The following is a 55,114-nucleotide window of genomic DNA, read 5'->3' as shown; positions in this document are numbered from 1 at the left end:
AAGCAGAAGATCACGCTGCAAGCAGGCCAGTCGTCGATTACCTTGGAGGGGGCGAATATTACGTTTGCTTGTCCGGGCAACTTTACGGTTAAAGGCGGGCAGCATGCTTTTGATGCTGGGGCTAGGGAGGCGGCTGCTTTGCAGAAGTTGCCGGATTCTCGTGTGAAGTTGTTTGATGAGCAGTTTGTTGTTCTCGACCCTAACGGAAAACCCATGCCCGCTATGCCGTACAGCGTTGATGGCTCCGATGGTAAACATCGCGCCACCACAGAAGCGCAAGGTACTACCGATAGAATTTCCACCGATGCCAGTGAGAAACTGAAATTTTCGGTCGAATGGTACACGGTACATGGCAAACAATAGACTTGTTACATTCAACGTATCTCCCTCATCGTTAACGTCATCAGGAAAAGAATATGGCCGATCCCACCACAGTTGAGGCAACGACTAATGTCACGCTAAATTCACGTGTAGAAGTGAAATGTGATTGCAACACCATGTGGTCACTTGCACAGCAATTCAGCACTATGCGTTTATGTACCCATACCGGCGTGCATAAAGGCCAATTGGTCGAAGACTATGCAGTGCGTGCCAGACGCATTGCGGCCACTTATGCACGCTTTTATCTGGAACAGGAAGAAGGTGGCAGCCCAGATAAAAAGGGTCGTTTCTATTGGATGGCACTAGGTGCTTTTGCCATTAAAACAGTCGCTTGCACCTTTGAGGTTTGGCAAGTCAAGGGGCTTAGTATGGTCACCAAAACCGTATGGGACGGATTAGGCAAAGGCAATCTTTGGCTGTTTTGCGATATCAGCGGCTGGCATTGGTACTACAGTCGCTATCAATCATCCTTTACCATGTGCCTGCCAAGTCGCAACGCCAATAACTACGTTAAACCGGTCAAAATCCAGATGAACCACTTACCTTGGAAAAATCAAGCCTTGCCCGTCATCAAAAATATGCAGGTCTCCAAAGAGATTCAGGCAGGATTTGCCAAGGTCAAACAATTTGAGGAGGAGACTCAAGAAAAGCGACGACCATCAATTCAATTCAGCCACCTACTAGATATTGCCAATCATGAACAGGGCGTGATCTTACAACCGTTGATTTATGATGATCCTGCTTTCGCCGGATGGGTGCAGCGGCAGCGATCCTGGTATGCCAACTGGGCAAGTCCGCCATTACAATTGGTATTTACCCATGCCTGTGATACGGAAAAGCCAGAATTGAAATCCGTCGCACCCGAGGGAACGAAGTTGGAGGTGTTTGCAAGCCGGATGAGTTGGATTAGAGGTGCAGCACAACAATTCCATCAGTTAATGCAACGGAATGGTGATTTAATGGAAAACGAATTACGCATGATTGCCAGTTGGGTCGATATGCCAGATAAAACCTAGGGATAGTTAGCATGATGCTCTTTACCTCCATCATAGAAATGCACTGATATGCGCCACCTACAACTAATTATTTTTTTGAGTATCACCTTATTTGTAGGCTGCCAAAAACAATCTAATAAGGATATGACTAATATGACATCCAACGTCTCGGCTCATCTTGGCGAACAAGGTGATACTTTTGCTACCCGCTATCAAAATCAAGTCAATATCAACCGCCAACATGGTTTGTCTTTTTACTCCATGGACTGGGGGCCTCATGATAAAAGCAAGGTCACATTTGAGCATGGCAAACATACGCTGACCGTAGATAACGTTATGGGTGTATCGAGCGTACAAGATGTTGATTATCCTAAAGAAGGCATCTCCGAATTAGACATCACAGAGAGCATCACTCCCCCAGATGGTATTTCCCATGACGAAGCACGTCAGGAGATGTTCGATATCTTGCAAGGGATTTTACGGGCAGGATGGACAATGTTTATTGACAGGGGCGACCCCCGTCTGCGTGGCAAGGATGCCTTTAATTTTGTACTAGGTAGCAGCCCTTACAGTAGTTTAGATGCAGCTTATAGTCCCAGTCTTAACGAATGGATGCAAATCCAAAGTCTAACCCCTTGGAAATTTTATGCCGATCACATTTATCTCGAAGTGACTTTTATGCGTGAACATACCTTGACTGATCCGACCAAACCGGGTGCTTATATTATTACGTTTAACTTCAAAAATGAACCCGAAAATTATCGGGGTTATGTCGACCCTCATGATCGAAAAAAATGGAAAGAACTACTTCCGGCAGAACTTGCCAAACTCCCTCCTATGCGGGCAGAAGCCGAAGCAAAGATGCGTGCAAAAGGCTTAAAAATTGATGAAACATATCAAGACCCACCCGTTCCCGATCTGACAAAATAAGTAGACAAGTCAGCATACACTGTCCAATCATTCTGCGCCTTCCAGACCAAAATCATGTTGGAAGGCGCGTTCTAATTGGATATTCCAATTAATATTTTCAACATGCCGACATCATTAAATCCGCAAGAAATTTATCTGCTAGAACGTTACATCTCCTTAGAATACTTCGGCGAAATGCGTGATGCCTGGGGTGAGATGATTCAACACCTAGAGCGTTGTCTTGACCAGTTCATGCATAACCTCCCTTTAGATTATCGCAAACGTCCTCTGCCAGAACAACCAGATGCAGTTTGGGGAGAACTTGTCCTTCCCAATTTTCGACGTACGTTCCAAGGATTATGTAACGGCTACATTCAAATTTCACACGGTGATCTGGGCGGACTAGGTCATGCCAACGGACCAAAAGTAGACTTTAAAGGTCAGATGGAATTTTGGTCAGGCTGGATGGCGCGCAGCGATGAAAATATTTACGGGGAATTCTTAAATTTAGCAACGAGAAATGCGAGTAATATTTGTTTTACTGAGGGTGCATATTGGAACTCAATGGATTTGACTAGTGATTACCATGAAATATCTCGAGGGCCTCTTAATCCTCCGCCAGTCTGGCCAAGCTACCGTCTTGTTCCTAATATCAAAGTAGCTACAGGCTCACCTTTACTAAAAACTGGCATTTATTTACCCGATGTAGACAATAGCTGCGCTCAGTTTTTAAGTATCAATTACGATGAAGCGCCAGAAGCTAGTGTGTTTATCAGGATGGAAGATATTTTCCATCCGGTTACAAAGCTAAAGTATTCAGAGAGAGCTATTCACGAAAAACGTCCCTGTACCTGGACGCTAGTTGAACGTGTTTCTGACACAGGCGGTGCTGTAACTACTCCAACGCTGTTAGCACAAAAAACTCATCGTGTTCCGGCAGGTGAACCGTGCCCTGAAACTGGTTTTTACTTCACGCCAGCCAAACCAGATTCACGTCGCTACTTTAACCAAGGCGATCTTATGACGAATTTTGATTCCGGCTATGGCGCGACGATCTGGCGATGGGATGATCAGCAATAATGTTTTTGTTGAGCTAATCAAAGTTTGAACGATTAAAAGTAAAAATAGATCGTCCAATCATTCTGCGCCTTGCAGACCAAAATCGTGCTGGAGGGCGCAGAATGATTGGACGATCAAATTACGACATTGAAGCTAAATTCTATTGTGCGGGTGATTCTCTGTCGTGTTGCGAGCGCAGTAACTGCAGAAATATTACTTCAAAGATGTAGCCTCAGAATCGCGGCTTATTTGCTGGCAATCCAGGCATCCAACACGCTTGCTGTGCCTGGCGGTACATGCAAACCCAACTTTGAGCGGCGCCATAAAATATCTTCGGCATTGCGTGCCCATTCGTGGTGGATCAGGTAGCTGACTTCTGCTGCGTACAAACCAGGTGCGATTTCTTCGCCCATGTGCGCCAGCGCGTTAATGCCCTCTAGCAGATGCTTAATGCGGGTGCCGTAAGCGCGGGCGTAGCGTTTTAATAGCGGGCCTGGCATCCACGGATAATCGCGGCGTAGACGTTTAATAAAATCATCGAATTCCAATACAGCACGGTTATCTGGCCGATCACCAAAAACATCGCCGCCGGGTAAGCAGGCATTTGCGGTCCAGGCGGGTTTGACAGCGCTGAATTTATCTCTGGCTGATTGAGTGAGTGCGGATTTAGCCAGTGCAGGCGTGATTAAATTGATCGCCTCTTCTGCCAGCTTGCGAAAAGTCGTAATCTTGCCGCCAAAGACGGTTAGTAGCGGTGCGGCGGAGTCCGACAATTCCAAATGATAATCGCGGGTAATTGCTTTGGCATCTACGCTGCCATCATCGACTAATGGCCGCACACCAGAATAGGACCACAGTACGTCTTTGGGTTGAATTTCTTGCTTGAAGTAGAGGCTACTTAGTTCGCATAGATAATCAATTTCAGCCGCGTCGATCACCACTTTATTGATATCGCCCTGGTAGTTAATATCGGTGGTGCCGATCAGAGTAAAGTCATTTTCGTAGGGAATAACGAAAACGATGCGACCATCAGGATGCTGAAAAATATACGCATACGGATGATCAAACATGCGCTTCACTACGATGTGACTGCCTTTGATTAAACGCAAAGTTCTGGCAGTCTGCTGAGGCAAAATAGCTTGCTGTAATTGTGCTGCCCACGAGCCAGTCGCATTGATCAGGCTAGCTGCGCAGACCTCGGTAATTTGATTGACAGCGGCAGCACCACCGGATGTATCACGTAATTGCGCCAGCCATTTACCATCTCGCTGCACCACGGATTCGCAGCGCGTGTGGGTCATGATGGTGGCACCTTTTTCTGCCGCATCAATTGCATTTAATACGACTAGACGCGCATCATCTACCCAGCCATCTGAGTATTCAAAGCCACGACTTAAATTAGCTTGCAAAGCCTGACCAGCCAGATGTTTTTTTAAATTGATGGCGGTAGATCCGGGTAATAATTCGCGCCTTGCCAGATGATCATACAAAAATAAACCTGCCCTCAACATCCATGCCGGACGCAGGCCTTGCATGTGCGGCATGACAAAACGCAGAGGCGTGACGATATGCGGGGCGGAGCGTAATAATACTTCGCGTTCAATCAGCGATTTTCTGACCAGGCCAAACTCATAATATTCCAGATAGCGCAGTCCACCATGTATCAGTTTGGAGGAGGCAGATGAGGTGTGTGAAGCAAGATCATCTTTCTCGCACAGCACGACGGATAGTCCGCGTCCAGCAGCATCACGCGCAATGCCAGCACCATTAATACCACCGCCGATTACCAGCACATCACATTCGATTTTACGTACAGTTTGAGTCATGTTTTTTAGTTTACTAGCGGCTTCAATGAGCTTGGATCAAGATGAAAAAAGATACTTATGCTTTTTCTACCCGATTACGGCCGTTGTCTTTGGCGCGATATAAGGCCGCATCAGCCCGAATCATCATGGCTTTTAAATCGTCGCCATCTCTGATGTGCGTCACACCAAAACTCATGGTGATATGCAGGCCGGCGGCTACTGTGCTCCAGTCGTAGGCCGCAATTACATTGCGTATACGTTCGCAGGCTTCGACTGATTTTGCGGTGCGGTCAAATAATAAAGCAAACTCTTCCCCACCGATGCGCGCAGCCATATCGCCCGAGCGCAGACAAGATGAGATCAAGCGTCCGACCTGACGCAGTACCTCGTCACCGATCAAATGTGAGTAGCCATCATTGACCTTTTTAAAGAAATCAATATCGGCCATTGCGAATGCGACATTGGTGATTGTGCCGGTTAAACGCGTCGCCATTTTTTCTTCCAGCGCACGCCGGTTTGGCAAACCGGTTAAGGTATCTTCATTAACCTGCACCCGCAAGGTACGATTAAAATCTTCTAGCTGGTTGACCCGATTTTTATGAACTATTGCTTCTTGCTGCGCCCGCTCTAAATCCATTTTGGCAGCAAAAATCTGGGCACTGACTTGCGCTCTTTGATCACGCGCTTTGAGTGTAATCGTATGGAATTCTTTATAGACTTTTAAGGCTGCCTCAAAATTCTGAACCATCTCATACGCATGCGAAAGAATTTTAAGCAAATCGGCCAGATGCGGATAATTACCTAATCTCATCGCAAAATCACGGGCTTCTATCATCGATGCGACTGCTGCTTGCAGCTGATGCATACGCAATTGTAAGGCGCCGATACGCACCTTGATATCCAGCTCTTCTTTAGCAAAGCCGTAGCCTGAAAATTGATCTAATCCATGACCTAACTCTTGCAGCGCGAGATCATATAAACTCCGTTCTTCCAGCGCGTGTGCCAGCGTTTCTGTCGCCAGCAACTGAGTTCTCACCATCTTATTAGTTTGCGCATGGACTAGCGATTGGCGCGTGTACAAAATAGCGTCGTCCAGCATCTGTACGTCTGGCGATGCGCCATCTTCATTCTGTACTTCGTAATAAATAATCAGGCTGTCTGCCCAATTATTTTTAACCCTTGCCAGGCTATCCTGATCCTGATTTTTTTCACAAAGAACATAAGCTTCTTTATAGATAGTCAGACTGCGTTCAAATTGCTGGGTACTCGTGAATAAAAAACCGAGAGTGATCAGTATCTGCGCGAATTTTTTCGGTCTGTCAACCTGTCGCTCTATCGCTATCGCTTTTTCTGCATATTGCAAAGCGCTGTTCGTATCACCAAACGCAAGGAAGGTACGAGCTAAGCCATGTAGTACATCTGCTTTCAGCTCCAGACTATTATTTTTTTCTGCGTATTCCAAAGCAATTTCAAAATCGCGAATACCAGAAGGGTCATGCAAAATAATGCGGCAGTTCCCGATCTTACAATGTAGTTCGCCGATGACTACTGGGTCTGCCCTAAATTCGATAGTGGCTTCTGCCTGGGCAATTGCTTTTAAAATCAGCGCAATGGTCTGGGCAGGTTCGCTCTCTATCGTGGCGTCTGTCTGTCGCGACAGCGCGGATAGCTCAATATCAAGCTGCGCTTGTGAAGTGATTTGAGTAAGCAAATTATGTGCTCCCGTTTGTCGGAGTAGCATACGTCATACAGAGAACCCGCCTGCTTTGTTGATTGGCTTTGTATTTAGGCTAGCACTTAGATTCTCACTTGCATTGGCGCATGCATTAGTAGTCGCGTCCACATCTGTCTTAGTATTGATCTTAGCATTAGTTTTGGCATCGTAGGTACGCAACCAGGTCAATTGCAGTACCCGCGCGTCGGTGCTGGCGCGATGCCGAGATACATGCAATTCATCTTGTATCCGGTCCTTAGTCGCATGCCATAAAGCCTGCTGATCGTCGGTAATAATCTCGCGCAAATCTGCCAGTTTAAAACGCGGCACTCTGCCGGCCGCATCAAACAAACGCGCCATCCAGACATAATCCTGCGCCCAACCATCGGTGTAGACCGTATGCCCATTTAAAAAACTATTGAGCTGATCAACCACATAATCCGGCGAGCGACCACGCTCGACTAAAATCTCACGCGGGATGTGATGCACTTTGGCGGCTTCCACATCCCAGTGTTGCCAATCGTCTTCCGGGCGAATCAGAGTACACCAGCCCTCACCATGTCGCCCGGAGAATCCGACCTCGATCGGATAACTGCCTTTGCCAAACCCGGAGGCTTCAAAATCAATAATGATAGGTACGGTCATCTGCACGGTCATTATTAATTGCTCCTGATGGTTATGGAACTTCTTAGGATTAGTTACGAATCACGCAAGCTAACTACTTAAAACGAGAAGTAACGTTTTATTAATTTTGCGCTATTTTTGTAACAATGCAAGTTCTATTCCTACTTTAGTTCTTACTTTATCGTATATATCATCAATCACCACTCTATTCGTAGCGTAAACAATCTACCGGCAACAGCAAAGACGCCCGGCGTGCAGGATAAAATCCAAAGAAAATTCCAACAAAACTGGCGAAACCACAAGCGACCAGCATTGCGCCAAAGCCGATTTCTACATCCAGCTTACCCGTCGAAGTAATGGCGGCGGCACCCGCACTTGCCAGCAAAATACCAAATACGCCGCCGACCAGACAAATCACTACCGCTTCCGTCAAAAACTGTAACAGCACATCACGCGGCTTGGCACCAATCGCCATCCGTATGCCAATCTCGCGGGTACGCTCAGTCACCGATACCAGCATGATGTTCATAATGCCAATACCGCCCACAATCAATGAAATCGCACCAATTGCGCCCAGCATGGCGGCCAGACCTGCACTGATTTTGGCGCCGGTCTCTGCAATGGACGCCAAGTTATCAATTCGAAAATCATCTTCTTGTTCGGACTTAATATGATGGCGATCACGTAGCATGTCTTTAATATCTTGGTCGGCGTCCTTCAGCGATTTATCGTCTTTTGCCTGTACCACCACATAATGCACATTGGAGGGAAAAGGACTGCGCATCAAGGTTGCCCTGGCAGTTGTGATCGGGATCAAGACCATCTCACCCAGATCACCGCCATCAAACATCCGTCCCTCGCCCTGCAATACACCCACCACCTGAAACGGCACATTGTCGATACGGACAAACTGACCGAGTGGATTGGTTTTATAAAAAAACTGCTCGGCTAACTTTTTACCGATCACGACCATACGAGCCGCGCCGCGGATATCAGAGTCACTAAAATAATTACCCTGATCAACCTTCCAGTTACGTACCTTAAACATCTCTGGCGTGATCCCAAGTACCGCGCTGTTGGTATTGTCATTGCCAACCGCGATCTGAAAAAACCCTTGCAAAGCTGGAGCTGCGCCGTTCAGACTAGGTAATTCATTGAGCGCCAGTGCATCATCTACCGATAACGACGGCGCTGTGCCTGTGCGCGCCCGCACACCTTGGGTACGATTGGCACCCGGCGATACGATCATCAAATTACTACCCAACACCTCTAGCTCTTTAGCGATAAATTTCTTCGCACTTTCGCCTACAGCTAACATCATTACCACCGAGGTGATGCCGATAATGATGCCCAGCATAGTCAGCGAGGTACGCAGCCGATTGGCATTCATGGAGCGGAATGCTTCAATAAAAACTTGAAGAAAATTCATAGTCTGACTCCGCTCTGGTCTTGTGGCAGATGGCTATTGAAAGGAGTCGCCGCCTGTGCATGCGCCTCGTGGCTTTGCGCCAATTGTTGCAAACCCTCTACTGCCGGGCCATCGTATAAAACATGGCCATCTTTGAGGCGGACTAAACGTTTGCTATACGCGGCAATATCTGGCTCATGTGTCACCAGTAAAATCGTAATGCCCCGCTCGGCATTTAACTGCTGCAAAGAGCGCATGATCTCTACGCTGGTTTGCGTATCCAGATTACCGGTTGGCTCATCCGCTAAAATAAGCGGTGGATCAGCGACTAATGCGCGGGCAATTGCCACCCGTTGTTGCTGGCCGCCAGAGAGTTGATTTGGCAAACGTTTTGCGTACTCTTTTAAGCCCACCCGCTCCAGTTCGACCAAGGCTTTTTTGTACGCTTTATCACGCGACACACCGGCATAAATGAGCGGCAAGGCGACATTCTCTGCAACGCTCATGCGTTTGATCAGATTAAAACTCTGGAATACAAAACCGATTGTGCGATTGCGTATCGTCGCTAATTCACTGCGTGACAAAGTTAACGTATCCACCCCATTTAAGCGGTAAGTACCGCTGGTCGCCTGGTCCAGACAACCAAAAATATTCATCAGCGTTGATTTGCCAGAACCCGATTGCCCCATCACGGCTAAAAAATCACCCTGCGGTACCAACAGATCAATCCCGAATAAAACCTGGGTCTCAATACCGCCAGAGAAGTAACTTTTAGTCACCTTACGGATATCGATCAGTGGTTGAGCCTCAGCTTGCGTCTGAGCTTGAGACTGAGCTACCGTTTGATTTATAGCCTTGCCTTTCGTATCCATTTTTGTGCTTACCATTAGTGTGATCCTGCATTGGCAATATCCAGTGATCTGATAATCACTTTATCACCAGGCTTTAGATCGCCAGAAAGCACTTCGGTATAGCGGAAATTAGACAAACCAATTTTGATATCGACAGGCTTGGCTTTGTTTTTTTCATCCAGCACAAAAATTTTAAATGAGCGCGTCATCTCGCCCTTGCTACGGAAAGACACATCGTCCTCTGCTTCTGGGCGAGGCACAGCAGATGCGCTGGCCGAGGCTGCGCTTGTCACTGCACTTGACCCAGCACCTGATTCTGCCGCTTTTTTATCAGCCTCTTTCTTCAACTTCGCTTCTTTGGCAATCTCTTCATCACTCAATTTAAAACGTAATGCAGCGGTGGGGATGCGCAATACGTTCTGGCGATTACCGACAACCAGACGCACCTGCGCCGTCATTCCGGGCTTTAATAATTCATCTTTGTTATCCACGTCCAAGACGACGTTATACGTCACCACATTTTGCTGGACATTGGCAGCAAGCCGGAACTGACGCAAGCTCGCATCAAACTCACGGTCGGGGTAGGCATCCACCACAAAACGCGCCGCCTGGCCGTCTTTTAAAGATCCCACATCGGCTTCCGACACATTGGTATCAATCTGCATTTTGGTCAGATCACGCGCAATCTGGAACAGGTTCGGTGTCTGGAAAGATGCCGCTACCGTTTGCCCCATATCAATCGTGCGCTTGATGATGACGCCATCAATCGGTGAGCGGATCACGCTGTTATTAAAATCCGCCTGCACCCGATCCAGCTGCGCTCTGGCGAGTTTGATATTGGCATCGGCCACTTCTACCTCACGCTTTAACTGGTCTAGCGATGCGCCAGAAATATAGCTCAGCGAAACTAGTTTTTGATTACGATCTAAGTTTGCCACCGCCAGCCGCTTGGACGATTCGGCCGATGCCAACGTGGCTTCGCTCTGTTTAATCTGGGCGTTAAAAATGGTCGGGTCCAGCTTCAATAACACCTGCCCTTTTTTAACCCTGTCGTTGAAATCGGCATTCAACTCCACCACAGTGCCAGATACTTGCGAACCCACGCTGATGAGCGCAACCGGATTGAGTGTGCCGCTGGCAGTTACAGTTTGGGTCAGGTTGCCTTTATCGACGATGGCGGTCTTAAATTGTGGCTCCTCATCCTTACTGGCCTTTTGCTTTTTTTGGTAGTAGCTGGCTGCGGCGCCAGCAATAAGCAATATCACGACAGCGAGGATAAAACGTTTTTTAGTAAAAAATGTCATCACAAGATCAATCAAATAGAGTGGGTGGGCGACGAATTCACATCAAATTCACATCAAGAGCTACATAAAACCAATTCACCTTAGCAGTTACCTTTTTGCTGAGGAACATTCTTTTGTTATCCAGAAAAAATCAAGGAATAACATATACTCCCCATAAATTTTTATCAAATTGGCTGATTGTCCAATTTTTATATGGACAACTTAAATATACCTACTGGGAGTATTTATATTAATACTTTAAATGCCAAGCAATGCGAAGCGATAAATCCAACATCACAAGCAACGGTTAATTAACGGTTAACTAAGAAACAGCATCGATTCTAAGCACGCTCTAAGTGTGTATGAGTGCGCTCAATTTGCAATCAATAGCAGAACTTATTTACAGCAATTTACTTCTACCAGACACATGATCAATCCTGTCATCTCAATTCCCTTTGGTTCGCATCAGCCAGGCGGCACCAAGTACTAGCAAACCTATTGTTAGCGGTAGAAATCCCCACAGCCCAAATTGCATGCTGACATAAGTCGTAGCGGCCCAGGCGACTCCGCTGAAAAAGTCCAGCAAGCCTGCGACAAATCCAACTTTGCCACGCTTATTAAACTGCGCCCGCTGGCCAGGTAGCGCCAGCCATAAGTTCATCAACGCAGCGCTGCTCATCGACAATAGCACCATGACTGTCAGCGACAAACCAAGCAATACATTGTTGAACGTCATCCAGCACAAAAACGGCAAAAGCAATACAAATACAGGCAATACTGCCGCACTCAATTTGGCATTGCGGATAACATGATAATTAGCTGGTGCAGCGCGTAATAAGTCGGGCGCATCTTCTGCGGATACGATTACCCAAATTAAAGAGGCCGACAAAGAGCCGGAAATAAAAGTCAGCATCGCTGCCACTCCGGGTAGTACGGCACCGTTTTTAAAAGCGACGAAAAACATCGGCAACATGTACAGCAATTGCAGCAGCACTTGAGAGATCAATTGTGGATCACGTAAAATTAGGCGCCACTCTTTTACGACAACACTGCGCCATAAACCAGAGCGGAACTGGAGTTTGATCGCGCTCGCGGTGCGTAGCTGTTTGCCCGCCGATGTACTTGCCATACCGCCCACTTGCTGTACACCTCGCAAAAAAAACCGGTGTGTTAAATGTACTGTAATCAAAAAGCTAGCCAAGCCCAGACTCGCCATCATCAGCATGCTTAAAGGCGAACCAAATAATGCACGCGCAGGCAACCACAACCAACTTTGCGCACCCATTAAAGCATCTGCTTTCAACAAAGGTTGGAAAACAGCAAATACCCGCTGACGATAATCCTGGCTTAGATTATTAAATATCTGAGTCACCAGAAAGATGGATGCGCCAGTCAAGGCACCAATCAATTGTGCCACCGTCAAAGTGCGCCGCACACCTAGCCAGCGCACCAGCCCTAAGGTCAACAACATCGCAAACGACGATGCGATCACCGCCAGACTCAGCAATACCGGATAAATTCTCAGCCAGCGCGGCTGCCCCAACAGCAAGCCCACATGCGCCACCGGCGTTAGCAACAACAGAAATAGCGAAGCAACGCCCAACACCACGGCGATCAGCCTGACACTAAAAATAGAGCGGGAAGACAATGGCGACGACAGCAGCAAATCCAGATCAGCGCGCTCGAATAAAACCTTGACGCTACGGTTAAGGGCAAATGACAACATCAAGCTAAACACAACAGCCAGCAGCGCGCCTGCTCCCATGATAATCACAGCAGAAGGCTCGGCTTTGAGCGCAGGGACTTTGCGCATAATGCTCCACACGCCCAGATGCGCCAGAATAAATAGCAGGCTGAAACTGATTTTCCCCGTGGTCGACATACCACGTCGCGCAGCTTTAACTTTGCCTGTTTTGCTGTCTGTCTGATTCGTTTTACCGCCACCCATGTCGTACACAAACATACGGCACTCATGCGCCAATAACCATAGTGCACTACCGACTTTAAATGGCAGCTTCATTTGAAATTGACTCCACATAAAGGATATTGAGAGTACCTGGCGATCATTGCAGCTGCGGCTGTGACTGTCGTTGTGACGATTGTTGCCGCTATCGTTGCGGCTGAAATCAACATCAGGCAGGCTCCGTCAATTGCAAGAACACCTCTTCCAAAGTGGCTGCGCGGCTAAATACACCATTCGCACCATTCGCACCATTCGCGTCAGTCACACCATTTACGCTATGGCTGGTCTGGCTACGCAATTCATCTAAAGTACCTTCGGCAATCAACTTACCGTTTTGGATAATCCCTATCCGTTCGGCCAGACGCTCCGCTACATCCAGAATATGCGTCGTCAAAATCACCGTCCCACCTGCTTGCACGTGTTTAAGCAACAGGTCTTTGACTTGTCTGGCAGCGGCTGCATCCAGACCAGTTAAAGGTTCATCCAAAATAATCAATTCAGGCGCGTGGATCAGGGCTCCGGCGAGTGCCAGCTTTTGCTTCATCCCGCGCGAAAAACCCTCGGTCAATTCATCCGCATGCTTGCTCAGGTCTAACCACTCCAGCAACTCACGCGCCTTGCTCTCGGCATCCGCGGCAGACATGCCCCACAAACCAGCGACAAACTCCAGATACTCAAACGGCTTGAGTTTGTTGTACAACATGGGATCATCTGGCAGGTAGGCCAGCTTTTGCTTAGCAAGGGCAGGATTGGCAGCAAGATCAACGCCAAGGATTTGTACACTACCAGAATCCGGCACCAGTAAACCCGCCACCATCCGCAAGGTCGTCGTCTTACCAGCACCGTTTGGCCCCAGCAAAGCATACAACTCACCGCGTTTTACCTGAAGATTAAGCTGGTCAACCGCAGGCCGACCGTAGTGTTTGCTAAGCTGTGTCAGCTCCAGCGCCAGACCAGAATTTTCTTGGTTCATTTTAGAAAAGTGAAATAGAAGTGAAATGACAACCCTTTTCTATTCTCTATTGGAAAGTATGGCGATGTACAGTGATTTTTGAAATGGAATATTGCTGTTACGTGATCAGATAGCGTCAACTTAAAAACTGCAGCCTGGGCTGCAGTCTGAACTGCTACCTTATAAGCGATTGAAACAACTCAGGCCTTTAGAGTAGCCAGCAGACCAAGACGGTCTGTAGTCGCATTACGCGCATCTTCCAGACCAATTTTTTTATTGATCAGCAACTGCTTTAATGCGGCATTCATAGAATAACAACCTGGATTCTGTTTAGTAGCAATAGCATCGCCATCCATCAGCGCACGTAGGCCAGAGATGCCACCATTTTCAATCATCTTTGCTACCGTAGGATTAGCGGTCAGGCATTCTGTCGCCAAGTAGTAACGATCGCCCTCAACCGAAGGCAAAAGCGCCTGGCATAAAACACCGCGTAAAGCTTGTGCCAACGCCTGTGCTTGTGGCTCACCATTCCCTAGCAAACGCAGCATTTTTTGCAAACCCAATTCGGTCGAACGGGCATGTAAAGACGCCAGTACTAAAGGACCTGATTCCGCCAATGCCAATGCTTCTTGCGCGGTCTGTGCATCACGGATCTCACCAATCACGATGACATCAGGGCGCTCACGCAGCGCATCCAGCGCACCGAGGTAATAGCTCTCAACGTCGCCATCAAAACCAACTTCGCGCTGAGTGATAATGCACTTACGTTGCGGGATCAAAGTTTCAACCGGATCTTCTATCGTGATGATGTGGCCAGATCGTGTTTTATTAATCTGATCCAGCATCGATGCAATCGTAGTCGATTTGCCCTGACAAGTATCGCCAATGATTAGCACCAGCCCGCTAGTGAGCTTGGCAAAATCCTGCTCACACTGACGCAAGCCCAACTGGCTCAGCTCCATAGGCTCACGCGGAAAACGGCGGATCACACAACCAAGACGCTTTTTACCCTGGAAGGTAAAACAGTTGGCACGTATGCGCGCCGTATTTAAATCAATCGAGCGATCGAAAGCACGGTCTTGTATGCGCTCGGACCAATTAGGCTCAATCACCTCAAAAAATTCTTCTAACTCTTCTTTGGTAATCGGCGAATCCGTCACCGCGACCAGGCCTTTAGGTTGGCGCAACATGATCGGACTATTTTGGTGAATCAAGATGTCACTAAAACTCAACTTGGAGTTCAGCAAATGTAAAATTTGCTCCACCAAGGTACCAAATACCGGATGGTCTTCATTCTCAACATAGGTGAGGGTACGGATTTGCGACGACATATGGGCTTCCATCATTTTTCTTCTCTGTTTGGAAAATATGCCTGATTATAAACTCAGTATATTTGCGCTAGGGAAAGATTATTAGATTTGTTGCTTTTGGTCGAAATTGGAAAAAAGTGTCTCTGTATGAGGTGTAGCCAGGGCTTCGAGATGCGTATATCTCGCCTACTTAAAGGTGTCCGTTAGCAAGCGGACGTGCGGCCTACACGGCAACGAGTTGTGAGCCTTCCGATTATTTGACGCGCACAAAAGAGAACTCGAACAGGCAACGATTTTCGGATGACCTTCTTTTACTTATTTTTCTTGGCGAAGTAAGAAAAGTGAGTAGCCGCCGGTCTCCACTGGCTGACAATCTAAGCAAACGTCATAGAGAATTAAACGAAAAAAAGGTGCACGCGGTGCATCCTGCCATTGACCGTTTAGCCAATCCTCTTTGCCGCAATAGCATTCCCAGCTCGACTGACCGCCTTGCGCCCCAGATGTCCAGAGATAAACTGCCCAGTATCGACTACCGCATTTAAATCAATCCCGGTAGCAATACCAAGACCTTGCATCATAAACAGCACGTCCTCGGTCGCTACATTACCTGTCGCACCTTTCGCATAAGGGCAACCACCTAAACCCGCGACGGAGGAATGGAAGATCGAAATCCCAACTTCCAGACTTGCATAAATATTCGCTAGTGCCTGACCATAAGTGTCGTGAAAGTGTCCCGATAAACTATTTAGCGGAAAATCTTGCGCGACTAGTTGCATCACGTGCTGTACCTGGCGGGCAGTACCGACGCCGATGGTGTCGGCGATGTCGATTTCGTCGCAGCCCAGATCACGCAAGCGCTTGACGACATCGGCGACACTGGCAGGATCGACCTCGCCTTGGTACGGACAGCCAAAGGAGCAACTGATGCTGCCACGCAGGCGGATTTTATTTTGCTTGGCAGCTAGTACGACATCGCGGAAGCGTTCTATTGATTCTGCAATCGAGCAATTGATATTCTTTTGTGCGAAGGCTTCGGACGCAGAGCTGAAGATAACGACCTCATCAGCACCGGCGGCGAGTGCGGCCTCAAAGCCTTTCATATTCGGGGTAAGCACCGAGTAAATCACGCCTGGTTTACGCTTGATGCTTGCCATGACCTCGCTTGAGGTTGCCATTTGCGGCACCCATTTGGGTGAGACAAAAGAGGCCGCCTCGATATTACTGAAACCGGCATCTGTAAGGCGATTGACCAGCTCGATTTTGATATCTGCTGAAATGCTTTCTTTCTCATTTTGTAAACCATCACGTGGACCGACTTCGACGATTTTGACTTGCTTAGGTAAGCTGCTGATCATATTAATATCCTCTGGATGGATCGACGATGCCAGTGACGGCCTGACCGTTTGCTAGCGCATTGATTTTATCTGCAATCTGTTTTGTGCTTTCATCACGCAAGGTCGTTGCCGCGATATGCGGTGTAATACTGATACTAGGCTCTGACCAGAAAGCATGTCCAGCAGGCAGTGGCTCGGTCTGGAACACATCTAATGTCGCACCGGCAATATGCCCTTCCCGTATCAAAACCAATAAATCGTCTTCAACTAGATGGGCGCCGCGGGCAACGTTAATAATGTAAGCACCCTTGGGCAATTTTTGTAAATTGTTACGGTTTAAAATATTGCGTGTATCGTCGGTCAGCGGCAAGATACAGACTACTACTTTAGATGTTTTTAAAAAAGCGTCGAGACCGTCTTGACCTGCATAACAAGTAACGCCTGCGATATTTTTTTGTGTACGGCTCCAGCCATTGATAGGAAAGCCGAAACCAGAAATCGCCTCTACAATCCGTTTACCCAAGACACCAAGTCCCAGTACACCAACACTAAAATCTTGCTTCTCAAAGGGTTTTAGAAGTTGCCAGTGTTGTGCCTGTCTTTGCTGATCATAATGATCAAATCTGCGGTAGTAACGCAGTAAAGCATGGCTCACGTATTCTGCCATTTGTGTGCCCATACCGGCATCATCCAGACGAATCACGGGCACGCCTTTAGGTAATGCATCACCTAACTGCAAAATCGCATCAACACCGGCGCCGAGATTGAAAATCGCTTTTAAATCACTACGCCCTGCCAACATGGAGACTGGTGGCTTCCAAACAATCGCATAATCAGCGGCCGCAACATCACCGTCTTGCCAAACGCGGATATCACTATTTGGCAATGCACGGTTAAGGCTATTTAGCCATTGTTCTGGATTAATACCAGACGAGTAGAAGATTATTTTCATGTGAATTACAGTGGTCTCCCTGCTCCCGCTGGCGGGAGAGGAGTTCTAAAAATAAGCGAGGTTGACTAATCTTGTTTAAAGGTCAGTAGTGGCGCGCCTTCAGTAACCTGATCTGCAACGGCATACAACACTTCCTCAACAACGCCGTCGTGCGGTGCTGCGATGGTGTGTTCCATCTTCATCGCCTCCATGATCAACAGTGCGTCGCCTTTTTTAACCTCTTGCCTGGCGCTGACCAGCACCGCGACGATCTTGCCTGGCATTGGTGCTGTTAGTCGTCCGCCTTCGCTTTCTACCTCGCCTGCATGTGCCATCGGATCGGCGTAGTGCAATTGAGTATGTTGACCTTGGCTGAATATATTGATCGTTTCTGCATTGCGTACTACGGTGCCGGTGATCATTTGATCACCAATCTTTAGGCTGAGTTGATGTCCCGTATGATTTGCTAACGTGACATTTGCGCTAGCGCCGTTTACCGTGATTAACCAGGAATCTGCAAGATAACTGACCACAACTCCATGCGCGCCATGCTCCTCTTCCAGCTTGATCGTGCGCTGTAAAGTGCTGTTCATACGCCAGCCATGATTGCTTTTCCATGGGTCATTGCCGCCTATTTTTTCAGCTTGCAATAAGGATACGACCGCTAACGCTAATACCTGCAAGCTGGCTGGAACTACTGACGGAAATAAGACCTCTTGATTACGCTCAATTAAACCAGTATCCAGATCAGCGGTAGAAAATGCAGGGCTAGTAATCAGACGCTGCAAGAAAGCGATATTCGAGGACAAACCAACGATTTGATATTGTGCCAAGGCTTGCGACATACGTGCCAAAGCTTCGCTACGATCTTTGCCCCAGACGATTAACTTGGCGATCATCGGATCATAAAACGGTGAGATGCTGTCGCCTTCACGCACACCACTGTCAATACGGAACGCCGCAGGCGTATTGACTACGCCACCTAACTCAAAATTGACCGCCGGTGGCGTCTGGTTATGCAGCAATGTACCGATTGACGGCAGGAAGCCTTTTTCTGGGTTCTCTGCATATACACGCGCCTCTATCGCATGACCATTGATGCTAAGTTCTGACTGCGACATCGGCAAAGGCTGCCCGGCAGCGACACGCAATTGCCACTCAACTAAATCCGTACCGGTAATCATTTCGGTCACAGGATGTTCTACCTGTAAACGAGTATTCATTTCCATAAAGTAGAAAGAACCGTCTTGATTGGCTATGAATTCGACCGTACCTGCACCGACATAGCCTACCGCCTTTGCGGCAGCCACCGCAGCCTCACCCATAGCAGTGCGGCGCTCCGTGGTCATGCCCGGAGCCGGAGCCTCTTCTAATACTTTTTGATGGCGGCGTTGTACCGAACAATCACGCTCAAACAGATAAACGCAGTTGCCTTGTGTATCGGCAAAAACTTGTATCTCGATATGGCGCGGACGTTGCAGATATTTTTCTGCAAGTACTTTGTCATCACCAAAGGAGCTAATCGCTTCCCGCTTACAAGAGGCGAGTGCTTCTTTAAAGTCGGCAGATTTTTCAATTACCCGCATACCTTTGCCACCACCACCAGCACTGGCTTTGAGTAAGACTGGGTATCCGATACGGTCACCCTCTGTTTGCAAAAAATCCGCGTCCTGATTATCGCCATGGTATCCAGGTACCAACGGTACATTGGCTTTTTCCATCAAAGATTTAGCAGCAGATTTACTTCCCATTGCGCGAATTGCAGATGCTGGCGGGCCGATAAAAACTAAGCCAGCTTTGGCGCAGGCATCGGCAAACTCACTGTTCTCTGATAAAAATCCATATCCCGGATGAATCGCCTGAGCACCAGTGGCCAGCGCAACTGCGATAATCTTGTCAGCGCGCAGATAGCTCTCTTTAGCTGGAGCAGGTCCGATTAGAACTGCTTCATCGCAGACAGCAACATGTTTCGCATTCGCGTCAGCTTCGGAGTACACAGCGACGGTTTTGATGCCCATGCGGCGTGCGGTAGCAGCAACACGGCAAGCGATTTCGCCACGGTTGGCGATCAGGATTTTACTAAACATAGTTTGATCTCTTCAAAATATCAAAAATTAATTCAATTGCATTAGTCACGAATCAAAGCTTTCTTCAGCTAATAACAATGGATTAAATATCGCTACAACAACCGCATTACCGATTACACGATTTCCTTCCGCTACCGGTATTTCTCGTCCAATCCAAAGACTATTTGGATAAACTTCAGGCGTCAGAAACCAGATATGCGCCCTCGCTGAGTTTCCCGGGTCTAATTCGGAAACATCAAGAAACGCATGATTCGTCGAAGTCCAATAATTTTCTCTAATTGCATAAGCCGGTCTATACCCAGACATGATCGGGCGATCCTTCCCACCAGACTTCGTGGCAAGTAAACGAAACACGACTTCAGCATCTGCAGGGCGATTCATTGTTAACTGCAACTTCCAGATTTTTTCTCCACGACACCACGAGTTTTCAAACCCAATTTATCGAGCAAAACACGGTCGTCTTCGGCTTCAGGATTTTGCGTAGTCAGCAACTTGTCACCGTAAAAAATCGAATTAGCACCCGCCAAGAAGCACATCGCCTGTACGGCCTCACCCATCTGGCGACGACCGGCTGACAAGCGCACGCGCGCCTTTGGCATAGTGATACGGGCTACCGCGATGGTACGGACAAATTCCAGAGGGTCGAGCGGATCGAGACCATGCAGAGGCGTACCTTCCACCTGCACCAGGTGATTGACCGGTACGGATTCAGGATACGGATTGAGGTTTGCCAATTGCGCAATCAGGCCAGCGCGCTGGCGGCGTGACTCCCCCATACCAACGATGCCGCCACAGCAAACTTTGAGTCCGGCGCTACGCACGTGACCAAGGGTATCCAGCCGATCCTGATAATCGCGGGTAGAAATTACATTGCTATAAAACTCTGGTGCAGTATCAAGATTATGGTTGTAATAATCGAGACCAGCATCTTTCAGACGTTGCGCCTGCTCTTCTTTCAGCATGCCTAAAGTCGCGCAGGTTTCTAAGCCCATGGCTTTAACTTCACGCACCATGATTTCAACTTTTTCGATATCGCGGTCTTTGGGTGAACGCCATGCTGCGCCCATGCAGAAGCGGGTCACGCCGTTTTCACGGGCGGCTTTGGCTGCATCTAAAACCTCTCGCACATCCAGCATTTTTTTCGCTTCGACACCAGTGTCATAACGTGCCGCTTGCGGGCAATAGCTGCAATCTTCTTCGCAACCACCGGTCTTTATCGAGAGTAGTGTCGCCAATTCGACATCACCCTCCGGGAAATTAGTACGATGTGCCGTCTGCGCTTTAAACATCAGATCGTTAAACGGCAAATCAAACAAGGCCATTACATCGTCAAGAGGCCAAACCTCGGCTTCAATAGGCTTGACCGGCGTTTGGAAATTTAGAGGAGCAGCTGTCTGTTCTGTCTGTTGCATGGTGAAATCCTTCACATCAATTAATTCAATGAGTTACTAAGTTCTGTTGTCAATAGGCTTGGTTGTCAATAGAGTCCATTAATAATTCAGGACTTACGCAAAGTTGTCCCGGTAAGGCAGTTGGGACGTTTTACGTAAGTCCTGCAATTACATCTAAATTCAAATAACTGGCAGCGGCCTGTGCGCTTGGATCTGCCAGACTTGGGATAATCCCTAGCAAAGGTGCCGGCAATCTGTCCTTGAGAGCCTGTACGTTTTCTTCAAAATACGACATCTTAGCTTGTGTGGTGTTGGCGACCCATGCAACCAGCTTTAATCCACGCGCATTGATCGCCTCAGCAGTGAGCAATGCATGATTAATACAGCCTAAACGCATACCCACCACCATGATTACTGGCAGGGCAAATTGTTGCGCCATCTGCGCTGTATCAAAGGTCGCTGTCAGTGGTACACAAAAACCACCGACTCCCTCCACTATCACAGCATCGGATTGCTGTTGCAACTGGGTATAGCAAGTCTGGATATGCGTATCAGAAATACTGACATTTTCTTGCATAGCGACGATATGCGGTGCCGCCGCAGCTTGCATTAAATAAGGCGAGACTACATCTGTATTCGCCTTGATGCTGGAGGCCGCCTGCAACATATCCACATCATCGTTATGCCAGACGCCATCGATCAGGCTTGCACCAGCAGCGACTGGTTTCATACCGACAACTCGCAGGCCTCGCTGCGATAAGGCGTACAGCAAGGCGGCGCTAGTTAGAGTTTTACCGATTTCGGTATCGGTACCAGTAACAAAATAATCCGCACGGTGTTTTAAGACAGTCATTGCGAAGCCTCCAGTTGATTCATCGCTGAAACCAGCTGTGCGACATCATCACTGGTATGCGAGCCAGACAAGGTGATACGCAAACGCGCAGTACCAACCGGCACTGTCGGTGGACGGATTGCGCCTACCCAGTATCCTTGTGCATACAAGTCTGCGGCAATCCGCATGGTGCTGGCATTGTCACCAATCAGAATCGGTTGAATTGCCGTAGAAGACGCCATCAATTGCCACTGTTTTAGTTGCAAACCCTGCTGCATTTGTCTGATCAGATTCTGTACATTGGCTCTGCGTATCGCACCCTCCTCACCTTGTATCAGATCAAGGCTAGTTAACAAGGCATGCGCAATCGCAGGTGGTGCTGCCGTGGTGTAAATATAGGGTCGGGCTTTTTGCACCATCCAGTTAATCACCGTGGCATGGGCCGCAACAAACGCACCGGCGACACCGGCGGCCTTGCCCAAGGTTCCCATATAAACCAGATTCGGTGAACGCAAATTAAAATGTTCTAACGCACCACGACCATGGTCGCCCAAGACACCAAAGCCATGCGCATCATCAACCACTAACCAAGCATCGTATTGCTCACATAAAGCGAGCAAAGCAGGTAACGGCGCAAGGTCACCATCCATAGAAAATACACTGTCAGTCACTACAATTTTAGTTGCTGCGTTACTGGCACGCAGCAGGCTTTCTAAGGCAGCGACATCGCTATGCGGATACACCTTGACAGTGGCACGTGATAAACGCGCTCCGTCGATCAGCGAGGCATGATTTAATGCTTCAGAAAAAACATCGGTGCTTGATTTTGATGCAGCAGTTGATTTTGAAGCAGCAGCTAAGGCAGAAATTACTGCCAGATTTGCCATGTAACCGGTGCAGAAATAGAGCGCTTGCGCTTGCTCTAAATGCGGAGCAAGAAAACTGGCTAGTCTTTCTTCCAGCACTGCATGCGCACGCGAGTGGCCGCTGATCAGGTGGGATGCGCCACTGCCTGCACCGTATAAAGCAACCCCTTCTTGCATTGCTGCGATGATTGCCGGATGGGCAGCAAACCCCAGATAATCGTTACTGCAAAAAGCCAGCATTGCCTTACCATCGACTTGGGTACGCGGTGCGCACATGGTGTCGGTGATACGACGACGGCGCAGCAAACTTTGTGCGTCTAATGTAGTTAATTCCGTCTGCAGGTGGTCGAGTAATTTCATCGCGCCACCTTGATGACTTCTTCAAACACGGTCTGTATACGGGCCGCGACACCAGCGATTTCTTCATCGTCCAAAATATACGGCGGCATCAGATAAACGGTACGACCGATAGGACGCAATAACAGCTCATGCTGAAGTGCCATAGTAAAAAACCGGCGCGAAAAACTACTAGCATCCTGCACATCGTCTATGACTGCATCAAACGCCCAGATCATCCCTTGCTGCCGAAAATGCTGGACTTTTTCATGCTGAGCCAGAGGCTGAAGAGCAGACGTAATCTTGGCTGCCTTGATCCGGTTTTGATTCAGTACATCGTCCGACTCAAAAATATCCAAGGTCGCCAACGCTGCACGACAAGCCAGCGGATTGCCCGTATAAGAATGCGAATGCAAAAAACCACGTGCTGTGTCACTGTGATAAAACCCTTGATAAATTTCATCCCGCGTCATGACTAAAGACAAAGGCAAATAACCACCGCTGATCCCTTTAGATAAACAAACAAAATCAGGCCAGATCTTTGGTAATGGATTTGCTTGCTGATGTGCTTGCTGATGCGCTTGCTGATGTGCTTGTTCAAACGCGAAAAATGTACCGGTACGGCCGCATCCGACGGCAATTTCATCTGCAATTAAATGGACTTGGTACTGATCGCATAAGGTGCGCACCAATCGTAAATACTCTGGATCATGCATCGCCATGCCGGTGGCACATTGCACTAGCGGCTCCAAAATCACGGCAGCGATTTTCCCCGTATTTGCTTGCAGACAGCGCTCTAAATCTGCTGCGGCATGGCGCGCAACTTTGATAGCACCATCAGCGGCACTCTCACCGTCTAGCGCCTGACGCGCATCCGGCGAGGCGACCACATGAGTATTATTGAGCAGGGGACCATAGGCATCGCGAAACAACTTTACATCCGTCACTGCCAATGCACCCAAGGTCTCGCCGTGATAACTACCCTTAAGGCAGATAAATTCTTGTTTAGCGGTCTGCCCTGCATTACGCCAAAAATGGAAACTCATCTTCAAAGCAATTTCTACCGCCGAGGCGCCGTCTGAAGCATAAAAACAATGCCCCAACACACCGCCTGTTAAAGCGGATAAACGCTCGGATAAACGAATCACAGGTTCGTGTGTAAAACCTGCCAGCATCGCGTGCTCTAACTGATCAAGCTGATCTTTCAGCGCGGCATTGATACGTGGATTAGCATGTCCAAATAAATTCACCCACCAAGAGCTGATGCCATCGAGATAGCGCTTGCCATCGGTATCAAACAGCCAAGCACCGCGACCATGACTCACTGGAATCAGCGGCATAAACGTTTCGTGATGTTGCATCTGGGTACACGGATGCCAGACACTTTGCAGGCTGCGCGCGACCCAGTCGGTTTTTTGATTCAAATTCAAACTTACTCCAAACTTTTCAACAGAAGATCTCTCAAAAGGAACGTCCCTTACTTATGCGGCTTCTAGCAGGTTTATGCCCGGAAAGCCGCAGATTGATTGGACGTTCTATTTCGGATAATTCTAAAAAACTTTAATCGAGATGCCAAACATAGCAGCCGACGACTAAGGATCAAACATCAAGTAGGGTGCGCCATGCGCACCTTGAGTACCTTGAGTACCTTGAGTACCTTGAGTACCTTGAGTACCTTGAGTACCTTGAGTACCTGGCATCTCACCAGATGCACTCTTTTTATTCATCGTTTTTTTCACCAACGGTGCGCATGACGCACCCTACAGACCGTCCTACTGCAAAGCTCCTCTAAGACTGAATCTCCTTAAGGTGATTTTCTATATGCATCACATGCGCGTTTGCAAACTCAGTCTTGCTCAATAAGCCGTAGGCAAAATGTGGCCGCAGTTCTCCGGTATAACTCTGAAACTCTTGCAACGCCTTGATCACCAGATCAATCGCCTCACTGACATTGCCGGTATCGGCAATCGCCGGTGCGCCGGGAATCGGTTCAGTCAAATTGTGGCGCATCGCGCCGGCAACCGAGAATGCATAGAAGGCGGCACTACCGGCGGTGTGCTGAAACAACTCGGGCTTCATCTCGGGATAACCGGTCATCGAATACTGAATACTTTGCGCCAGATGCACGAACACTTTGTAAGGTGCCCAGCCAGTTTTTTGGACTAATTTGGCAGCCAGATCACGCGACTTCAAAGCTTCTAGCTGCGTTAGCATATTCGTGATCGAGGTAATTTCAACAGTCGATTTTCGGTAGCTTGCAAAACCAGCCGCAGCGACAGCAGTCAAGGCAACGGCACTGACTAATAGTGTTCTCTTTTTCATAGCAGCCAGCCCGGTTTGCGTTTTTCTAAAAATGAACGAACACCCTCACGTCCTTCGTCCGACGCGCGGATATGTGCAATACCCTCAACGGTTGTGGCAATCAATGCATCCGTGAGTTCGCGGCTGGCAACATTTTGTACCAGACGCTTTGCCTGCCTTACTGCGTTCGGGCTATTCGACACCAGCGACTTAACGATCTCGGCGACCTTTTCATCAAGAGCTTCTGCACTCACCAGTTCATGCACAAACCCGATACGATGCGCTTCTGCTGCACTGAACCTTTCAGCCGTGATGAAGTAACGTCGCGCTGCACTCTCGCCCATCGCCTTAATCACATACGGAGAAATCGTCGCGGGAATCAAACCAAGTTTGACTTCACTTAAACAATAATTCGCCACATCTGCACTGACCGCGATATCGCAAGCAGCAACCAAACCCATGCCACCTGCGTAACAATCGCCTTGTACTTTGGCGACTACAGGTTGAGGGCAACAATAAATAGTCCGCAGCATTTCAGCCAGTTGACCCGCATCGGCGAGATTTTCTTCGTGAGAATAATCCGCCATTTTTTTCATCCAATTTAAATCTGCACCAGCACAAAAAGCGGAGCCATTCGCGGCCAGCACAATAGCACGGATGTGATCGTTAGCAGCCAAATCCCGGAAGGTCTGAGTTATCTCGGCGATCGACATTTCATTAAAGGCATTGCGGACTTCCGGGCGATTGAGTGTGACTGTCGCGACATAATCACTGATTGAAATTGTGAGCGTATCCATTACGTTTTTCCTATTTATTCGGTACTCTGACAAATCCATTTGCATCCAGAAACTCACTTAAGAACCAGTATCGGGTGCACTACCGACGTTGAGTTTTTTCCAGACCACCTTATCATCTATGGCGTACGGAACACATTCACTATTGGCACGCTTCTTACAAAATTCTAATGCTTTTATAAGGGCGTCATGAGTTGCTCCGGCATATCCGAATTCTCCTGCAGAGCCAAAGACAAAAGCACGAGGAATATCTAGCTCTAAAAATCTCGCATATTTTTCTCTTGCGTCAGGATTGGTTGACGGCAAACTGGCAATATCTTGTAAATTTGCATAGCCCGTGTCCTGAAAAATTCCAATGCTTTGCGGTATCTGAACACCTTGACGTTGTAAAAACTCGTCAACTATCGGACGCCAGACCGAAAAAGCACGGGAGAAAAAGAAATGCCCGTTGTCGCCAAATGCAGGCATAGCCCGATATTCTGCCGCCTTGTTTCCTGAAGCCTGCTTCTGGAACTCAGCAAACCATTGTTTGGGATAATTTGGACCAAAGTATTTATCGTTTTCTGTATAAATCCACAAACTTGGAACCCGCGCTGTCTTGCCATAAAGTCCGAACATCTCTTTCAATAAATCAGGCCGACAAGGCTCATACGGCTGAGTGTCAGGATTTCCGCCACCACCTCCAGCAAAATTGATTACCGCGATCAGACCTGGCGGATTCTTTGCAGCCAAAGTTATTGCCGTCGCACCGCCGTAAGATTGACCAAGAATAACTATGCGCGCTGGGTCGACATAGGATTGTTGTTTTGCATAGGCAATTACATCAAGCGTGCTAACCGCTGCCGCCTCATAGCCGGGCAAATAATCTTTGCCAGAACAAGTACCAGAATACTCTGGATCAGGCTCGGTACCAGAATCACCATAACCGAGCCGAGTCGGTACCCATACGGCAAAACCACGGTTAACGAAATATCTTGCTGCTTGCAGAAAACGCTCACGACTAGGTTTGGAGCGATCTTTATAACTGCGTCCATGCAATAAAATTGCAATAGGGAAGGGTCCGTCTCCAGAAGGTCGGAACTGCGTCACCACCATTTCCTTACTCACATCTTGCCGAAATACCGTCCTTACGGTCGTAGGAATTTTAATAACAGATTCATTCAAGGTCGCAGAAAGTATCTCTTCGGCGTGGGTAATCTCTGCGATAAGTCCCATTAAGGATAAGAATGCAAGTGCAAGCAGCTTCATAAATTTACATCCTGAACAAGCCAAACTTCACATCCGGTATTGGCGCATTCAACGCTGCTGACAATCCCAATCCAAGCACCATGCGCGTATCTGCCGGATCAATCACACCGTCATCCCACAACCGGGCGGAGGCGAAATAGGGGTGGCCTTGATGTTCGTATTGGTCTTTGATCGGTTGCTTAAATGCGTCCTCTTCTTCCGCAGTCCAAGTGCCGCCTTTGGCTTCGATGCCGTCGCGCTTAACGGTCGCCAGTACACTGGCTGCTTGTTCGCCGCCCATGACGGAGATACGTGCATTTGGCCACATCCACATAAAGCGCGGAGAGAAAGCGCGACCACACATGCCGTAGTTACCGGCACCAAAACTGCCGCCGATAATGACGGTAAATTTTGGCACATTGGCAGTGGCGACAGCGGTGACCATCTTGGCGCCGTTGCGGGCGATACCTTCGTTTTCATATTTGCGACCGACCATGAAGCCGGTGATATTTTGCAAAAATACTAGCGGGATTTTGCGCTGACAGCATAGCTCAATGAAATGCGTTCCCTTTAATGCAGATTCAGAAAACAGAATACCGTTGTTCGCAATAATACCTACCGGCATGCCGTGGATATGTGCAAAGCCGCAGACTAAGGTAGTGCCATAACGCGCCTTGAATTCATCGAAATGGCTACCATCGACTACACGCGCAATCACTTCACGCACATCAAATGGTTTGCGGGTATCCACCGGGATGACGCCATATAATTCTTGCGGGGGGAATTTCGGCTCTTCTACTTCTTTTAATACGACGCTAGCTGGCTTCTGACGATTTAAGTTAGAGACAATGGTGCGCGCCATCGATAGCGCATGAGTATCATTTTGTGCCAGATGATCGACCACGCCTGAAAGACGTGTGTGGACGTCACCACCACCAAGATCTTCGGCGCTGACGACCTCACCGGTAGCGGCTTTGACTAGCGGTGGACCACCCAGAAAAATCGTCCCTTGATTTTTGACGATAATCGATTCGTCACTCATCGCCGGCACATAAGCGCCGCCAGCGGTACACGAGCCCATGACCACCGCGATTTGCGGTATACCTTTGGCCGACATGGTTGCCTGATTGAAGAAAATGCGACCGAAATGATCCCGATCAGGGAATACATCATCCTGATTTGGTAAGTTAGCGCCGCCACTGTCCACCAGATAAATACATGGCAAATTATTTTGCTCGGCAATCTCTTGTGCGCGTAAATGCTTTTTGACCGTCAACGGATAATAAGTCCCACCCTTCACCGTCGCGTCGTTACAGACAATCACACATTCTTGCCCTGCGACGCGACCGATACCGGTAATTACACCGGCGGACGGAGCGGCGTCGGCACCGCTCTTTTCTTTGTACATATCGTAGGCGGCAAGTTGTGAGAACTCTAGAAATGGCGTGCCTGCATCCAATAACATTTGCACTCGGTCGCGTGGCAACAACTTACCGCGTGCCAGATGTTTTTTGCGTGCTTCATCACCGCCACCGAGAGCGATCTTAGCTACTTTTTCTTTAAGGTCATCGACCACTCGCTGCATAGCAGCAGCGTTGGCTTTGAAGTCTTCGGAACGGCTATTCAGTTTAGAATCTAAGGTCGTCATTTGTCTTTTCTCTTCTTATCGTCTTTGGTCGGGAAACTACCATCCACATAAAACCATTTACCATCTTCTTGTAAAAAGCGGCTTAGCTCATGCAGGCGATGTGCTCGCCCGCCAATTTTGTAACGTGCTACAAATTCTACTAACGCGGTGTCGGTCTTACCTGCATCAAGCGAGTAATGTTTAACTTCTAAACCCAACCATTGAGTTGGCTCATCATGCACGATTTTTTCTGCCGGACAAGTGCGTACATCCCAAGTCGCACGCAGATAAGCCTCATCCCCCAAGGTATAGGCGGTATAGCGGGAGCGCATCAAGACCTCTGCATTAGACGCGATAGCGCTGCCGTTTAAATAGGGGGCGCAACACTGGCTAAACTGTTTTCCTGAATCACAGGGACACAACTTGGTCATAACTGCCTATTTGATTTCACTGGATTTTTCAATCTTTTTCGTCTTTTGACCAAACATCGGTTTCAAATCCCCTCTCTCGCGTGCGGGAGAGGGAACTTTAACCCTGTGCTAACGCACGTCCAATCAGGATTTTTTGGATGTCTGAGGTGCCTTCATAGATTTGGCAAACCCGTACATCACGGTAAATCCGCTCGACGGGAAAATCGCTGACGTAGCCATAACCACCATGCACTTGTATCGCATCGGAGCAGACTTTTTCTGCCATTTCAGACGCAAACAATTTCGCCATCGCCGCCTCTTTCAAACAAGGCTTACCTGCATCTTTTAAACTGGCGGCATGCCAGATCAATTGACGGGCGGCCTCGATCTGGGTCGCCATATCGGCCAGTTTGAACTGCACCGATTGATGATCAAAAATCGCTTTACCAAAACTGGTACGATCCTTGGCATACGCCAGGGCTGCGTCAAAAGCGGCGCGTGCCATCCCCACCGATTGGGAGGCAATCCCGATGCGACCACCTTCTAAACCGGATAGGGCAATTTTGTAACCCATGCCTTCTTCGCCGATCAAGTTCTCAGCTGGAATACGACAATTTTCAAATAAAATTTGCGCCGTATCGGAAGAATGCTGTCCCATTTTTTGTTCCAGACTGGCGACGATATAACCCAGTGTATTGGTTGGCACCCAGAATGCGCTAATACCTTTTTTGCCTGCAGCTTTATCGGTGACTGCCATGACAATAGCAACGTCCGCATGCTTGCCACTGGTGATGAATTGCTTGACACCGTTCAATACGTATTCGTTGCCCTCTTTCTTCGCTGTAGTACGAAGATCGGAGGCATCGCTGCCCGCATGCGGCTCGGTCAGGCAGAAAGCACCAAGCATCTTGCCGCTGGCCAGCGGTCGCAGCCATTGGTCTTTTTGCGCGTCGTTCGCATACATCATGGCGATACTGCATACCGGACAATTATTGACCGAGATCACAGTGGAAGTACCGCCGTCACCAGCAGCAATTTCTTCCAGTACCAGCGCCAGAGACAGATAATCCATCCCTGCGCCGCCAAGCTCTTCCGGCACGGCGACACCATAAGCACCCATCTGCGCTAGTTCTTTTAATTCTGCGGCAGGGAAGTGGTGCTCTTTATCCCAGCGCGCTGCGTTGGGGACTAATTTTTCCTGCGCAAATGCGCGAATGGCATCGCGTATCATTTCGTGTTCTGGCGTTAATAACATGCTTAGTCTCGTAATTTTTATGGATTGCTAATGACTTACCAACTTATTAGAACTTACGCCTTGCTGGGGCAATTTTGCGTAAGTCCTAGGTATCTATAAATCTATCACCAGCTTATACCCGTGCCGTCGTAATTAAAAAACTGTCCATTATCTTTTACGGTAAAAGCAGCCAGACTAGCGCGTATTCCACTAGCGCTTTGTTCCACCGTGATATCTGCACCAGCCCCACCCATATCAGTTTGTACCCAGCCTGGATGGAAGGCAACGCAGACAACATGTTTTGCTTCCAGCGAGACATCTTTTAACACTGAATTGAGAGCGGCTTTACTAGCGCGATACAACCATCCACTGGAACTCTCACGCAAACTGATTGAGCCCATACGTGATGAGATCACTGCCAGCTTACCTTTGGTGTTTTCTACGAGAGGCAACACCATCGGTAAGATACGCATCGCAGCCAGAACGTTGGTATGCATCACCTCGTCAAAATGGTTTTCGTCCGGTGAAGTCAAACCAGAAATTCGAGGTCCATACACACCGGCGTTCAGAATCGCGATATCAATTTTTTCATCATCCAGCCGCCAGCCTAATCCCGCGCAATCGTTCAGATTGGTGACATCCAGCGGTAAAGCCTCACAGCCCGCCGCTTGTAAAGTCGCCAGATCTTCCGGTTTGCGAGCAGTGGCGATGACGCGCCACCCGGCAGCTTTATATTGCTTTGCCAGTTCGTGGCCGATACCGCGAGAGGCACCGAGAATTAAGGCTGTTGGCATTATTTTTCCAGAGATAGAAGATAAAAACTGAGTTTGTTGATCGGGTGCGCTGAGTGCTATTTAAACCAGCTCAATCGCCATCGCTGTACCTTCACCACCACCAATACACAGTGATGCGACACCGCGTTTTTTACCTTGCTTTTTCAACGCACCGATCAAAGTGATAATGATACGGGCACCTGATGCGCCGATAGGATGACCCAATGCACAAGCACCGCCATGAACGTTAATCTTGTCATGAGAAATACCGAGGTCTTTCATCGCTGCCATTGGCACTGTTGCAAAGGCTTCGTTAATTTCGAACAGATCGACATCGGCAGTTGTCCAGCCAATTTTTTTATACAGCTTTTCTATCGCGCCGATGGGTGCTGTGGTGAACCAGCCCGGTTCTTGCGCGTGGCTGGCGTGACCAAGGATTTTGGCGATCGGTGTCAAGCCGAGTTCTTTGGCTTTAGACTCACGCATCAAGACCAGTGCAGCGGCACCGTCGTTGATCGATGAAGAAGATGCAGCAGTAATCGTGCCGTCTTTTTTAAACGCCGGTTTCAATGCCGGAATTTTATCGAGCTTGGCTTTGAGCGGACCTTCATCTTTATCGATGACCACATCACCACTGCGACCAGATACCGTCACCGGAGCGATTTCCCATGCAAAAGAACCGTCGGCAGTCGCTGCCTGTGCGCGCTTGACAGAGGCGATTGCAAACGCATCTTGTTCTTCACGGCTGAACTGGTATTTGGCGGAGCAATCCTCGGCGAAAGTGCCCATTGATCTGCCTTTGTCGTATGCATCTTCCAGACCATCCAGCATCATGTGGTCGTACATCATGCCGTGACCGATACGATAGCCGCCACGCGCTTTAGGGATCAGATACGGCGCGTTGGTCATCGATTCCATCCCGCCGCTGACCATGACTTCATTGCTGCCCGCAAGAATGGAGTCAAACGCCATCATGGTTGCCTTCATCGCAGAGCCGCACATTTTTGATAAGGTCACCGCACCGGTAGACATGGGCAAACCCGCAGCCAATGCAGCTTGGCGCGCTGGCGCCTGACCTTGACCTGCCATCAGACAGTTGCCGAACAAAACTTCTTCAATCAGTTCTGGTTTAACGCCAGAGCGCTCTACTGCTGCCTTGATCGCCACTGCACCCAATTGACTAGCGGTGACAGAAGAAAAGTCGCCCTGAAATGCACCCATAGGTGTGCGTGCGGCGCCGACGATAACGATAGGATCATTCATGTGATATCTCCAAAAAATTGTTTGTAAAGATGAGGCGAACTTTTGTGAATTATTTTTGCGAACTCTGTGTTTTCAACTCATTTAACTGATGCAGTTGAGTTTGATGGCTGAAGCGTACTTCTTGCGGATAAGGGAAAACATCATCCACCTTGCCCGCCATAATGCGTAGCTTGCGCGTTTGCCAGTAATCTGCCGTCAGTAAATCGGCATGATGCTTCATAAAATACTGCCGCACCTTGGGGTTGCCCAATAAGAACGGGCCGAACTGTTCTGGGAAGACATCATTTTTTGCGACTGGATACCACGGCTCCGACGCCATCTCATCCTCTTCATTGCGCGCTTGCGGAATCACGCGAAAATTGCAATCGCTGACGTATTCAATCTCATCATAATCATAGAACACGACACGGCTATGGCGCGTCACGCCAAAGTTTTTATACAGCATATCGCCAGGGAAAATATTTGCCGCGACCAGCTCTTTAATGGCATTACCGTATTCAAAAATACCGTGCTCAATGGCCGCATCATCGCCGCTTTTCTCTGCTTCTCCCAAGAAGATATTTAAGGGCACCATCCGTCTTTCGATGTACAGATGTTTGATAATAATTTCATCATCATCTTCTTCTACAATCGAGGGCGCATATTGCTTAATCTCCGCCAGCAACTCTTCAGAAAAACGGGCTCGTGGAAAGGCAACGTCCGAGTATTCCAGCGTATCTGCCATACGGCCAACACGGTCATGATTTTTGACCAGTTGGTATTTTTCTTTGATCAGCGCCTTAGTGGTTTCTTTCGGCGGCGGGAAGCTATCTTTTATCAGCTTGAACACATACGGAAACGATGGCAGAGCAAATACCAGCATCACCAGACCACGGATACCCGGTGCGGCTTCGATGCGGTCTGACGAGTATTTGAGGTGATGCAAAAAGTCACGGTAGAACAAGTTTTTGCCATGCTTTTGTAAACCCAGAATTGTGTAAATTTCACTGCGCGGCTTCTTGGGCAAAATGCTGCGGATGAACTGCACATAGGCCGATGGCACCAGCATGTCCACCATGAAATAAGCGCGGGTGAACGAGAACAAAATCGTGATCTGTATTGTGTCAAACAGGATGGTATCAAGCACCAATTCACCCTTACGATTGTGCAGAATCGGAATGATAAAAGGTGACTCTTTGTTCCCGTTAATCCGTTTGCCGACGATGTATGCACCCTTATTGCGGAAGAACAAATTCGCCAGTACCTGTATCTGGTGATTTGGCTCTAATTTATCGCTTTCTAGCAGCAATTTTAAACGCTCGGCGACGAACTCTACGTCCCTGTCCAAATCCGCAAAACTCGCTTTGAGCTGGAAGTTGGTGATGATGCGTTTGAGCGTGTAATGCAAGCCATCTTTGGCGGGATAATATACGCGATAAGTTGGTGGCGTATCTTTGTTCTCGATATATTCGGTAGAGACTGCCGGACGCACAAAAATAAAATCATTGTGAAAGTAATTTCGGTGCAGTATCTTGGTGCAGACGGTATTAAAAAATGTCTCTGCCAGTTCCGGCTGCAAATGGTCAATCAGCAATCCCATGTAATGTAGCTTCACTTCGCGCCAGACCTGATCTGTCAGGTCCTCTTGCTCGTACTCGTCCTCTAAACTTTGCACACATTCTTTTACGCGCTTATCGTAGTAACCGATACGTTCGCGTGCCGCATTTTGTGCGGCCTTCCAGTTCCCGGTTTCAAAATCACTTTTTGCAGTCTGGCTGGAGGCGCGGAACAAACGGTAATGTTTGTCGAAGCCATCCATGATCGTGCGCGCAATATCGAACGCGATCTGAGAGGACAACAATTTAGGGAAGGCGACTTGGGGCATAGTGTCTTAGTGTCGGGGCAATTTTGCTACGGATTTAGCTTCGGATTTAGCTTTAACGGCGGCGGCAGAATTCAAAAGTTTCATATTCGCTCTGGGTTACAAACTTGGCTGCAAACTAGACTGCAGTTTGATCAGGTTCGCCAAGTCTACCCCCATACCGCCGCAGACGACGATCAAGGGTCGCTGATATTGCGCCAAGATCGCAAGCTCTTGATACGCCACGGCCAAAGCAGCACCACAAGCAGGCTCCACCAAAGTACGCATATCGTCAGCAAAACTCAGGCACGCCTGTATCGCCTGTGCGTCGCTGACAGTGACCGCATGGATCTGATGGGTTTGAGTATGATCAAAAGCCTGCTGCGCTACCCGTCGCGCACCCAACGTGCTGGCAATAGAGGTAATCGCAGGCAAGGTCACCAGCTCATCCGCCTGCACTGCTGCATGTAACGATGCGGCGCCCTCAGTTTCTACTGCAATCACCGGAATATTCGCTAAGCCATTGCGTTGCAAACCCTGCACAATCCCGCTGAGTAAACCGCCACCGCCGACCGAGCAAATCACCGCATCAAAATCATGTCCTGCCTGCACCACTTCATCAATGAGCGTGGCATTGCCATCCCAAATATCAGGGTGATCAAACGGCGGGATATACACTGCATTCGGGTCCTGGCACAGCTTAAGCGCGAGTTGATTTGCCTCGTCCCATTGCGTGCCTTCTATAATCAATCCCGCACCGATCGCGCGAATTGCCTCACGCACATTCTCTGGCGTCGAGTGTGGGACGACGATGGTGGTGCGTACTGCCAGGGCGGCGCCCGCTACTGCAGCGGCAAATCCGGCATTGCCACCCGAGGGACAAACCAGGTGCGTCGCGCCATTGGCGACCGCGCGCTGGCACATCAGACCAATCCCGCGCAGCTTGAATGAGCCTGAAGGCTGCGTGTTTTCCATCTTCAGCCAGACTGCTTTACGTAACTGCGCCGACAACTTGCGATGCTGTAGCAATGGTGTCTGGATGTGTAGAGTAGCTGGCAAAGTAGTTAACATGGCAAGTGAGCTATTCATCGAAGCTGGTTGGCGAATGATTGAAGCATGAGAAAAGATCGGATTATTGCGCTAACGTAAAAAGTTGATTCTGCATAAGTATCGACATATTTTAATATACTCCCCCAATATATTTTATAAATATGCCTTATTGTCCAATAATTCTATTGACAACTTAAATATACCTACTGGGAGTATCTTTTAATTCAATATCAGCACACTAGCAAAACCGGTACAAATACCCCATCCATCTTGCCAGCGCACATCGGCCTCCCCTCCTTATTTCAAGGACGGATAATCCCTTACTTCGTCTCTGCAAACAACTCACGACCGATCAGCATACGACGGATTTCGCTGGTGCCTGCGCCGATTTCATACAGCTTTGCATCACGCCACAAACGTCCGACTGGGTATTCATTGATGTAACCGTTGCCGCCCAGAGTCTGAATCGCTTCGCCCGCCATCCAGGTGGCTTTTTCTGCGGAGTACAAAATCGCGCCAGCGGCATCTTTGCGCATCGCACGCACGGCCTCTGGTGTTTTGGCACGATCGCAGGCCTGACCAACGGCATACACATAGGCTTTGCAAGCCATCATGGTGGAATACATATCTGCCAGTTTGCCCTGCATTAACTGGAATTCGCCGATAGGCTGACCGAATTGTTTGCGGTCATGGACGTAAGGCACAACGGCATCCATACAGGCTTGCATGATTCCGAGCGGACCACCGGACAATACGGCGCGTTCAAAATCCAGACCTGACATCAATACGTTCACACCTTTGCCCAGACCGCCAAGAACGTTTTCTGCTGGCACTTCGCAATCTTGGAATACCAACTCACCCGTGTGGGAGCCGCGCATGCCGAGTTTGTCGAGTTTTTGCGCGATGCTAAAACCTTTAAAACCTTTTTCGATCAGGAAAGCGGTCATGCCGCGTGGACCCGCCTCCAGATCATTCTTCGCATACACCACCAGCGTATCCGCATCGGGGCCATTCGTAATCCACATTTTGGTACCATTCAACACCCAGCGATCGCCTTTAAAATCAGCGCGCAATTTCATGCTGACGACGTCTGATCCTGCGTTAGGCTCGGACATGGCCAATGCACCAATATGCTCACCAGAAATCAGCTTTGGCAGGTATTTGGCTTTTTGCTCAGGCGATCCGTTGCGATTGATCTGGTTGATACACAGATTGGAATGCGCGCCGTAAGACAAGCCGACGGAAGCAGAGGCGCGGGAAATTTCTTCCATCGCGATGATGTGCGCCAGATAACCCATATTGGCGCCGCCGTATTCTTCTGAAACGGTCATGCCATGCACGCCTAAATCGCCGAGCTTGCGCCACAAATCCATGGGGAACTGGTCACTGCGGTCAATCTCGGCCGCGCGCGGTGCTATTTCTGCCTCCGCAAATTGCTGGATTGCTTCACGCAAGGCGGCGATGTCTTCGCCATGATCAAACGTTAAACCTGGGAGATGCAGCATGTCGTCCTCACTTTTTTATGTTGAATGTGTTACCAGATAATGATTATCGCAGCGAAATTCTATACAAACTCGATGGAAATGCAGCCAAAAATCATACTTCAAATTGACGTTTACGTAAACGTCAATCATATTTCTAAAATGCAAACTGGTAGTTTTACCAGGACTTACGCAAAATTGTCCCAGCAAGGCGTAGCGACGAAGACAGTACTTTAAGTACGGCGAGTCGCTGTAACGCAGTTGGGGCATTTTTTCGTAAGTCCTATTTACTTATCCTCCGTTTGCGATGCCAGCGTCAACAAGCGATGGCTCTCTTCTTCGTGCGCGCTGATTTCTGCCAGCATGACTTCAATATCTTCCCGCTGTTGCTCCAAGGCAGCACGATGGCGCGCTAATACACTTAAAAAGCTTTGTAACTGCGGCGCTGTGTCCTTGGGTGAGCCATACATATCGACCAGACTCTTGATGTCAGACAAGCTCAGACCGAGGCGTTTGCCGCGCAAGGTCAGTTTGAGATGTGTTCTTTCGCGGGCGGTATAAACGCGGTTGCGCCCGCTGGGACCATCCCGCGTGGGGCTGATCAGACCCTGATCTTCGTAAAAACGAATCGCCCGCGGGGTAATGTCAAATTCTCGTGCGAGGTCGGTAATTGTGTAGGTGGCCATGTTGATCAAGTCGGGAAATCGGAATAGTAGACAAAACATCGGACAAAACAGGAAAGCGGTTTTCTGGCTACAATCGCAGGCACTGTTTGCAAACTGCGGTCGTACGTTGGTATTGCACGCTGATATTGCAGGCAAATAATTGTTGCAAGTAATTGTTGCAAGTAATTGTTGCAAGTAAGCTGCATATGAACGTTTGCATTCAGCTTGCATTTACGCTCGGTATTTACGCTTGGCATTTACGTTTACGTAAGCGTCAAACTGCCTGAAATCGCATTGTAGGATATTCCTTGGCGCATGTGTGCCGAAAAATAGGATTTCCCAGAATGCCCTAATGCTCGCCGACTGACCTTCAATCAGATGCAAAACGAACCCAACAAGAAATCACATCACGAGACCAGAAAGCCGCTATGAATCCTCTTGAACTGCAACTCGATTATCCCCTAGGCGAGACCTTGCCTGACTTGGGCAAAACTATCGTCATCGCGCCGGGCGTGTTGTGGATCAGGATGGGCTTACCGTTTGCGCTGAACCATATCAATTTGTGGTTGATTGAAGATGATTACGAGGGCGAGCATGGCGTAATACATGGCTGGACCGCGATTGACTGCGGCATCTCCAGCGAGCCGACGCGCGATGCATGGGAAGCCTTATTCAGTGATCCTGCGCTCGGCCTGCGCGGTCTGCCGATTGTGCGGGTGCTGGCAACGCATTGTCATCCCGATCATATTGGTCTGGCGGATTGGTTATGCCAGCGCTGGCAAGCACCGTTGTGGATGACGGCAGGCGAGTACGCATTTGCCCGCATGATGTCGGCCAGTTTGCCGGGAGCCGATGGCAGCGCGATGTTTCCGCATTTTAAAAAACACGGTATGGTGTCGGAGATGCAGGAGCAGATTGCCGAGCGTAAAAGTTATTACACCACGCTGGTACCAAGCGTGCCGACGGCATATCGGCGCATGCAAGAAGGTCGCGACGTGCGCATCGGCGGACATGACTGGCAGATCATTACCGGCTTCGGCCATTCACCAGAGCATGCTTCGTTGTACTGCGCAGCGCTGAATCTGCTGATCTCCGGCGACATGGTGTTGCCGCGTATCTCGACCAATGTGTCGGTGTTTGCGATTGAGCCGGAAGCCAATCCTGTGCAGCAATATCTGGATTCGCTGGCGAAATACGCATCTTTGCCGGAAGACGTGTTGATACTCCCGTCACATGGCAAACCTTTTCGCGGTTTGCATACCCGCATCCAGCAACTGAATGATCATCACCGCGATCGTCTGGCGGAAGTCGTCGCGGCCTGTGCGACCGAAAAATCTGCAGCAGATATCGTGCCGATCATGTTTCCACGCGCCTTGGATGCGCATCAACTGACGTTCGCCTTGGGTGAAGCGCTGGCGCATTTGCACAAGCTTTGGTTCGATGGCGTACTGCGCCGTAACTTGGGTGCTGACGGAATTATGCGATTTGTCACTGTATAGCCAAATGCATACTAAGAGGGAGTAAGCTACATTAAAGTCGTATTGTCCATATTTTATTTGGACAATACGACAAATTAAACCGATACTCCCCTAATTTTAAATAATCAAGCGGAAGTTTAGCGAATCATCTGGCGGCGAACCTCATGCGGCATTAAGACCTTTTGCTACCTTGGTGAGCAACTCAGCACGACCCAACTTATCATCCTTCACATCCTCATCTACTCATGCCTAACACCACGCATCCAGCGCCCGTCAGCACCTATAGCACTTATATCAAACTCGTCTTCGTCGCCTTGTTCTGGGGCGGCACTTTTATCGCTGGCAAAGTGGTGGTGCAACAAATCCCGCATCTGATTGTAGCGACCGGGCGGTTTTTGGTTGCCAGCAGTTTGTTGCTGCTGATGGCGTGGCGTTTGGAAGGCGGCTTGCCCAAACTGACACGACAGCAAATGCATGCGACTTTTGCACTCGGTGCGACTGGGATTTTTTTATATAACATTTGCTTTTTCTCCGCTCTGGAGCGCATGCCCGCTGGCCGCACCGCCTTGTTTGTGGCGCTCAACCCAATCATCACGGCGCTCGCGCTGGCAGCGTTTTTTGGTGAGCGTCTGGGCTTTAGAAAATGGCTGGGGATTGCCATTGCGTTTGTCGGTGCTGCCATCGTGATCACCCGCGGCGATCTGGCAGGTGCCTGGCATGACATTGCGCAATCTGTCGGTGCGGGCGAATTATTTATGTTCACCGGCGTTTGCGCCTGGGCGGCATACACCATCATCGGTCGCCATGCGCTCAAAGGTTTAAGCCCGATTGCCGCTACCGCTTACGCGGCGCTGTGGGGCTTGTTGTTGCTGGCATGTGGCGCGCTGTTTGAAATCCGCGACGTCAACTGGCAACACTTTACCTGGCCCGCTGTGGCGGCGATCGTGTATCTCGGTGCGATCGGTACGGTGGTTGGTTTTGTCTGGTATTACGAAGGCGTAAAAACCATAGGCCCGGCACGCACCGCCGTATTTAATAATCTGGTACCGGTATTTGGCATCAGCCTGAGTGCGCTCTTGCTGGGCGAGCCGGTTCTGGCATCGATGGTGATTGGCGGTTTGCTGGTGATTGCAGGCGTGTCGCTGACCAATAAATAAATCGGTGACCAAATGATGCAAAACTAGCACAGATTTTTATACCCTTTTTGCTCGCTCGTTTCCGGCACGGCCAAGATACTCCCCATTATTTTTCATAAAAACAGCCAATTGTCCAGTTAATACATAGACAATCTAAATATACTCATGGCGGGTATATTTTTTATCTGCTCTGTATCTCCAAATATCACGCACGCGATTTAAAAAATCGCTCTATTTTTTGTTGTCATTTTGTACTATTCTAAGCGCTAAGACTTCGCTTTCGCTGAGATCAAACGTAGCCACAAGCAAGCTGACGCAAAAAACAAACATAGGGGATCGTATGCAACAGCGCCCGCACCATTCCGTTTGGCTAAGTCAGTATGCTGTTGCTGAACAATTGCGTGTTCCACGATGACGCCCGACTACAGTTTTGGCGCGCACATGTTTGGCGCCGCCACCGTTTCTAAAGAGGCGATCTACCATGCGATGGTGGAGCAATCGCTAGACGGTTTGATCGTAATGGAAAATAACCAACTAGTGGATTGCAATCCCAGTGCCGAACGTCTGTATGGCGCGACCCGGGCGCAATTGATGTTTAAATCACCGGTTGATTTCTCAGCGCCCTACCAGGCTGATGGCAGAGATTCCCCCAGCGCTGCCGAATATTATGTGCGGCTGGCGGTTGAAGGTTATCCCCAACGCTTTGAGTGGATCGCCCGCAAATTAGACGGCACTTTATTCCCTACCGAATTGTGTATCAGTCGCTTGATTGACGGCGACGTCATCAGAATCATTATCGTCGTACGCGATCTGACAGAACGTCAACGCACCGAGCAAGAGTCCTTGCGCAGAAGCCGGCAGCTACAAATTTTGCTGGATAATTTTCCGGGTGGCGTCAGCTTGATGGATGAGAGCGGTTATCTGGTGGCATGGAACCAGACCATGGTCAACATACTCGATCTGCCGCCAGCACTGATTGAACAAGGAATGCCGCATATTCAAGAGATTCTTCGCTTCAATATTGCGCGCGGTGAATTTAGCGAATTCGGCACCAACGACACTCAGCGATTTGAGTATATTTTAGGTCTGCTTGAACGAAAAACACCATTTAGCTATGAGCGCACACGCAAGGACGGCAGTATTCTTGAGGTACGTAGCGCGCCGATCAGTAGCGGCGGCTTTGTCACTACCTGTGTCGACATCACCGCCAAGCGCAGCATCCAATCTGAATATAAGCGCCAGTCGCTGCTGCTACAAACGATATTAAGCAATATGCCGCAAGGTATCAGCGTGTTTGACCAGGACTTGCGACTGCAAACCTGGAATCAGGGATTTTTAGACATCCTCGATTACGACCCGGCCAACATTTATCGTGGTGTCCATTTTGCGGATTTGTTGCGCATCATGGCCGAGCGTGGCGAATATGGCGATGGCAATATCGACGATTTAATCCAGCAACGGCTGGCCTTAGCGATGCGCTTTGAAGCCCATCAATTTGAGCGAGCCCGCCCTAACGGGCATACGCATCTGGTGCAGGGTAATCCGATTTATGAAGACATCAATATCGATATTCATGAGGATAAAAGTGAAAATAAAAGCGATGGCAACACAGATCGCAACCCGGGTCAAAAACTAAGTGGATTTATTACCACTTACACCGACATCACCAACCTCAAAGCCGCCGAGCTGGCGTTGTCTAAAGCCAATGCCTTGTTAGAGCAAAATGTCGCTGATCGCACGAGCGAATTACGCATCGCTTTAAACGATTTAATCCGCAGCGAAAAATTAGCCGCACTGGGTTCGCTAGTGGCTGGCGTGGCGCATGAGCTGAACACACCGATTGGCAATAGCTTGCTGATTTCTAGCACGCTCAAAGAACGCACAACAGAATTTACCGCCCTATTAGAACAAGGCCAGATTAAACGCTCTTTGCTGATCAATTATCTGCAAGAAGCCGAGCAAGCCTCGGCGCTGCTAGAGCGCGGCTTAAGTAGCGCAGCAGAATTAATCAGGAGTTTTAAACAAGTTGCAGTAGATCAGGCGAGTTCTAAGCGGCGGCCTTTTAATCTGAAAAAAATCAGTCAAGATATCCTTGCAACGGTAATCATCAAAATCCAGCAAGCAGGCATACAAATGCAATTGGATATTGCTGACGATATCGAGATGGATAGTTATCCAGGTCCGCTAGAACAAGTCATCAGCAATTTGATCGACAATGCCATCCTGCATGGCTTTGAGCAATTTACAAATCCAGAGAGCGGCACCATGCATTTATCCGCAAAACGACTTGACCATGAGACGCTGGAAATCCGCTTTCAAGATAACGGGATTGGCATACCGGACGAGGATTTGTCGCGCATCTTTGACCCTTTTTTCACCACCAAATTAGGGCGTGGCGGCAGCGGACTTGGCCTGAACATTGTGTACAACATCGTGACCTCGCTGCTGGGCGGAAAAATCAGTGTAGAAAGTCATTACGGCCAAGGTGCATGCTTTATTTTGCATTTGCCGCTGGTCGCACCGACGGAAGAAACTAGGCATGGCAAAGAGTAAAGGGGACTTCTGAAAATTCATGTCGGAGTCAATAAGCAAGTCAATATAAGAATCTATTTTTGAATCTATTTTTACATCAATACAGAAATCAGCTACCAAGGAACATCATGACCAGCAAAGCAACAGGCACATTTGAAGTCACTTTATCGGCACTGACATTACACCACGGCGAGGCCGTCGCAATGATGGGTAGGCGCTCAATTGATAAACAGTTTCAGGGCGATTTAGTCGGTACAAGCCAAGGCGAAATGCTGAGTATCGGTACTGAGGTAAAAGGATCGGCTGCGTATGTCGCCATAGAATATGTCACCGGATCGCTGCATGGCCGCAGCGGCAGTTTTGCGCTCCAGCACAACGGCATCATGAATCGTGGCGCACCGCAGTTATTAGTAACCGTTGTACCAGATTCCGGCACGGGGGAATTACGGGGATTGACCGGCAAGCTGATGATTAATATCGCCGATGGAAAACATGCCTACGATTTTGATTACGACTTTGCTCAGGAAGATTAATCGTATCGACAGCTATTGCTATCGTTATTCGCAATGTTGCTGCGTGCTCCAAAAATCGACATTTCCCCTTCATGCCTAAAAATCAAATTAAGCTATTCGTGGTGTATGCCATCTGCATGATGATGTTGATGTTATGGATTGAACACAGCACCAGATATCATGCCTTGCGGGAGCCACTCGGCGCACTGTTTGGTGCTTGGCTGCCCATAGGCTTGTCGATATTTGGCATTCAGAACGGATGGGTGATTGGTAAGTTTTCCATCATTAATCGTGATAACAGCCCGATCAGCTTCTGGATCATTATTGCAGCCGGTTTTATGCTTGGCGTATTCCTGCTTTATCGTGGTGTGTCGGGGCTATTGCGTTGAGACAGCATTAATACACGCAAGATGTTTTTGTGATTTGCTCATGTAATTTGGTTTTAATAGTTCGTTTTAATAGGTCTGATATTTAGCCGCAATCGAAGTTTGATCTGGCAATGGTGCAAAAAAAAGGGAGCTTTCGCTCCCTTTTTTATTTCGTCATCAATTACATTTTTGCAGACAAGCTTAAGCCTACAGTCAACGGACGAACGCGGTAACCTTCGCTGACAAACTGGACATTAGGACGTTGAATTACTTTGTCGTTGTTCAACAGATTTTTTGCAAACAAGGACAGCTCCCATGTACCCCAAGTTGCGCCAACGCTGGCATCTACGGTGCTGTAAGCAGGGCGATCATAGTCAGGATCGGTGTGTACCAGACTACCGTGGCTACTACCGACCCAATGTACGGCTGCACGAGCGAAACCATAAGTATCATTGGCAAGATCAAAGTTGTATTGACCAGTCAGGCTGGCATTGTATTTAGGTACGCCTTGGATGGCATCGCCAGAGACTGCGCCGATAGATGGAATGTCGCTGGACAACTTGGCATCAGTGTAACCGCCGGAGAAGCCGATCAGGACGTTGGAACTTGGCTTAGCTTTAACTTCAAATTCAAAGCCATAGCTTTTTGCTTTGCCGACGTTGGTCTCAAAGTCGAAACCGCAACCTGGCAAGGACACGTCTTGTTGTAGCTTATTCCAGTCGATGTAGAACGCGGCCAAATTGACGGATAAACGGTTGCCCATCAAACGCGATTTGCTACCGACTTCATAGCTCCATAATTTGTCTGGATCAAATGAGGTTGGTGCTGAAGTTAAGTTCAGGTTTTTAAAGTCTGCAGCACAAACCGAGACTGGAATTGCGCGGTTTTGTCCACCCAAACGGAAGCCCTGGCTGGCACTGGCATACAAATTATTGTTAGGATCGACTTGCCATGTAATCGCAAATTTAGGGGTAGTCGCCTTGAAGTTGGAACTGGCATCCGAGTGCGCAGGTCCGCCGGCAAAGAAGAAGTCGCCATCACGCGATAAGGAATCTGTAGCACGTAAATAGCGAGCACCGACGGTAGCATGCAGGGTTGGACTGAAGTAGTAATTGACCTCACCAAACAAGGCAGCTTGCTCTGTACGGTAATGACGTGCGCTGAAATAGGAGTTATCACCTGGGAAAGTAGAACCTAGCAGATTAGGATCAGCAGGATCAGCGCCAGCGCTAGCAAATGCTTTGTTAATGCCAAACACAGGTTCGTTATCAACCACATTAGTTTTCAGATTGGAGTAGAACAAACCACCAATCCAGGTGATCGGCGACGCCGCAGGGTCGTAAGGCTTAGAGGTAAGCCGGATTTCTTGCGAAAACTGACGAACTTCGTTGTTCAGATACACCGCCGATGGCAGACCCGCAACTGTGTCACCCAGGCCGGCCGGTGCGCTTGGTATAGCATTGATCAATCCACCGATGTAGCTACTGTTGACGCTGGTGCCGTCTTGCGTACGATCAAAATTACGTTGGAACAGGCTCGATACCGATACCAGATCAGCAAAACCCATGTCGTAATTGATGGTCAGGCTAGGTACAGTCAACTTGTCGGTACCAGGTTCTCTGACGATTTTATTGGTTTGATTACCAGGCAAGGAAGTGTAGAAAGCGTCGATGTCGGCGGTTTTCACTTCTTGGTAAAAGATCGCTGGCGTAATCGTCAAATTCTTGGTCGGCGACCACTTTAAAGCGATTTTGGCAACCGAACTTTCTTCCGAATTAATACCGGAGGCAACTACTTTGCCATCGGTAGGAGAAACCTGATCAACATAGCCGCTGTTGCGTCCTTTTTGCAAGCCAATGCGCAATGCCAGCTCGTCTTTAATCAATGGCAGATTGAATACGCCGTTGACCGTGTAATTGGTGCCGCCACCTTTGGTAGACGAGACCTCGCTATACACATTGGTCTCGCGCTCGTTAAAGTTAGGCTGATTGGTGATGAACTTGAGCGTGCCACCCATGGAGCTGGCACCGTATAAGGTGCCTTGCGGGCCGCGCAACACTTCGATGCGATCCAGATCAAACAGTTTTGGTTCGGCGCTACCCAAGCTGTAGAGATTGCGCGTCGTCATCGACACGTCGTCCATATACACGCCAACGGTAGCAGAACCTGCGGCGGAGCTGACGCCACGGATTTCAATATTGTTCAGACCGGCACCGGAACCGCTGGCACCAGAGAAAGAGACGTTAGGAATCGCGCGGGTGACGTCGCCGATGTCGGTAATATGCTGCCCGACGATATCATCGCCGCGAATGACAGAAATACTCAGCGGTACTTTGCTAGCATCTTCTTTACGCTTTTGGGCGGTTACGGTGACGGTATCAATTTGCTCGGTACGTTTTGCCGCGCCAGTTGTGGTATCCGTCGTTGTTTGAGCATAAGCAGAACTTGCAAAAATGGAGGAAATCGCCGCCGCAAGGCAAGCTAGTTTGCCGTTGTATGAGTGCATGTTGTAAGGCCTTATCTAAAAGTCTGGTTGAGTGTAGCTTTTGCTGAGCTAGTGATTAAATTTAAAAAGAAAGATTGAAAATTGAAATCGAAACTGGAATGTTGCTTGTCCGGCAAACCTAGCCATCTTCAAGCCATCTTTATCTTGCAGGAATTGCTTAAGTTGTATAGCTGACTCAAAGGTAGCATGAAGTACGGAGGCGGAAAAGGAAGCCGGCTGGCAGTGTGGTATTAATGGTATACATCGAATATCGATCAAAAATGCTTCACCATGGAGCAAAAAACAAATGCTTTAGTCAATAAATACGTGGCGAAACTCTGCGCAAACAAAAATCCTCAATGTCATTGTTTATTCCATTTTTGTAGCCTACAAAACAATCGGATATTTATATACTCCCATTAAATTTATCTAAAACTACCTTGTTGACCAATAATTATATGGACAACTGAAATATACCTACCTGGTGTATATTTAACTCAGACATAAATTTTGAATCTGAGATTTACCCAGAAAGCGAACTAGGCGAGAAAAAATGCGCGCTGTCTTTTCATTTTTATTTATTTGTATGACGAGGCGCTTTTCTCGGGCAAGACAAGTTCCGCCTTAAGAGAGTGCGGGCATGCACTTACATCGCTCTTACGCAAATAGGTAAATAGAGGTAATTCAGTAAAAATGGAGTTTGCAGGATGTAAAAATAAGATGTCTGAAGCAATCTTATAAACCAATTTATACATAAAACTCAGCTGCGCGCGAAATGCTTTGCCATGTTAAAGCGACCTTAAATATGCCAACCCAGCAATCGCGCGGCTGCCGTACCAAGACAGCATTTCGCCATCTACCAGCTGCACCGGTTTGCCGATTTGCTGCTCTAAAGCGTCAACATGGATTTCTGTAAACCGATAGGGTTCGGTCGAGAGCAAAACGCCGTCAATCTCGCTGGCTACTTGATCGCTCCACTCAAACCGGGGATAGCGCTCGGTGGACTGTGGATGCTGCCAGGTTCTCCAGCCGATCAGAGACAACATATTGGCAATATAAGTGTCGTTGGACACCGTCATCCACGGGTCTTTCCAGATGCAATACAGCATGGTTTGTGGCCGTGCGGTTTGCGTCAACGGTGCTAGCTTAGTGTCAGGCTTGGTGTCGAGCTGAGCGTAGTTTTTTTCAAACTCAGTGCAGAGTTTTTCAGCGGCGGGTGCGACCTGAAAAATATCGCCAAGCAAACGATACAGGACAAGATTGTCACGCGGTGTGATGGGATGGGTGACGACGATATGTGGAATAAATGCGGCAAGTTGATCGACGGTGGGCTTTTGGTTTTCATCGATGTTGACGATGAGATGGGTAGGCGCAAGGCGACGGATTTTCTCGATATTGACATCTTTAGTGCCACCGATTTTGGGGATGGTTTTGACAATATCTGCCGGATGAATACAAAAACCTGTACGACCGACCAGCCAGGAAGCCAGCCTCAGATCGCACAGCAATTCGGTAATTGACGGCACCAGACTAACGATGCGCGGATTGGCATCAGCGGGGAGATGGGCCTGACCCATAGCGTCAATTAGCGGCATATTTACTATACTCCCCCGTTATTTTACAAAAAACTACTTAACGTCCAATGATATTACGGACTATTGAAATATACTTATTAGGAGTATATTTCATTGAAATTCTACAAAGATGTCATCAGGATTCATTTGCACGCGGTTTTCTGCGTGCTTTGGCAAAAACACGATCATAAAGCCAGTTTGGAAGCACGCGCATTAGCTTGGCAACTACGCCCATTTGCCAAGGGATAATCCGATAAGAATCACCACGATCAATCGCAGCAACGGCTGACTTGGCAAAGGCCTCAACCGGCATTAAAAACGGCATAGGATAAGGGTTGTCACGTGTCATCGGGGTATCAATATAACCGGGTGCAATGGTCACCACTTTGATGCTGCTTGAGCGCAACTCGACGCGCAACGACTCGCAATAACTGATCACCGCCGCCTTGGAGGCGCTGTAGGCTTCAGCCCCCGGCAAGCCACGTATGCCGGCGACACTGCCGATACCGACCAGACGGCAATCTTGCTGTTTGGCGTAGCCTTGCATCGACGCGATAAACGGCGCGAAGGTGGCGACGGTCGCAATTAGATTGGTCTCTATGACGCGAGCAAAGACAGGAATATCTTCGGCATGCTCAGTCAAAGTTCCGACAGAAATACCCGCATTGGCAATCACGACATTCACTTGACCGACCGCCTGGATAAAATCCGCAGCAGCCTTGGCCAGCGCGGCGTGATCGGTAACATCTAAAGGGTAAATTTGATGCTTGTCTGCGTTGGGCAAGCTTTGTCGTAATTGTTCCAATACGTCCTGACGGCGTGCGACCAAACCAAGCACCGCGCCTTGCTCAGCAAAACTACGAGCCAGTGCTGCACCGATACCGGAAGATGCGCCTGTGATAAATACTGTTTGCATATAAAAAAAGTCCGTCATTGACTGACGGACTTCCTTAAATTATTACCTACCCAAATCGGGAAATTATTTCTTTTTTGCAGCGTCTTTTGCCGCTGGTGCTGCTGGTGTTACTTTACTTGCTGCCGGTGCTGCCGCAGCAGGTGCATTTTTGTCCTTCAAGATTTTATTAAACAAGAAATCCAGAACTTGAATACCGGCGACATTTTGTGCATCTTCAGTCACACGTCCCAAGCCCTTCGCTGCCATTGCAGGGTCAGTCATATAACGACCATCGACTGCAAACATTGGCACGCTATCGATACGGTAAGCATCTTGCATCTGTGCTGAGCGATTGACTTTGCTTTGCACTGCGAACGAGTTATAAACGTCCATAAATTTTTGTTTATCCAGACCCGATTTCGTCACAAATTCCATAATATCGGCATCGCTTTGCAAGCGGTTACGCTCAATGTGGAGTGCGGCAAACGCCTTGGCATGGAATTCTTCTGTTTTACCCATGGCTTCTAAGGTGTAATACAGTTTTTGCTGCGTGACCAAGTCGTGAAAGTTGACATGGATACGTTTAAAGACAATATTGTCACCTTGCTTTTTTACCCATGCGGCGATCACTGGCTCTAAAGCATTGCAATGCGGGCAGAAGTAGCCAAAGAATTCAATGACTTCTACTTTCTTTCCGCCTTCGGCTGGCTGCGGACGATCTAACACCGTATATTCAACACCATTTTGCGGCATTGTTGGGCTTGCGCTAGCGGTCGCAGCGACAAAACCTAAGCCCAAACCAAACCCAATTACTAACAACATTTTTTGTGTCATTTGACGGATTGAACGCATCACTTTTCCTTTATAGTATTCAAGAATATGTCTTGCTATTGCAACTGACTCAGAACTACTTAGCGGTACGGACCACTGCGACATCCACACTATTTTCAGACAACTTTGCGCGCATTCGGTTCATTGTTTCGATCTGATTAAATGGACCAATCCGAACTCGATACAGCGTACCATTATCCGAGGGCTTTTCGCTGACACGAGCCTCAAAACCGATCAACGCCAGCTTGGCGCGGGCACTCTCTGCATCAGCCTGATCGCGGAATGCACCTGCTTGCAAATAATAAACAAACTTCTCATCGACAGCATCGCCAGCTTTAGTGGCATCAGTCGGTTTGGCTTCAGTTTTTTCTTGCGCTGCGACTGCAGGCTTGGTGTCTACCTTTGCGTCAGGCGCTTTAACCGGAGCTGTTACCGTGGCAGCAGGATTGGCAACGACTTCCGACGTCTTGGCATCAGCAGGTTTTGCAACGTCTTTAGCGGCATCTTTGACGGCGTCTTTGTTACCGTATAGAGGTTTATTCGGATCTTGTGTTTGCGTCAAAGGCGCATCTGCGGGCTTGGCGCCTTTATTGGTAAAAGGCGTGGAAGATTTGGTAATCAATAATGCGACAGCGACGGCGATTGCCAAACCGATGACTAAACCGACGATCAGTCCAAGCAAGGTACCGCCATGCTGACGGACGGTTTTAATAGTTTGATAGCGATGATAAGAAAGCGATTTCATGCGTCTCCGATTTGATAGGTCTTAAATGACTTTATATTGACACTTAGATTGGTACTTATGTTTAGACTTAAATTCACACATAGACATATATTATTTCAGCGTAGTGCATTGATCAATATTGATAGATATTGATCAAAATGCGCTGTCGCTAAAGTAATTCGCCTAAGCTCTCTACATTTTATTCGGCGCCGATACGCCAATCAAGGCGAGTCCGTTACGCAAGACCTGGCGGGTTGCCAGCATCAAAGCCAGACGTGCCATTTTGGTCGCTTCATCATCGACCAAAACCCGTTCGGCATTGTAATAGCTATGCAGCTCGCCTGCCAAATCGCGCAAATAGAAAGCGATTTGATGTGGCCCCAGCTCGTCCAGCGCTTTTTGCAAGGCTTCTGGATATTCTGCCAGTTTGGCTAACAAAGCTGCCTCGCGTACGGCAGTAAGCGGAGACAGATCGACGTCTTTTAACTTCGCCAGCAAGTCTTCATCGCTGCTGTATTGCGCCAGCACGGAGCAAATCCGGGCATGGGCGTATTGCACGTAATACACAGGATTTTCGTCTGAACGCGCTAAGGCGACGTCAACATCGAACACGAATTCGGTATCGGCCTTGCGCGAAATCAGGAAGAAGCGCACTGCATCCCTACCTTTAACGACATCGCCATTACCGGACCAATCAATCAGATCACGCACCGTGACATAGGAGCCTGCGCGCTTAGAGATTTTGACCTCGGCACCGTCCTTCATGACGGTGACCATTTTATGCAGCACATAGTCAGGATAGCCTAACGGTACGCCCACATTGGCAGCTTGCAAACCGCCGCGCACGCGAGCAATGGTGCCGTGATGGTCGCTGCCCATAATGTTGATCGCCTTCTGGAAACCACGTTGCCATTTGACGATGTGGTAAGCAACGTCAGGGACAAAATAAGTATAAGTCCCGTCAGACTTCTTCATGACGCGGTCTTTGTCGTCGCCGTATTCTGTGCTGCGCAACCATAAGGCGCCATCGAGTTCGTAGGTTTTGCCAGCTTTGATTAGGGCTTCTACTGCGGCTTCTACTTTCCCATCTTTATATAGGGAGGTTTCTAAGTAGTAGTTATTAAACTTCACGCCAAATGCGAGCAAATCCATATCCTGTTCGTTACGCAGGTAGGTCACGCTGAACTGGCGGATAGAATCGATATCGTCGACATTGCCAGTGGCAGTAACAGGTGCGCCATCGCTTGCAGAAACGGTCTTTTTAGCTAAAAAGTCGAGTGCGATCTCAGCAATATAGTCGCCGTTATAAGCTGACTCTGGCCAACCTGCTTCACCTGGCTTGAAGCCTTTGGCGCGTGCTTGCACGGACAAAGCGAGGTTTGCAATTTGTACGCCGGCATCGTTGTAATAAAACTCGCGCGTGACATCATAGCCTTGTGCCTCAAATAAGGCGGACATCGCGTCACCCAACGCACCTTGGCGTCCATGACCGACATGCAAAGGTCCGGTTGGATTGGCAGAGACAAATTCGATGATGACTTTCTTACCTGCGCCTTGGTCACTTTTACCAAAATCTGCGGTTTGCTCTAATACCGTTTTGACGATGGCTTGCTTAGCGGCGTCTGTCAGACGAATATTGATAAAGCCCGGACCAGCGATTTCGGCAGCGGCGATCAAGCTACTGGATTGCGCCATGATTGCGGCAACAATGGCCTGCGCCAGTTCACGTGGATTTTTTTTGAGCGGTTTTGCAATTTGCATTGCGATATTGCAAGCGATGTCGCCGTGCGAAGCGTCGCGCGGGCGTTCCAATACGATATTTGGCGTTAAATCGCTGCCAACCAACAAAGGCTGAACAGCGAGTTGGAATAGTTTGGAAATTTCTTGTTTTTGTTGAGCTAGCATAGTGTGCGCGCACCTCGCGTTAAGGCTGAGGTATAGGTAGGTGTGTATGTAAAGAGATAGCAAACATTATACTGTCTTGCACACTCAAAGTCCGTATTGGCGTTGGACGAGCTGGTGAAGAGCTAGCAGATACCCGTTGATTGAGGTCTGATTAGTCAGGACAGTTTTGCGTAAGTCCTGATTGGTGTCTGATTGATCCTCGATTGCCTGAGAAGACTGTACCTGATTTGGACTGGAAACTAGCTACATAATTAGTGCAGCATGAAAAAGACGTTTAAATATACTCCATATAGTATATTTAAACGTCCATATAATCATTGCACACTGAAGCATATTTCAAAAAATATGGGGGGAGTATATTATTTTCCTGCACGTTATTTGCATTCTTGCCTGACGGTGGCTTCAGTCAGATCGCGCACTACAAGCCTGACGGTCGCCACCTTATTTTTAACCCAGATTTTCCATTAGACCGCTACCACTTCGCAAAAAACGTAGGCGGCGTGCGGTCTTCAGAGGAATAGCACCACCGCGATTTGAGTGGGAACGCTACAGCGACAATTGCACCTTTGGCGAACTGCCTGGCGTTGTTGCTCCTCCTAGCAAGATGCAGCTTGCGTCGTCGTCGCGTCTAGCCAGTCAGTCCGCCAAAGGCACACTTGTCGCTGTTCCAATGGAAAATCTGGGTTTAAGCCAGGGATTTTGCAGATAGCTGGGCTGTAGGAGCATTTTCTTCTTTATAACGCTGAACAATAGCCAGCATCTTGCCCATAAACACACCGTTTAAGATGCCAAACAGTACACAAACAATTATGACAAACAGAGATTCTGTTTTCCAGTGCGTATCTATCGCCAACATCACATTCACGCAATATTTGATCATGAAAATCGCCATCATCAATGTTAAGGGCACCCAACTTCCTGCCAGATGAACTTTTGATTCAGCTCGCATGACGATGACTTTGTTGCTTTTGGCTAATTTCCATGTCAACGCGGTGACCAAAATATAGCTGAGGCCCCAGCTCATTATCGCAAGGGGGCTGATACCAAAGTTGCTCAGCATCCCTTGCAGCGACAAGCCAAGCATCACGACAGGAATAATGCAAATTGACTTCAAGCTAACAACCCGGTCTTTGCTGGCAATACCACCTCGATAGATTAAAAATCCCAGAATTGCCCAGACCCAGAGTGGCGTATGTGTGATGATTTGACTTAACATTTTATTTCTCCCAGTGATGTAGTGATGCTGCATGGTGACATTTCATATTCTGCGTGCCGAATCATTTGCGACCAGCGAACACCAGATGTCGTGAAACACTTCGGGAATGGTGTGAATGCACCTGACCTAACGTGTAAAATGGATTGTTTTACTAGCTGAGATTATTTATGTGGTTTAAGAACTTACAGATTTTTCGTCTTCCTAGTCCTTTGCAAATAGATGTAGAGGAACTGAATGCGCAACTTGCAAAACAAGCATTTTCGCAATGCGCTTCAGGCGACATGCAAAGCGAAGGTTGGGCATCTCCGCGCGACAATGATCTTTTAGTCCATAGCGTTGGTAGCCAATTGTTCTTACTGCTTGCGACGGAAAAGAAATTATTACCTTCCACGGTGATCAATCAGGTGACGAAAGCACGCGCTATTGAACTGGAAGAGCAGCAAGGATTTGCGCCAGGCCGCAAGGCAATGAAAGATTTGAAGGAGCGGGTAACGGAGGAATTGTTACCACGCGCCTTCGGCATCAAGCGCACAAGCTGGGTATGGATTGATCCCGATCACGGTTGGCTGGTGATTGATTCATCCAGTCCAAACAAGGCAGACGAAGTAATTAAACTTCTACTGAAATGCACTAGCAAATTACCGTTAGAGAGTTTGCGTGTAACAATGTCGCCTACGGCCGCGATGACAGATTGGCTAGTCGGCAATGAAGCGCCAAAAGGTTTCACCATAGATCAGGACACAGAATTAAGAGCGCATACCGAAGATAAGGCGACCGTCCGTTATGTTCGCCATACTTTGGATGCAGATGATGTACAGCGGCATATTGCGGCGGGTAAGCAGTGCACCAAGCTAGCATTAACCTGGAACGACCGGATCTCTTTTGTACTGACAGAGACATTGGCGGTTAAACGTATTAAACCGCTGGATATTCTGGATGAAGATACCGATAAACGTACCAGCAATGATGAGGAGCGTTTTGATGCCGACTTCATGCTAATGAGTGCCGAATTGGCTAGCATGCTGGACGATTTGGTATTCGCGCTTGGCGGAGAAATTTCAACTGCGATAGCAGCTTAAGATTAAAGTTAGCGCTAGTAGCACACCATTATTTCACTAGTTATGAAAGTGACTCGATCAGCTATAACTCGGAGATATTGGTGCGCTAAACATAGCCTGGATACGATATTTTTATTCTGAGGTATGTGTACAGGTAAATAGAAATTATCTACGAGAAGCATTCACCAGAAATAGAAATACGAACATAAAAAAAGACGAGCAATTTGCTCGTCTTTTTTGTTCTGGCGGAGCGGACGGGGCTCGAACCCGCGACCCCCGGCGTGACAGGCCGGTATTCTAACCAACTGAACTACCACTCCGAAACTACTTAACCTTGGTACTACAAGCTTATCTGATGGTGGGTGCTGAGAGGCTCGAACTCCCGACCTACGCCTTGTAAGGGCGCCGCTCTACCAACTGAGCTAAGCACCCGATCTGCTTAATTCAGATAATCTTCATCGTTTGTCACCACGACTACAGAAGCAAAATTATACTGCTTCTACTATCCCGCTGTCCAGATATTTTTCACATAATTTCCACTATTTACTGGGAACGTCTGTCATTTCTATCTGTACTAGCTTACTACTCATGAGTTAATTGCATATGTTAAAAAAGGCAAAAGCCCTTAACTCTGTGGAGTTAAGGGCTTTGCGGAATAAAAGCCTGACGATGACCTACTTTCACACTGGTTGCAGCACTATCAT

The 55,114-nt window shown here is 48.4% G+C and carries 47 protein-coding genes and 2 tRNA genes; 10 read left to right on the top strand and 39 right to left on the bottom strand.

Annotated elements, in window-relative coordinates:
- The 4 genes from AAKU64_RS14800 to AAKU64_RS14785 form a co-directional block, all read left to right on the top strand.
- Positions 1–363: DUF2345 domain-containing protein (locus AAKU64_RS14800; protein WP_354333449.1), on the top strand; the 363-nt coding region annotated here is incomplete at its 5' end.
- Between the two features lie 53 nt (positions 364–416).
- A complete protein-coding gene (locus AAKU64_RS14795) occupies positions 417–1,397 on the top strand; it encodes a DUF2515 family protein (protein ID WP_354362346.1) in 981 nt (326 codons plus the stop codon).
- A gap of 132 nt (positions 1,398–1,529) precedes the next feature.
- Entirely contained in the window at positions 1,530–2,306 is a 777-nt protein-coding gene (locus AAKU64_RS14790; protein WP_354333453.1) for a hypothetical protein, read from the top strand.
- 75 nt (positions 2,307–2,381) lie between these two features.
- A complete protein-coding gene (locus AAKU64_RS14785) occupies positions 2,382–3,365 on the top strand; it encodes a hypothetical protein (RefSeq protein ID WP_354333455.1) in 984 nt (327 codons plus the stop codon).
- A 224-nt stretch (positions 3,366–3,589) separates the two neighbouring features.
- Here AAKU64_RS14785 and glpD read toward each other — a convergent pair whose 3' ends face one another.
- The 30 genes from glpD to AAKU64_RS14635 all read right to left on the bottom strand — a co-directional run bounded on the left by glpD (position 3,590) and on the right by AAKU64_RS14635 (position 37,717).
- Positions 3,590–5,170, bottom strand: coding sequence for a glycerol-3-phosphate dehydrogenase (gene glpD / locus AAKU64_RS14780; RefSeq protein WP_354333457.1), 1,581 nt, complete (start codon positions 5,168–5,170; stop codon positions 3,590–3,592).
- 55 nt (positions 5,171–5,225) lie between these two features.
- Entirely contained in the window at positions 5,226–6,860 is a 1,635-nt protein-coding gene (locus AAKU64_RS14775; RefSeq protein WP_354362345.1) for a tetratricopeptide repeat-containing diguanylate cyclase, read from the bottom strand.
- A 33-nt stretch (positions 6,861–6,893) separates the two neighbouring features.
- Positions 6,894–7,520, bottom strand: coding sequence for a 3'-5' exonuclease (locus AAKU64_RS14770; protein ID WP_354362344.1), 627 nt, complete (start codon positions 7,518–7,520; stop codon positions 6,894–6,896).
- A gap of 172 nt (positions 7,521–7,692) precedes the next feature.
- Positions 7,693–8,916, bottom strand: a complete 1,224-nt coding sequence (locus AAKU64_RS14765; protein ID WP_354333463.1) for an ABC transporter permease — start codon at positions 8,914–8,916, stop codon at positions 7,693–7,695.
- Positions 8,913–9,767 (bottom strand): ABC transporter ATP-binding protein, encoded by an 855-nt coding sequence (locus AAKU64_RS14760; protein WP_354362343.1) that lies wholly within the window; start codon positions 9,765–9,767, stop codon positions 8,913–8,915. The genes AAKU64_RS14765 and AAKU64_RS14760 overlap by 4 nt, the downstream gene beginning before the upstream one ends.
- A gap of 14 nt (positions 9,768–9,781) precedes the next feature.
- Complete coding sequence (locus AAKU64_RS14755) at positions 9,782–11,050, bottom strand: efflux RND transporter periplasmic adaptor subunit (protein ID WP_354333467.1); 1,269 nt, start codon at positions 11,048–11,050, stop codon at positions 9,782–9,784.
- Positions 11,051–11,474: 424 nt separating this feature from the next.
- A complete protein-coding gene (locus AAKU64_RS14750; RefSeq protein ID WP_354333469.1) occupies positions 11,475–13,049 on the bottom strand; it encodes a hypothetical protein in 1,575 nt (524 codons plus the stop codon).
- Positions 13,050–13,161: 112 nt separating this feature from the next.
- A complete protein-coding gene (locus AAKU64_RS14745; RefSeq protein WP_354333471.1) occupies positions 13,162–13,965 on the bottom strand; it encodes an ABC transporter ATP-binding protein in 804 nt (267 codons plus the stop codon).
- A gap of 179 nt (positions 13,966–14,144) precedes the next feature.
- On the bottom strand, positions 14,145–15,287 hold the full coding sequence (locus tag AAKU64_RS14740) for a type IV pilus twitching motility protein PilT (RefSeq protein WP_354333531.1): 1,143 nt from the start codon (positions 15,285–15,287) through the stop codon (positions 14,145–14,147).
- Positions 15,288–15,694: 407 nt separating this feature from the next.
- Positions 15,695–16,609: a hydroxymethylglutaryl-CoA lyase gene (locus AAKU64_RS14735; RefSeq protein ID WP_354333473.1), complete on the bottom strand. Its 915-nt coding sequence runs from the start codon at positions 16,607–16,609 to the stop codon at positions 15,695–15,697.
- Position 16,610: 1 nt separating this feature from the next.
- Positions 16,611–17,540, bottom strand: coding sequence for a 2-hydroxyacid dehydrogenase (locus tag AAKU64_RS14730; RefSeq protein WP_354333475.1), 930 nt, complete (start codon positions 17,538–17,540; stop codon positions 16,611–16,613).
- A gap of 65 nt (positions 17,541–17,605) precedes the next feature.
- A complete protein-coding gene (locus AAKU64_RS14725; protein WP_354333477.1) occupies positions 17,606–19,606 on the bottom strand; it encodes an acetyl-CoA carboxylase biotin carboxylase subunit in 2,001 nt (666 codons plus the stop codon).
- Between the two features lie 45 nt (positions 19,607–19,651).
- The gene (locus AAKU64_RS14720; protein WP_354333479.1) at positions 19,652–19,987 is read right to left on the bottom strand and encodes a hypothetical protein; all 336 of its coding nucleotides are present in this window, start codon (positions 19,985–19,987) and stop codon (positions 19,652–19,654) included.
- A gap of 2 nt (positions 19,988–19,989) precedes the next feature.
- Entirely contained in the window at positions 19,990–21,018 is a 1,029-nt protein-coding gene (gene bioB / locus AAKU64_RS14715; RefSeq protein ID WP_354362342.1) for a biotin synthase BioB, read from the bottom strand.
- Between the two features lie 130 nt (positions 21,019–21,148).
- Positions 21,149–21,850 carry a dethiobiotin synthase gene (gene bioD, locus AAKU64_RS14710; RefSeq protein WP_354333483.1) on the bottom strand — a complete coding sequence of 234 codons (702 nt, stop codon included), beginning with the start codon at positions 21,848–21,850 and terminating at the stop codon, positions 21,149–21,151.
- Positions 21,847–23,055 (bottom strand): 8-amino-7-oxononanoate synthase, encoded by a 1,209-nt coding sequence (gene bioF / locus AAKU64_RS14705; protein WP_354333484.1) that lies wholly within the window; start codon positions 23,053–23,055, stop codon positions 21,847–21,849. Before bioF ends, bioD begins: the two co-directional genes overlap by 4 nt.
- Positions 23,052–24,461: an adenosylmethionine--8-amino-7-oxononanoate transaminase gene (bioA, locus tag AAKU64_RS14700; protein ID WP_354333486.1), complete on the bottom strand. Its 1,410-nt coding sequence runs from the start codon at positions 24,459–24,461 to the stop codon at positions 23,052–23,054. Before bioA ends, bioF begins: the two co-directional genes overlap by 4 nt.
- A gap of 162 nt (positions 24,462–24,623) precedes the next feature.
- Entirely contained in the window at positions 24,624–24,758 is a 135-nt protein-coding gene (locus AAKU64_RS14695; RefSeq protein WP_354362341.1) for a hypothetical protein, read from the bottom strand.
- 61 nt (positions 24,759–24,819) lie between these two features.
- Positions 24,820–25,353, bottom strand: a complete 534-nt coding sequence (locus AAKU64_RS14690) for a DUF1569 domain-containing protein (protein ID WP_354333488.1) — start codon at positions 25,351–25,353, stop codon at positions 24,820–24,822.
- Complete coding sequence (locus AAKU64_RS14685; RefSeq protein ID WP_354333490.1) at positions 25,350–26,129, bottom strand: enoyl-CoA hydratase/isomerase family protein; 780 nt, start codon at positions 26,127–26,129, stop codon at positions 25,350–25,352. Before AAKU64_RS14685 ends, AAKU64_RS14690 begins: the two co-directional genes overlap by 4 nt.
- 57 nt (positions 26,130–26,186) lie before the next feature.
- Positions 26,187–27,374 carry a dienelactone hydrolase family protein gene (locus AAKU64_RS14680; RefSeq protein ID WP_354333491.1) on the bottom strand — a complete coding sequence of 396 codons (1,188 nt, stop codon included), beginning with the start codon at positions 27,372–27,374 and terminating at the stop codon, positions 26,187–26,189.
- Between the two features lie 4 nt (positions 27,375–27,378).
- Positions 27,379–29,001 (bottom strand): carboxyl transferase domain-containing protein, encoded by a 1,623-nt coding sequence (locus tag AAKU64_RS14675; RefSeq protein ID WP_354333493.1) that lies wholly within the window; start codon positions 28,999–29,001, stop codon positions 27,379–27,381.
- Complete coding sequence (locus tag AAKU64_RS14670; protein ID WP_354333494.1) at positions 28,998–29,411, bottom strand: YchJ family protein; 414 nt, start codon at positions 29,409–29,411, stop codon at positions 28,998–29,000. Before AAKU64_RS14670 ends, AAKU64_RS14675 begins: the two co-directional genes overlap by 4 nt.
- A gap of 97 nt (positions 29,412–29,508) precedes the next feature.
- Positions 29,509–30,645 carry an acyl-CoA dehydrogenase family protein gene (locus tag AAKU64_RS14665; RefSeq protein WP_354333496.1) on the bottom strand — a complete coding sequence of 379 codons (1,137 nt, stop codon included), beginning with the start codon at positions 30,643–30,645 and terminating at the stop codon, positions 29,509–29,511.
- Positions 30,646–30,749: 104 nt separating this feature from the next.
- Positions 30,750–31,418 (bottom strand): SDR family oxidoreductase, encoded by a 669-nt coding sequence (locus AAKU64_RS14660; RefSeq protein ID WP_354333497.1) that lies wholly within the window; start codon positions 31,416–31,418, stop codon positions 30,750–30,752.
- Between the two features lie 60 nt (positions 31,419–31,478).
- Entirely contained in the window at positions 31,479–32,660 is a 1,182-nt protein-coding gene (locus tag AAKU64_RS14655; RefSeq protein WP_354333499.1) for an acetyl-CoA C-acetyltransferase, read from the bottom strand.
- Between the two features lie 49 nt (positions 32,661–32,709).
- Positions 32,710–34,524, bottom strand: a complete 1,815-nt coding sequence (aceK, locus tag AAKU64_RS14650) for a bifunctional isocitrate dehydrogenase kinase/phosphatase (RefSeq protein ID WP_354333501.1) — start codon at positions 34,522–34,524, stop codon at positions 32,710–32,712.
- 96 nt (positions 34,525–34,620) lie between these two features.
- The gene (locus tag AAKU64_RS14645) at positions 34,621–35,589 is read right to left on the bottom strand and encodes a pyridoxal-phosphate dependent enzyme (protein WP_354333503.1); all 969 of its coding nucleotides are present in this window, start codon (positions 35,587–35,589) and stop codon (positions 34,621–34,623) included.
- A 281-nt stretch (positions 35,590–35,870) separates the two neighbouring features.
- Positions 35,871–37,055 carry an isovaleryl-CoA dehydrogenase gene (locus AAKU64_RS14640; protein ID WP_322120426.1) on the bottom strand — a complete coding sequence of 395 codons (1,185 nt, stop codon included), beginning with the start codon at positions 37,053–37,055 and terminating at the stop codon, positions 35,871–35,873.
- Between the two features lie 263 nt (positions 37,056–37,318).
- Positions 37,319–37,717 carry a MerR family transcriptional regulator gene (locus AAKU64_RS14635; RefSeq protein ID WP_354333505.1) on the bottom strand — a complete coding sequence of 133 codons (399 nt, stop codon included), beginning with the start codon at positions 37,715–37,717 and terminating at the stop codon, positions 37,319–37,321.
- Positions 37,718–38,124: 407 nt separating this feature from the next.
- Here AAKU64_RS14635 and AAKU64_RS14630 point away from each other — a divergent pair, with 407 nt between their 5' ends.
- The 5 genes from AAKU64_RS14630 to AAKU64_RS14610 all read left to right on the top strand — a co-directional run bounded on the left by AAKU64_RS14630 (position 38,125) and on the right by AAKU64_RS14610 (position 43,743).
- Positions 38,125–39,195: an MBL fold metallo-hydrolase gene (locus AAKU64_RS14630; RefSeq protein ID WP_354333507.1), complete on the top strand. Its 1,071-nt coding sequence runs from the start codon at positions 38,125–38,127 to the stop codon at positions 39,193–39,195.
- 224 nt (positions 39,196–39,419) lie between these two features.
- Positions 39,420–40,331, top strand: a complete 912-nt coding sequence (locus AAKU64_RS14625; RefSeq protein ID WP_354333509.1) for a DMT family transporter — start codon at positions 39,420–39,422, stop codon at positions 40,329–40,331.
- Between the two features lie 390 nt (positions 40,332–40,721).
- Positions 40,722–42,863, top strand: coding sequence for a PAS-domain containing protein (locus AAKU64_RS14620; protein WP_354333511.1), 2,142 nt, complete (start codon positions 40,722–40,724; stop codon positions 42,861–42,863).
- A gap of 107 nt (positions 42,864–42,970) precedes the next feature.
- The gene (locus AAKU64_RS14615) at positions 42,971–43,375 is read left to right on the top strand and encodes a DUF3224 domain-containing protein (protein WP_354333513.1); all 405 of its coding nucleotides are present in this window, start codon (positions 42,971–42,973) and stop codon (positions 43,373–43,375) included.
- 71 nt (positions 43,376–43,446) lie between these two features.
- Positions 43,447–43,743: a hypothetical protein gene (locus AAKU64_RS14610; protein ID WP_354333515.1), complete on the top strand. Its 297-nt coding sequence runs from the start codon at positions 43,447–43,449 to the stop codon at positions 43,741–43,743.
- A 160-nt stretch (positions 43,744–43,903) separates the two neighbouring features.
- Here the strand turns inward: AAKU64_RS14610 and AAKU64_RS14605 are convergent, their stop codons facing one another.
- From AAKU64_RS14605 to AAKU64_RS14575, 7 genes are all read right to left on the bottom strand, one after another.
- A complete protein-coding gene (locus tag AAKU64_RS14605; protein WP_354333517.1) occupies positions 43,904–46,228 on the bottom strand; it encodes a TonB-dependent receptor in 2,325 nt (774 codons plus the stop codon).
- Between the two features lie 767 nt (positions 46,229–46,995).
- Positions 46,996–47,802: a helical backbone metal receptor gene (locus AAKU64_RS14600; RefSeq protein ID WP_354362340.1), complete on the bottom strand. Its 807-nt coding sequence runs from the start codon at positions 47,800–47,802 to the stop codon at positions 46,996–46,998.
- A gap of 115 nt (positions 47,803–47,917) precedes the next feature.
- Positions 47,918–48,697, bottom strand: coding sequence for an SDR family oxidoreductase (locus tag AAKU64_RS14595; protein ID WP_354333521.1), 780 nt, complete (start codon positions 48,695–48,697; stop codon positions 47,918–47,920).
- A gap of 63 nt (positions 48,698–48,760) precedes the next feature.
- Entirely contained in the window at positions 48,761–49,528 is a 768-nt protein-coding gene (locus tag AAKU64_RS14590) for a thiol:disulfide interchange protein DsbA/DsbL (RefSeq protein WP_354362339.1), read from the bottom strand.
- Between the two features lie 55 nt (positions 49,529–49,583).
- Complete coding sequence (locus tag AAKU64_RS14585; RefSeq protein ID WP_354333524.1) at positions 49,584–50,252, bottom strand: SPOR domain-containing protein; 669 nt, start codon at positions 50,250–50,252, stop codon at positions 49,584–49,586.
- 171 nt (positions 50,253–50,423) lie between these two features.
- Positions 50,424–52,136 (bottom strand): arginine--tRNA ligase, encoded by a 1,713-nt coding sequence (gene argS / locus AAKU64_RS14580; RefSeq protein WP_354333525.1) that lies wholly within the window; start codon positions 52,134–52,136, stop codon positions 50,424–50,426.
- A gap of 685 nt (positions 52,137–52,821) precedes the next feature.
- Positions 52,822–53,385, bottom strand: a complete 564-nt coding sequence (locus AAKU64_RS14575; protein ID WP_354333527.1) for a DUF6622 family protein — start codon at positions 53,383–53,385, stop codon at positions 52,822–52,824.
- A gap of 134 nt (positions 53,386–53,519) precedes the next feature.
- On the opposite strand from AAKU64_RS14575, the gene AAKU64_RS14570 reads away from it, so the two are divergent.
- Positions 53,520–54,431 carry a recombination-associated protein RdgC gene (locus AAKU64_RS14570; RefSeq protein WP_354333529.1) on the top strand — a complete coding sequence of 304 codons (912 nt, stop codon included), beginning with the start codon at positions 53,520–53,522 and terminating at the stop codon, positions 54,429–54,431.
- 222 nt (positions 54,432–54,653) lie between these two features.
- Here the strand turns inward: AAKU64_RS14570 and AAKU64_RS14565 are convergent.
- Both AAKU64_RS14565 and AAKU64_RS14560 read right to left on the bottom strand, forming a co-directional pair.
- A tRNA-Asp gene (locus AAKU64_RS14565) sits at positions 54,654–54,730 on the bottom strand.
- Between the two features lie 36 nt (positions 54,731–54,766).
- Positions 54,767–54,842, bottom strand: a tRNA-Val gene (locus tag AAKU64_RS14560).
- Between the last annotated feature and the right edge of the window lie 272 nt (positions 54,843–55,114).

The sequence above is a fragment of the Undibacterium sp. GrIS 1.8 genome, from assembly GCF_040544445.1.
Taxonomy (GTDB): Bacteria; Pseudomonadota; Gammaproteobacteria; order Burkholderiales; family Burkholderiaceae_D; genus Undibacterium.
The sequence above is the reverse complement of the archived record's forward strand: the minus strand, read 5'-3'. Positions and strand labels throughout refer to the sequence as shown.

What these genes read in the sequence shown, in the direction of transcription:
- AAKU64_RS14795 (WP_354362346.1), top strand. Translation starts at nt 417, where the DNA reads ATGGCCGATCCCACCACAGTTGAGGCAACGACTAATGTCACGCTAAAT.
- AAKU64_RS14790 (WP_354333453.1), top strand. Translation starts at nt 1,530, where the DNA reads ATGACATCCAACGTCTCGGCTCATCTTGGCGAACAAGGTGATACTTTT.
- glpD (WP_354333457.1), bottom strand. Translation starts at nt 5,170, where the DNA reads ATGACTCAAACTGTACGTAAAATCGAATGTGATGTGCTGGTAATCGGC.
- AAKU64_RS14770 (WP_354362344.1), bottom strand. Translation starts at nt 7,520, where the DNA reads ATGACCGTGCAGATGACCGTACCTATCATTATTGATTTTGAAGCCTCC.
- AAKU64_RS14765 (WP_354333463.1), bottom strand. Translation starts at nt 8,916, where the DNA reads ATGAATTTTCTTCAAGTTTTTATTGAAGCATTCCGCTCCATGAATGCC.
- AAKU64_RS14760 (WP_354362343.1), bottom strand. Translation starts at nt 9,767, where the DNA reads ATGGATACGAAAGGCAAGGCTATAAATCAAACGGTAGCTCAGTCTCAA.
- AAKU64_RS14755 (WP_354333467.1), bottom strand. Translation starts at nt 11,050, where the DNA reads ATGACATTTTTTACTAAAAAACGTTTTATCCTCGCTGTCGTGATATTG.
- AAKU64_RS14750 (WP_354333469.1), bottom strand. Translation starts at nt 13,049, where the DNA reads ATGAAGCTGCCATTTAAAGTCGGTAGTGCACTATGGTTATTGGCGCAT.
- AAKU64_RS14745 (WP_354333471.1), bottom strand. Translation starts at nt 13,965, where the DNA reads ATGAACCAAGAAAATTCTGGTCTGGCGCTGGAGCTGACACAGCTTAGC.
- AAKU64_RS14740 (WP_354333531.1), bottom strand. Translation starts at nt 15,287, where the DNA reads ATGGAAGCCCATATGTCGTCGCAAATCCGTACCCTCACCTATGTTGAG.
- AAKU64_RS14735 (WP_354333473.1), bottom strand. Translation starts at nt 16,609, where the DNA reads ATGATCAGCAGCTTACCTAAGCAAGTCAAAATCGTCGAAGTCGGTCCA.
- AAKU64_RS14730 (WP_354333475.1), bottom strand. Translation starts at nt 17,540, where the DNA reads ATGAAAATAATCTTCTACTCGTCTGGTATTAATCCAGAACAATGGCTA.
- AAKU64_RS14725 (WP_354333477.1), bottom strand. Translation starts at nt 19,606, where the DNA reads ATGTTTAGTAAAATCCTGATCGCCAACCGTGGCGAAATCGCTTGCCGT.
- AAKU64_RS14720 (WP_354333479.1), bottom strand. Translation starts at nt 19,987, where the DNA reads ATGAATCGCCCTGCAGATGCTGAAGTCGTGTTTCGTTTACTTGCCACG.
- bioB (WP_354362342.1), bottom strand. Translation starts at nt 21,018, where the DNA reads ATGCAACAGACAGAACAGACAGCTGCTCCTCTAAATTTCCAAACGCCG.
- bioD (WP_354333483.1), bottom strand. Translation starts at nt 21,850, where the DNA reads ATGACTGTCTTAAAACACCGTGCGGATTATTTTGTTACTGGTACCGAT.
- bioF (WP_354333484.1), bottom strand. Translation starts at nt 23,055, where the DNA reads ATGAAATTACTCGACCACCTGCAGACGGAATTAACTACATTAGACGCA.
- AAKU64_RS14695 (WP_354362341.1), bottom strand. Translation starts at nt 24,758, where the DNA reads ATGAATAAAAAGAGTGCATCTGGTGAGATGCCAGGTACTCAAGGTACT.
- AAKU64_RS14690 (WP_354333488.1), bottom strand. Translation starts at nt 25,353, where the DNA reads ATGAAAAAGAGAACACTATTAGTCAGTGCCGTTGCCTTGACTGCTGTC.
- AAKU64_RS14685 (WP_354333490.1), bottom strand. Translation starts at nt 26,129, where the DNA reads ATGGATACGCTCACAATTTCAATCAGTGATTATGTCGCGACAGTCACA.
- AAKU64_RS14680 (WP_354333491.1), bottom strand. Translation starts at nt 27,374, where the DNA reads ATGAAGCTGCTTGCACTTGCATTCTTATCCTTAATGGGACTTATCGCA.
- AAKU64_RS14675 (WP_354333493.1), bottom strand. Translation starts at nt 29,001, where the DNA reads ATGACGACCTTAGATTCTAAACTGAATAGCCGTTCCGAAGACTTCAAA.
- AAKU64_RS14670 (WP_354333494.1), bottom strand. Translation starts at nt 29,411, where the DNA reads ATGACCAAGTTGTGTCCCTGTGATTCAGGAAAACAGTTTAGCCAGTGT.
- AAKU64_RS14665 (WP_354333496.1), bottom strand. Translation starts at nt 30,645, where the DNA reads ATGTTATTAACGCCAGAACACGAAATGATACGCGATGCCATTCGCGCA.
- AAKU64_RS14660 (WP_354333497.1), bottom strand. Translation starts at nt 31,418, where the DNA reads ATGCCAACAGCCTTAATTCTCGGTGCCTCTCGCGGTATCGGCCACGAA.
- AAKU64_RS14655 (WP_354333499.1), bottom strand. Translation starts at nt 32,660, where the DNA reads ATGAATGATCCTATCGTTATCGTCGGCGCCGCACGCACACCTATGGGT.
- aceK (WP_354333501.1), bottom strand. Translation starts at nt 34,524, where the DNA reads ATGCCCCAAGTCGCCTTCCCTAAATTGTTGTCCTCTCAGATCGCGTTC.
- AAKU64_RS14645 (WP_354333503.1), bottom strand. Translation starts at nt 35,589, where the DNA reads ATGAATAGCTCACTTGCCATGTTAACTACTTTGCCAGCTACTCTACAC.
- AAKU64_RS14640 (WP_322120426.1), bottom strand. Translation starts at nt 37,055, where the DNA reads ATGCTGCATCTCCCAGGTTTAACGTTTGATCATGGCGAAGACATCGCC.
- AAKU64_RS14635 (WP_354333505.1), bottom strand. Translation starts at nt 37,717, where the DNA reads ATGGCCACCTACACAATTACCGACCTCGCACGAGAATTTGACATTACC.
- AAKU64_RS14630 (WP_354333507.1), top strand. Translation starts at nt 38,125, where the DNA reads ATGAATCCTCTTGAACTGCAACTCGATTATCCCCTAGGCGAGACCTTG.
- AAKU64_RS14625 (WP_354333509.1), top strand. Translation starts at nt 39,420, where the DNA reads ATGCCTAACACCACGCATCCAGCGCCCGTCAGCACCTATAGCACTTAT.
- AAKU64_RS14620 (WP_354333511.1), top strand. Translation starts at nt 40,722, where the DNA reads ATGACGCCCGACTACAGTTTTGGCGCGCACATGTTTGGCGCCGCCACC.
- AAKU64_RS14615 (WP_354333513.1), top strand. Translation starts at nt 42,971, where the DNA reads ATGACCAGCAAAGCAACAGGCACATTTGAAGTCACTTTATCGGCACTG.
- AAKU64_RS14610 (WP_354333515.1), top strand. Translation starts at nt 43,447, where the DNA reads ATGCCTAAAAATCAAATTAAGCTATTCGTGGTGTATGCCATCTGCATG.
- AAKU64_RS14605 (WP_354333517.1), bottom strand. Translation starts at nt 46,228, where the DNA reads ATGCACTCATACAACGGCAAACTAGCTTGCCTTGCGGCGGCGATTTCC.
- AAKU64_RS14600 (WP_354362340.1), bottom strand. Translation starts at nt 47,802, where the DNA reads ATGCCGCTAATTGACGCTATGGGTCAGGCCCATCTCCCCGCTGATGCC.
- AAKU64_RS14595 (WP_354333521.1), bottom strand. Translation starts at nt 48,697, where the DNA reads ATGCAAACAGTATTTATCACAGGCGCATCTTCCGGTATCGGTGCAGCA.
- AAKU64_RS14590 (WP_354362339.1), bottom strand. Translation starts at nt 49,528, where the DNA reads ATGCGTTCAATCCGTCAAATGACACAAAAAATGTTGTTAGTAATTGGG.
- AAKU64_RS14585 (WP_354333524.1), bottom strand. Translation starts at nt 50,252, where the DNA reads ATGAAATCGCTTTCTTATCATCGCTATCAAACTATTAAAACCGTCCGT.
- argS (WP_354333525.1), bottom strand. Translation starts at nt 52,136, where the DNA reads ATGCTAGCTCAACAAAAACAAGAAATTTCCAAACTATTCCAACTCGCT.
- AAKU64_RS14575 (WP_354333527.1), bottom strand. Translation starts at nt 53,385, where the DNA reads ATGCAGCATCACTACATCACTGGGAGAAATAAAATGTTAAGTCAAATC.
- AAKU64_RS14570 (WP_354333529.1), top strand. Translation starts at nt 53,520, where the DNA reads ATGTGGTTTAAGAACTTACAGATTTTTCGTCTTCCTAGTCCTTTGCAA.